The organism is Streptosporangium nanhuense, from assembly GCF_059358815.1.
Window position 1 is genome coordinate 57392 of sequence record NZ_JCADBG010000028.1, and the last position, 57671, is coordinate 115062.

The 57671-nt window shown below is 72.6% G+C and carries 37 protein-coding genes, 4 tRNA genes and 2 pseudogenes (2 of these 43 running past the window's edge); 17 read left to right on the forward strand and 26 right to left on the reverse strand.

The genetic code is table 11. The features are described from left to right. The 4 genes and pseudogenes from AC5L38_RS37750 to pgsA all read right to left on the reverse strand — a co-directional run. Positions 1 to 108, reverse strand: the 5' end (the start) of a protein-coding gene (locus AC5L38_RS37750; protein WP_495247601.1) for a LemA family protein. It extends 432 nt beyond the left edge of the window; 108 of the gene's 540 nt are visible here — the first part of the coding sequence; the start codon lies at positions 106 to 108; the stop codon falls past the left edge of the window. Between the two features lie 200 nt (positions 109 to 308). Then, a pseudogene (locus AC5L38_RS37755) lies at positions 309 to 1424 on the reverse strand (glycosyltransferase family 4 protein); the annotation flags it as partial. After that, on the reverse strand, positions 1421 to 2389 hold the full coding sequence (locus AC5L38_RS37760; protein ID WP_495247602.1) for a phosphatidylinositol mannoside acyltransferase: 969 nt from the start codon (positions 2387 to 2389) through the stop codon (positions 1421 to 1423). The gene AC5L38_RS37760 and the pseudogene AC5L38_RS37755, both read right to left, overlap by 4 nt. A gap of 12 nt (positions 2390 to 2401) precedes the next feature. Then, positions 2402 to 3019, reverse strand: coding sequence for a phosphatidylinositol phosphate synthase (gene pgsA / locus AC5L38_RS37765; protein WP_495247603.1), 618 nt, complete (start codon positions 3017 to 3019; stop codon positions 2402 to 2404). A 319-nt stretch (positions 3020 to 3338) separates the two neighbouring features. On the opposite strand from pgsA, the gene AC5L38_RS37770 reads away from it, so the two are divergent. The 3 genes from AC5L38_RS37770 (at position 3339) to AC5L38_RS37780 (ending at position 9557) form a co-directional block, all read left to right on the forward strand. Further along, complete coding sequence (locus AC5L38_RS37770; RefSeq protein WP_495247604.1) at positions 3339 to 5471, forward strand: elongation factor G-like protein EF-G2; 2133 nt, start codon at positions 3339 to 3341, stop codon at positions 5469 to 5471. A 158-nt stretch (positions 5472 to 5629) separates the two neighbouring features. Then, positions 5630 to 7216, forward strand: a complete 1587-nt coding sequence (locus tag AC5L38_RS37775) for a glycoside hydrolase family 10-like protein (RefSeq protein WP_495247605.1) — start codon at positions 5630 to 5632, stop codon at positions 7214 to 7216. A gap of 139 nt (positions 7217 to 7355) precedes the next feature. Further along, positions 7356 to 9557 (forward strand): hypothetical protein, encoded by a 2202-nt coding sequence (locus tag AC5L38_RS37780; RefSeq protein WP_495247606.1) that lies wholly within the window; start codon positions 7356 to 7358, stop codon positions 9555 to 9557. Here AC5L38_RS37780 and AC5L38_RS37785 read toward each other — a convergent pair. Continuing rightward, complete coding sequence (locus tag AC5L38_RS37785) at positions 9500 to 10051, reverse strand: HIT family protein (protein WP_495247607.1); 552 nt, start codon at positions 10049 to 10051, stop codon at positions 9500 to 9502. The two genes, AC5L38_RS37780 and AC5L38_RS37785, sit on opposite strands and share 58 nt — an antisense overlap. A gap of 394 nt (positions 10052 to 10445) precedes the next feature. On the opposite strand from AC5L38_RS37785, the gene AC5L38_RS37790 reads away from it, so the two are divergent. Next, complete coding sequence (locus AC5L38_RS37790; protein WP_495247608.1) at positions 10446 to 11159, forward strand: Asp23/Gls24 family envelope stress response protein; 714 nt, start codon at positions 10446 to 10448, stop codon at positions 11157 to 11159. Between the two features lie 319 nt (positions 11160 to 11478). On the opposite strand, the gene thrS is transcribed toward AC5L38_RS37790, so the two are convergent. Together thrS and AC5L38_RS37800 are read right to left on the reverse strand one after the other, a co-directional pair. Continuing rightward, positions 11479 to 13446: a threonine--tRNA ligase gene (gene thrS, locus AC5L38_RS37795; protein ID WP_495247609.1), complete on the reverse strand. Its 1968-nt coding sequence runs from the start codon at positions 13444 to 13446 to the stop codon at positions 11479 to 11481. A 68-nt stretch (positions 13447 to 13514) separates the two neighbouring features. Beyond that, positions 13515 to 14120, reverse strand: a complete 606-nt coding sequence (locus AC5L38_RS37800; RefSeq protein ID WP_495247610.1) for a glycoside hydrolase family 25 protein — start codon at positions 14118 to 14120, stop codon at positions 13515 to 13517. A gap of 93 nt (positions 14121 to 14213) precedes the next feature. On the opposite strand from AC5L38_RS37800, the gene dapD reads away from it, so the two are divergent. Then, a complete protein-coding gene (dapD, locus tag AC5L38_RS37805; protein ID WP_495247611.1) occupies positions 14214 to 15191 on the forward strand; it encodes a 2,3,4,5-tetrahydropyridine-2,6-dicarboxylate N-succinyltransferase in 978 nt (325 codons plus the stop codon). Between the two features lie 236 nt (positions 15192 to 15427). Beyond that, positions 15428 to 16045, forward strand: coding sequence for a phosphatase PAP2 family protein (locus AC5L38_RS37810; RefSeq protein ID WP_495247612.1), 618 nt, complete (start codon positions 15428 to 15430; stop codon positions 16043 to 16045). Between the two features lie 37 nt (positions 16046 to 16082). Here AC5L38_RS37810 and AC5L38_RS37815 read toward each other — a convergent pair whose 3' ends face one another. The 6 genes from AC5L38_RS37815 to AC5L38_RS37840 all read right to left on the reverse strand — a co-directional run bounded on the left by AC5L38_RS37815 (position 16083) and on the right by AC5L38_RS37840 (position 28251). Continuing rightward, complete coding sequence (locus AC5L38_RS37815; RefSeq protein ID WP_495247613.1) at positions 16083 to 16979, reverse strand: TIGR03564 family F420-dependent LLM class oxidoreductase; 897 nt, start codon at positions 16977 to 16979, stop codon at positions 16083 to 16085. 210 nt (positions 16980 to 17189) lie between these two features. Then, entirely contained in the window at positions 17190 to 17852 is a 663-nt protein-coding gene (locus tag AC5L38_RS37820; protein WP_495247614.1) for a potassium channel family protein, read from the reverse strand. Positions 17853 to 18016: 164 nt separating this feature from the next. After that, positions 18017 to 19954, reverse strand: a complete 1938-nt coding sequence (gene recQ, locus AC5L38_RS37825) for a DNA helicase RecQ (RefSeq protein WP_495247615.1) — start codon at positions 19952 to 19954, stop codon at positions 18017 to 18019. A 157-nt stretch (positions 19955 to 20111) separates the two neighbouring features. Then, complete coding sequence (locus AC5L38_RS37830; protein ID WP_495247616.1) at positions 20112 to 23714, reverse strand: galactose-binding domain-containing protein; 3603 nt, start codon at positions 23712 to 23714, stop codon at positions 20112 to 20114. Between the two features lie 1082 nt (positions 23715 to 24796). Next, the gene (locus AC5L38_RS37835; RefSeq protein ID WP_495247617.1) at positions 24797 to 27667 is read right to left on the reverse strand and encodes a helix-turn-helix transcriptional regulator; all 2871 of its coding nucleotides are present in this window, start codon (positions 27665 to 27667) and stop codon (positions 24797 to 24799) included. A gap of 512 nt (positions 27668 to 28179) precedes the next feature. Continuing rightward, a tRNA-Val gene (locus AC5L38_RS37840) sits at positions 28180 to 28251 on the reverse strand. Between the two features lie 470 nt (positions 28252 to 28721). Between AC5L38_RS37840 and AC5L38_RS37845 the strand changes: the two genes are divergently transcribed. Further along, positions 28722 to 29138 (forward strand): SsgA family sporulation/cell division regulator, encoded by a 417-nt coding sequence (locus AC5L38_RS37845; protein ID WP_184547867.1) that lies wholly within the window; start codon positions 28722 to 28724, stop codon positions 29136 to 29138. 71 nt (positions 29139 to 29209) lie between these two features. Here the strand turns inward: AC5L38_RS37845 and AC5L38_RS37850 are convergent, their stop codons facing one another. Beyond that, positions 29210 to 29842: a DUF305 domain-containing protein gene (locus AC5L38_RS37850; RefSeq protein WP_495247618.1), complete on the reverse strand. Its 633-nt coding sequence runs from the start codon at positions 29840 to 29842 to the stop codon at positions 29210 to 29212. 25 nt (positions 29843 to 29867) lie between these two features. Here AC5L38_RS37850 and AC5L38_RS37855 point away from each other — a divergent pair, with 25 nt between their 5' ends. Next, entirely contained in the window at positions 29868 to 31310 is a 1443-nt protein-coding gene (locus tag AC5L38_RS37855) for an LVIVD repeat-containing protein (RefSeq protein ID WP_495247619.1), read from the forward strand. 82 nt (positions 31311 to 31392) lie between these two features. Here AC5L38_RS37855 and AC5L38_RS37860 read toward each other — a convergent pair whose 3' ends face one another. From AC5L38_RS37860 to AC5L38_RS37870, 3 genes are read right to left on the reverse strand one after another with little or no spacing between them, the layout of a single operon-like run. Continuing rightward, positions 31393 to 32223: an aminotransferase class IV gene (locus AC5L38_RS37860; protein ID WP_495247620.1), complete on the reverse strand. Its 831-nt coding sequence runs from the start codon at positions 32221 to 32223 to the stop codon at positions 31393 to 31395. After that, on the reverse strand, positions 32220 to 33239 hold the full coding sequence (locus AC5L38_RS37865; RefSeq protein WP_495247621.1) for a chorismate-binding protein: 1020 nt from the start codon (positions 33237 to 33239) through the stop codon (positions 32220 to 32222). The genes AC5L38_RS37860 and AC5L38_RS37865 overlap by 4 nt, the downstream gene beginning before the upstream one ends. 4 nt (positions 33240 to 33243) lie before the next feature. After that, on the reverse strand, positions 33244 to 34134 hold the full coding sequence (locus tag AC5L38_RS37870; protein WP_495247622.1) for a LysR family transcriptional regulator: 891 nt from the start codon (positions 34132 to 34134) through the stop codon (positions 33244 to 33246). A gap of 73 nt (positions 34135 to 34207) precedes the next feature. Between AC5L38_RS37870 and AC5L38_RS37875 the strand changes: the two genes are divergently transcribed. Beyond that, the gene (locus AC5L38_RS37875; RefSeq protein WP_495247623.1) at positions 34208 to 35524 is read left to right on the forward strand and encodes an NAD(P)-binding domain-containing protein; all 1317 of its coding nucleotides are present in this window, start codon (positions 34208 to 34210) and stop codon (positions 35522 to 35524) included. A gap of 66 nt (positions 35525 to 35590) precedes the next feature. On the opposite strand, the gene hutH is transcribed toward AC5L38_RS37875, so the two are convergent. Continuing rightward, positions 35591 to 37138, reverse strand: a complete 1548-nt coding sequence (gene hutH / locus AC5L38_RS37880) for a histidine ammonia-lyase (RefSeq protein ID WP_495247624.1) — start codon at positions 37136 to 37138, stop codon at positions 35591 to 35593. 152 nt (positions 37139 to 37290) lie between these two features. On the opposite strand from hutH, the gene AC5L38_RS37885 reads away from it, so the two are divergent. From AC5L38_RS37885 to AC5L38_RS37895, 3 genes are all read left to right on the forward strand, one after another. Next, a tRNA-Gly gene (locus tag AC5L38_RS37885) sits at positions 37291 to 37362 on the forward strand. A gap of 25 nt (positions 37363 to 37387) precedes the next feature. Further along, positions 37388 to 37458 (forward strand) — tRNA-Cys (locus AC5L38_RS37890). Between the two features lie 14 nt (positions 37459 to 37472). Beyond that, positions 37473 to 37547: transfer RNA gene (locus tag AC5L38_RS37895), tRNA-Val, on the forward strand. A gap of 187 nt (positions 37548 to 37734) precedes the next feature. Here AC5L38_RS37895 and AC5L38_RS37900 read toward each other — a convergent pair. Next, complete coding sequence (locus AC5L38_RS37900; RefSeq protein ID WP_495247640.1) at positions 37735 to 40005, reverse strand: M48 family metalloprotease; 2271 nt, start codon at positions 40003 to 40005, stop codon at positions 37735 to 37737. A 228-nt stretch (positions 40006 to 40233) separates the two neighbouring features. Here AC5L38_RS37900 and AC5L38_RS37905 point away from each other — a divergent pair, with 228 nt between their 5' ends. Further along, positions 40234 to 40341, forward strand: a complete 108-nt coding sequence (locus AC5L38_RS37905; RefSeq protein ID WP_495247641.1) for a hypothetical protein — start codon at positions 40234 to 40236, stop codon at positions 40339 to 40341. Here AC5L38_RS37905 and AC5L38_RS37910 read toward each other — a convergent pair. After that, positions 40320 to 40799 carry a hypothetical protein gene (locus AC5L38_RS37910; protein WP_495247625.1) on the reverse strand — a complete coding sequence of 160 codons (480 nt, stop codon included), beginning with the start codon at positions 40797 to 40799 and terminating at the stop codon, positions 40320 to 40322. The genes AC5L38_RS37905 and AC5L38_RS37910 overlap by 22 nt on opposite strands. A 1-nt stretch (position 40800) precedes the next feature. Further along, entirely contained in the window at positions 40801 to 41322 is a 522-nt protein-coding gene (locus AC5L38_RS37915) for a neutral zinc metallopeptidase (protein WP_495247626.1), read from the reverse strand. Between the two features lie 256 nt (positions 41323 to 41578). Here AC5L38_RS37915 and AC5L38_RS37920 point away from each other — a divergent pair, with 256 nt between their 5' ends. Both AC5L38_RS37920 and AC5L38_RS37925 read left to right on the forward strand, forming a co-directional pair. After that, on the forward strand, positions 41579 to 42166 hold the full coding sequence (locus tag AC5L38_RS37920) for a hypothetical protein (protein WP_495247627.1): 588 nt from the start codon (positions 41579 to 41581) through the stop codon (positions 42164 to 42166). Between the two features lie 661 nt (positions 42167 to 42827). After that, positions 42828 to 43742 carry an NAD(P)H-binding protein gene (locus tag AC5L38_RS37925; protein WP_495247628.1) on the forward strand — a complete coding sequence of 305 codons (915 nt, stop codon included), beginning with the start codon at positions 42828 to 42830 and terminating at the stop codon, positions 43740 to 43742. Between the two features lie 106 nt (positions 43743 to 43848). Here AC5L38_RS37925 and AC5L38_RS37930 read toward each other — a convergent pair. Both AC5L38_RS37930 and AC5L38_RS37935 read right to left on the reverse strand, forming a co-directional pair. Further along, positions 43849 to 44502: pseudogene (locus AC5L38_RS37930) on the reverse strand (response regulator); the annotation flags it as partial. A 31-nt stretch (positions 44503 to 44533) separates the two neighbouring features. Then, positions 44534 to 45865, reverse strand: coding sequence for a sensor histidine kinase (locus AC5L38_RS37935; protein WP_495247629.1), 1332 nt, complete (start codon positions 45863 to 45865; stop codon positions 44534 to 44536). 322 nt (positions 45866 to 46187) lie between these two features. Between AC5L38_RS37935 and AC5L38_RS37940 the strand changes: the two genes are divergently transcribed. Next, on the forward strand, positions 46188 to 47246 hold the full coding sequence (locus AC5L38_RS37940; protein WP_495247630.1) for a carboxymuconolactone decarboxylase family protein: 1059 nt from the start codon (positions 46188 to 46190) through the stop codon (positions 47244 to 47246). Here the strand turns inward: AC5L38_RS37940 and AC5L38_RS37945 are convergent. Beyond that, positions 47152 to 48699 (reverse strand): MFS transporter, encoded by a 1548-nt coding sequence (locus AC5L38_RS37945; RefSeq protein ID WP_495247642.1) that lies wholly within the window; start codon positions 48697 to 48699, stop codon positions 47152 to 47154. The two genes, AC5L38_RS37940 and AC5L38_RS37945, sit on opposite strands and share 95 nt — an antisense overlap. A gap of 511 nt (positions 48700 to 49210) precedes the next feature. Here AC5L38_RS37945 and AC5L38_RS37950 point away from each other — a divergent pair. Continuing rightward, entirely contained in the window at positions 49211 to 49855 is a 645-nt protein-coding gene (locus AC5L38_RS37950; RefSeq protein ID WP_495247631.1) for a TetR/AcrR family transcriptional regulator, read from the forward strand. Positions 49856 to 49888: 33 nt separating this feature from the next. Here the strand turns inward: AC5L38_RS37950 and AC5L38_RS37955 are convergent, their stop codons facing one another. Next, positions 49889 to 50617, reverse strand: a complete 729-nt coding sequence (locus tag AC5L38_RS37955) for a 4'-phosphopantetheinyl transferase family protein (protein WP_495247632.1) — start codon at positions 50615 to 50617, stop codon at positions 49889 to 49891. Between the two features lie 291 nt (positions 50618 to 50908). Beyond that, positions 50909 to 57671: the 3' portion of a type I polyketide synthase gene (locus AC5L38_RS37960; protein WP_495247633.1), read on the reverse strand. The gene runs 2150 nt beyond the window's last position; the window shows 6763 of its 8913 coding nt (coding positions 2151–8913); the start codon falls outside the window, past its right edge — the gene reads right to left on this strand; it ends in the stop codon at positions 50909 to 50911.

Genomic DNA, 57671 nt, shown 5'->3' on the forward strand with positions numbered 1-57671 from the left:
CAGCTCCAGCCGGATGTGCATCCGGTCGAGCCGCCCGGCCCGCCAGGAGATGTAGACGGCGAGGAACACCACGACCGCGCCCACCACCAGGATCAGCGTGGTCGTCACAGCGCGCCGCCCCTCTCGGCGGTGTCCTTCCCGTCACCCGCGGCCCCGACGGCGGCCCCCGCCGCGCCCGGCACCGCGCTCACCACTGCGCCGGGCACCGCGCCCGGCACCGCGCTCACCACTGTGCCGGGCACTGCGCCCGGCACCGTGCCCGCCGCCGCGCCCGACATCGCGCCCGCCCCCGCCCCCGTGCCCGTCGCGTCCTCCTCGACCCCGGCCGTGCTCGCCACGGTCTCGTACACCCGCAGGACGTCGCGGGCGACCGTCGACCAGTCGTACTTGCGCACGGCCAGGCGGGCCTCCTCCGACAGCCTGGCCCGGCGCTCGGGGTCGTCGAGCAGCGCGGCGGCCTCGCGGGCGAGCGACGCGGCGTCGCCCGTCTCGAACAGCGCCCCCGCCCGGCCGTCGCCGAGCACCTTGCGGAAGGCCGGGATGTCGCTGGCCAGGACCGCCGCGCCGGCCGACATCGCCTCGGTCAGCACGATGCCGAAGCTCTCGCCGCCCAGGTTGGGCGCGCAGAAGACGTCGACCGTGTGGTAGGCCCGCACCTTGTCCTCCTCGCTGACCATGCCGAGCAGGCCGATCCGGTCGTGGAAGGCGGCCGGGACCCGTCCCAGCACCTCGTCGGCGTCACCGGGCCCGGCCAGGAGCAGGCGCAGCGCCGGCCGCTCGGCGGCCAGCAGGGCGAACGCCTCCAGCAGCACCGGCAGGCCCTTGCGCGGCTCGTCCATCCGGCCCAGGAAGCCGATCACCTCGCCCTCGTCCCAGCCGGGCAGCGGCTCGCCCTCGGCGTAGCGGCTCACCGTCACCCCGTTGGGGATGAGCACGGCGTCGCCGCCCATGAACTCGACGAGGGTCTTCCTGGCGGCGTCGGACACCGCGATCCTGCCGCCGATCTTCTCCAGCGCGCTCATGATGACCGGCACCCCGACCGAGAAGGAGCGGGAGTTGGTGTACGAGGCGTGGAAGGTGGCCACGATCGGCCCCCTGGCCACCCAGCAGGCGAGCAGGCCGAGCGAGGGGATGGCCGGCTCGTGCACGTGCAGCACGTCGAAGCGGCCCTCACGCACCCAGCGGCGCACCCGGTTCGCCGACAGGAACCCGAACGACATCCTGGCCACCGACCCGTTGAACGGCACCGGGACGGCCCGGCCCGCCGAGGTCACGTACGGGGGCAGGTCGGCGTTCTCCGCGGCCGGGGAGATCACCGAGACGTGGTGGCCGTCGGCCATGAGGGCCTCGGCCAGGTCCTGGATGTGCACCTGGACGCCGCCCGGCACGTCCCATGTGTAGGGGCAGACGATGCCGATCCTCATGCCCCGGTCTCCCCGGTCTTCCCGGGCTCCCTGGGCTCCCTGGGCTCCCTGGGCTCCCTGGGCTCCAGGTCTTCGAGCCAGAGGCGCTGGAGCATGTGCCAGTCCTCGGGGTGCTCGGCGATGCCCTTCTCGAAGACGGTGGCGAGGCCCTGCATGACGACGGCCACCTTCTCCTTCCTGGTGCCCTCGGCCGGGACCGCGATCTCCTCGTGGAACTGCAGCCCCCAGCCGTTCTCCTCGAAGTAGGGGATGGCCGGGATGAGGGCGGCCCCGGTGTGCACGGCCAGCAGGCCGGGACCGGCGGGCATCCGGGTGGCCGCGCCGAAGAACTGCACCTCGACCCCGTTCGCGGTCAGGTCGCGCTCGGCCGGCAGGGCGACCGGCAGGCCCGCGCGCAGGCGCTGCGCCAGGGTTCCGAAGGTGTTGCCCTCACCGCCGGTGAGCGGCAGCACCTCCATGCCGAGCCCCTCGCGGAAGGCGGTGTAGCGGTGGAACAGCGACTCGGGCTTGAGCCGCTCGGCGACCGTGGTGAACGGGTGGCCCGTACCGGCGAACCAGGCGCCCGCCTGGTCCCAGTTGCCCATGTGCGGCAGGGCCAGGACCACGCCCCGCCCCCTGGCGAGGTTGTCGTAGACGGGCTCGGCCCCGACCACCCGCATGCGGGAGACGATCTCCTCGATGGGGATCGAGGGCAGCCGGAACACCTCGTGGAAGTAGCGGAAGTAGGAGCGCATGCCGTCGCGGCTGAGCGCCCGGATCGCCGGGTCGCCGGGCGAGGCGCCCTTGACCCTGGCGAGGTTGGACTCCAGCCTGAGCACCGACTTGCCCCGGCGCTTCCACAACCGGTCGGCGGCGGTGCGGAAGGCCCAGGCGGTGAGCCTCTCGGGCAGGCGGGGCACGACCGTCCAACCGGCGCCGAACGCCGCGGCGACGAGACGGTCCTGGGGGGAGGGCTTGTCGGTCATCGATCTTTCCGATCAGCGGAGGGTCCGTGGCGGGTGGGAGACGGCCTGCCGGCGCACGTGCAGCAGGCGCTGGCCGACCGTGACCGCGCTGGCGGCGGCGAGCAGCCAGAGCCCCGCGGCCAGGATGTAGGGCACGCCCAGGCCGCCGAGACCGGCGGAGACCAGGCCGACGACCAGGCGTTCCGGCCTCTCGGCGAGGCCGACGTCGCACGTCATGCCCAGCGCCTCGGCCCTGGCCTTGACGTACGAGACCACCGCCCCCGCGACGAGGCAGAACAGCGCGACCCCCGCCAGCACCCGCTGCTCGCTCACGACGAACCAGAACACCAGCCCGGAGAAGATGCCCGCGTCGCCGACCCGGTCGAGGGTGGAGTCGAGGAAGGCGCCCCAGGTGCTGCCCGGGCCCGTCATCCTGGCCATGACCCCGTCGAGGAGGTCGGCCAGCACGAAGAAGGTGATCACCACCGTGCCAACAAACAGCTGGCCTCGCGGGTAGAAGAACAGGGCCGCGGCGACGGTGCCGAGCGTGCCGGCGGCGGTAACCGTGTTGGGACTGATCCCGCGGCGGGTCAGCGCCCTGCCCAGCGGGGTCAGGAGCCTGGTGACGGCGGGACGCAGAAGTTTCAGCATGGCGCTCCGATCGTAGGCCACCGGGCCTGCGAGCGCGCATCGGCGACGGGAGCGGCGAGCCGCGGGGAACGGCGCTCACGAGACGGCATGAGGGCGGCACGGGGGCGGCACGGGGGCGGCACAGGACCGCCGGAACGGTCCGGGTTCTTAGCGATCAGGACTGCCTCTCGCAAGAGGATGGCCACATCCCTCTTGTGATATTCGCCACATGGGTATTTGGTGAACAGACCGAGTCCGCGCGGTGAGCGGGCTCGGCAGCGGACCCCGGGGGTACGGCCCCACCAGGCCGCGCCCCTTCGGCAACGACGCGGGAGGCGATGTGGCGGAAAGAGCAACCGGCGGAGCAGCGGGAGCCGCGGGGAGGGCACCCGCGGCCGACCGGCCCGGCATGATCAGAAACGTCGTGCTGGTCGGCCATTCCGGTGCCGGCAAGACAACACTCGTGGAGGCGTTGCTGGCCGCGACGCGGACCGTCCAGCGGTCCGGCAGGGTCGAGGACGGCACGACCGTCAGTGACTTCGACGAGGTCGAGGTGCGCCAGCAACGCTCGGTGAACCTGACCGTGGCCCCCGTGGTCCACAACGACATCAAGATCAACCTGCTGGACACCCCCGGCTACGCCGACTTCGTCGGCGACCTGCGCGCCGGGCTGCGCGCGGCCGACGCGGCGCTGTTCGTCGTCTCCGCCGTCGACGGCGTGGACGGCCTGACCAGGATGCTCTGGGACGAGTGCGCCGCGGTCGACATGCCCCGCGCGGTCGTGATCACCAAGATCGACCACCAGCGGGCGGACTTCGAGAACGCCCTCGCCGCCTGCCAGGACGCCTTCGGCGACGGCGTCTCGCCGCTGTACCTGCCGGTGGTGACCAACGGCAAGGTGAACGGCCTGATCGGCCTGCTGAGCCAGAGGTTCTACAACTACGCGACCGCGACCCGGACGGAGAACTCCCCCGGCCCCGCCTACGCCGACCAGATCGAGGTCTACCGGGGCGCCCTGATCGAGGGCGTCATCCAGGAGAGCGAGGACGAGTCCTTGATGGACCGTTACCTCTCCGGCGAGGAGATCGACACCAAGGCCCTGATCGAGGACCTGGAGAAGGCCGTCGCGCGCGGCGGCTTCTACCCGGTGCTGGCCACGGGGACCGGCGTGGGCGCGCTGGAGGTCCTGGAGCTCATCACCCAGGGCTTCCCCTCCCCGCCCGAGCACCCCCTGCCGGAGATCATGTCGATCGACGGCCGGCCCGTCTCCGGCATCACCTGCGATCCCGACGGGCCCCTGGTCGCCGAGGTCGTCAAGACCACCAGCGACCCGTACGTGGGCAGGATCAGCCTGGTGCGGGTCTTCTCCGGCACGCTGCGCCCGGACATGACGGTGCACGTCTCGGGGCACGGACTGTCCGACCGCGGGCACGAGGACCACGACGTGGACGAGCGCATCGGCGCGCTCTCCTCGCCGCTGGGCAAGCACCAGCGGACGACCGCCAAGTGCGTGGCCGGGGACATCGCGGCGGTGGCCAAGCTGGCGCGCGCGGAGACCGGCGACACCCTGTCGGACCGGGAGAACCCGCTGCTGATGACGGCCTGGTCCATGCCGGAGCCGCTGCTGCCCGTGGCGATCCAGCCCCGCTCCAAGGCCGACGACGACAAGCTGGGCCAGGCGCTGCAGCGGCTGGTCGCCGAGGACCCGACGCTCCGGCTGGAGAACAACCCCGAGACCCGCCAGCTCGTGCTGTGGTGCATGGGCGAGGCCCACACCGACGTGCTGCTCGACCGGCTGAGCAGGCGGCACGGCGTGGAGGTGGAGAAGACCGAGCTGCGGGTGCCGCTGCGGGAGACCTTCGGCGGCAGCTGCCAGGCCCTGGGCCGCAACGTCAAGCAGACCGGCGGCCACGGCCAGTTCGCCGTCTGCCACCTGGAGGTCGAGCCCCTGCCCTCCGGCGGCGGCTTCGAGTTCGTGGACAAGATCGTCGGCGGCGTGGTGCCGCGCCAGTTCATCCCCTCGGTGGAGAAGGGCGTGCGCACCCAGATGCAGCGCGGGGTGCTCGCCGGCTACCCCATGGTGGACGTGCGGGTGACCCTGTACGACGGCAAGGCCCACTCGGTCGACTCCTCCGACATGGCGTTCCAGATCGCCGGGGCGCTCGCGCTGAAGGAGGCCGCGGCCAAGGTGCCCACGCTGCTGCTCGAACCGGTCGACGAGGTGTCCATCCTGGTCGCCGACGACCACGTCGGCGCGGTGATGTCCGATCTGTCCTCGCGCAGGGGCCGGGTGCTCGGCACCGAGCCGGTGGGGGTGGGACGTACCCTCGTCAAGGCCGAGGTGCCCGAGCTGGAGATCACGCGATACTCGATCGATCTGAGATCCATGTCACACGGGACGGGGACGTTCCGGCGGGTCTTCCTTCGCTACGAGCCGCTGCCCTCGCATCTGATGGACAAAGTCACCGCCTGACAGGCGGTGGGACGCGCGCCGGACGGAGCCCCGCCCCCCGGGGAGCGCGCACCGTCCGGCGCACGTCCCCCAGCATGCACACATGTAACAGAGTCATCACGAAAGGATTTCGTTTTTTCGTTCAAAGCACACCGGCGCTGGTGCCACACTGGGGAACCATGCGACACGGACGCCCTCTTCTGGCCGCTGCCGCCCTCGCCGTCCTGACCACGGGGGCCGCCTACACCTTCGGCCCCGACGCCGCGCCCGCCCGGCCGAAGGCCGGCAAGAGCCCGGCCGTCTCCACGGAGACGGTCGGCGCGACGACCCCGGCGGCGGCGCGGTGCGACGTCGACGCGAAATACCCCAAGCGGCAGCTGCGCGGGGTGTGGATCGCCACGGTCAAGAACATCGACTGGCCCTCGCGGACCGGCCTGTCCCCGGCCCGCCAGCAGGCCGAGTACGTCAAGATCCTCGACAACGCGGTCAAGCGGCGGTTCAACGCGGTGTTCGTCCAGGTCCGCCCCGCCTCCGACGCGCTGTACAAGTCGGCTCTGGAGCCCTGGTCGCAGTATCTGACCGGCACCGCGGGCAAGGACCCCGGCTGGGACCCGCTGCCCTTCCTCGTCGCCGAGGCCCACCGGCGCGGCCTGGAGTTCCACGCGTGGTTCAACCCCTACCGCGCCTCCGCCGACGGCGACCTGTCCAAGCTGCCCGCCGGGCACCCCGCCCGGCTGCACCCCGAGTGGATCGTGAAATACGGGGATCTGGCCTACTACAACCCCGGCCTGCCCGCGGTCCGCGACTACGTCACCAAGGTCGTCAAGGACGTGGTGACCCGCTACGACGTCGACGGGGTCCACTTCGACGACTACTTCTACCCCTATCCCGTCGCGGGCGCGAAGTTCGCCGACGGCGCCGCCTTCGCCAAGTACGGCAAGGGGGCCAAGCTCGCCGACTGGCGCCGCGCCAACGTCAACAAGCTGATCGCGCAGGTCGACAAGACCGTGCACGAGGTCAGGAACAGCGTGAAGTTCGGCGTCAGCCCGTTCGGGATCTGGCGCAACAAGTCCGACGACCCCAGCGGCTCGGCCACCGGCGGCATGTCCGCGTACGACGCCATCTACGCCGACGCCCGCCACTGGATCAAGAAGGGCACGGTCGACTACGTCATCCCCCAGCTGTACTGGCCGCGCGGGTTCAAGATCGCCGACTACGACGTGCTGATGCCCTGGTGGGCCAACGAGGTCAAGGGCACCGGGGTGCAGCTCTACATCGGCCAGGGCCTGTACCGCGTCGGCGCCACCGACACCGCCGCCTGGACCAGGCCCGGCGAGATGTCCTCCCACCTGACCCGCAACCGCAAGTACGGGCAGGTCTCCGGCGACGTCTACTTCAGCGCCAAGCAGCTCTCCACCAACCCGCTGGGCGCGCTCGACCGCGTCGTCAAGGACCACTACGGCCGCCCGGCGCTGCTGCCGCTGATGAAGGACCGCGGCGGCCAGGCCCCGGCCAGGCCCGCCGACGTGCGGCTGCAGGGCACCTCGCTCAGCTGGAAGAGCTCTCCGGACGCCCGCTCCTACGCGGTCTACCGGATCGCCTCGGGCAAGCCGGGAGAGTGCGCCACCGCCGACGCCCGCAACCTGGTCGCGATCGTGCCCGCGGCGGCCGGCGACCGCCAGGCCTTCACCGCGCAGGGCGGCGGCACCTACCTGGTCACCGCCCTCGACCGCCTGCAGAACGAGAGCGCGCCCTCCGGGACCTGAGCCGGCCCCCGAGCCGGGACCTGACCCGGGAAACCCGCCACGACGGTGATCCCGGCCGGTCCCCCGGCCCGGCTGGACCCGTGGCACGATCTTCCCCTACGGTGCCAGCACTTGGCAGGAGCTGAAGGGGAGGTCGTTCGTGAAGCGGACGCTTGTCGCGCTTGCGATGGTGCTGGGCCTGCTGTGGCCGGGGGCCGCGCACTCCGCCACGCAGGCCGACGGACGGGTGGCGCTGATCGGCGTCCCCGGCCTGCGATGGAGTGACCTCAGCCCCACCGGCACCCCGAACCTGTGGCAGCTGGCCGGGCGGAGCGCGGTCGGATCCCTGTCGGTCCGCGCGGTGGGCAGGGTGACCTGCCCCTACGACGGGTGGCTGACGGTGTCGGCCGGGGTGAGGTCCGCGGTCGGCTACGGCTGCGGGCTGCCCCCGCTGCCCGAGCCCGACCAGGCGGGCGCGGTCATCCCCGACTACGAGTACCTGCACCGGGTCGCCGGCCAGCGTAACGCGGGCGCCCTCGGCGAGGCCGTGAACGCCGCCGGCGAGTGCACGCTGGCGATCGGCCCCGGGGCCGCGCTGGCACTGGCCGACCGCTCGGGCAAGGTCGACGTCTACGCCCCCTCCCCCGCGCAGGTCCGCGCCGACGTGCTCACCAAGTGCCGGGTGATGGCCGTCGACGTCGACGACCTGATCCGGCCGTACGTGACCGGCGAGCGGCTGCCGCAGGAGGAGGACCGGCTCACCGCGCAGGAACGGGCCGCGGCGCTGCGCCTGGCCGACGCCAAGGCGGGGGCGATCCTGACCGTGCTGCCCAAGGACGTCAGCGTGCTGCTGGCGGGCCTGTCCGACCACGGCGGCAACCCGCACCTGCGGGTGGCCATGATGCGCGACGGGGACGTCTCCAACCGCTTCCTGGGGGCGGCCTCCACCCACCGCGACGACACCACGATCCTGCCGGACATCACCGCGACGATGCTCTCCCTGACCGGGCTCGCCACGCCGCCGGGCGTGATCGGGGTGCCCTGGCAGGCGAGCGAGAGGCGCACCGGCGGCACCGAGGCGGCGCGCTTCGAGCTGGACCGGGCCGACGTGGCCGGAGAGACGATCAGGAACGTGGGCGGGATCTTCTTCACCGCGGTCGCGGTGCTGCAGGTCGCCTTCTACCTGACCGCGTTCCTGCTGCTGCGCCGCAGGCGGGGGCTGACCGGCATCCGGGTGGCCGCGATCACGCTGGCCTCGGTGCCCGTGTCGACGTACCTGGTGAACCTCACCCCCTGGCACCACGCGGGAGCGCCGGTGCTCGCGCTGGTCGGCGGGATCGCCGGATGCGCGCTGCTGCTGGCCGCGGCGGCGCTGGCCGGGCCCTGGCGCCGGGCGCCGCTCGGGCCGCTGGCGGTGGTGGCCGGGGTGACGGCGGCGGTGCTGGCGGGCGACCTGCTGACCGGGACGACCCTGCAGCTCAACAGCGTGATGGGCTACAGCGCCGTGGTCGGGGCCCGCTACTACGGCCTGGGCAACATCCCGTTCGCTCTCTTCGCCACCTCGGTGCTGCTGCTGGCCGCCACGATCGCGCACCGGCTGACGCGCGGCGACCGCTTGGACGTCACCGACGCCGCCGACGCTGTCGCTCCCGGTGCGGCGACGGACCGGCCGGCGGGCGGGAGCCGGGCGAGCACGGTGGCGGCGGCCGTCGTGGCGGTGCTGGGCGGCTTCGCGATGATCCTGGGCGGCTGGCCGGGCGTGGGCAGCGACTTCGGCGGGGTGATCGCCTTCGTGCCGGGCATCGCGGTGACCGCGCTGCTGATCGCGGGCAGGCGGGTCTCGATCGTCAAGCTGGGCGCGTTCTGCGTGGCGGGCGGCGTCATCGTGATGTCCATCGCCTACCTCGACTACCTGCGCCCGCCGGGCTCGCAGACCCACCTGGGCCGCTTCGTCGGCCAGGTGTTCACCGGCGAGGCCCTGGAGGTGATCGGCCGCAAGCTCAGCGCGATGCTGGGCACCCTGCTCAGCCCCAACCTGATGCCGGTCGTGATCGCCGCGGTGGCGTTCCTCGTCTACGCGCTGCTGCGCCCCGAACAGGCGACCGCGGGAGTGCTGCCCGCCGCTTTCGCGCACTCCCCCGCGCTGAAGGCAGGCCTGATCGGCACCCTGGTCAGCGGGGTGGTCGGCATGCTGGTCAACGACTCGGGCGCCGCGGTGCTGTCCATGGCGCTGGCGCTCGCCGTGCCGCTGACGCTGTCGGCGGGCATCAGGGCCCTGGGCGGCGGCGCCTCGCGCTCCTCGGGCTACGAGGAACCGGGCCAGGACCCGGCGAGCAGCTCCCTGGTGTCGCGCAACAGCTGAGGGAGCACCTTGGTCTGGCCGACGACGGGCATGAAGTTGGTGTCGCCGCCCCACCGGGGCACCACGTGCTGGTGCAGGTGGGCGGCGATCCCGGCGCCCGCCACGCCGCCCAGGTTCATGCCCACGTTGAAGCCCTGCGCGCCGCTGGCCTTGCGCAGGGCGACCAGCGCCCGCCGGGTGAAGTCGGCGAGCTCGAAGGTCTCGGCCTCGTCCAGGTCCGTGTAGTCCGGCACGTGCCGGTAGGGGCAGACCATCAGGTGGCCGGAGTTGTACGGGTAGAGGTTGAGCAGCGCGAAGACCGTCTCACCCCGGGCGACGATCAGGCCGTCCTCGTCGCTCATCCGGGGGATCTCGCAGAACGGGCAGCCGTCCTCGGGGCCGGAACCGGTGGGTTTGCTGGCTCCCTTGATGTAGGCCATCCGATGGGGGGTCCAGAGTCTCTGGAACGCGTCCGGCGTCCCCGCCCCGTACTGCGCCTCCGGCTCGTCGCTCATGGTCGCCAGCATATTGCCACGCCGATCCCCGCGTTCTTGCGCCTCCCTCGCTCCCCCCTCCCCGACGCCTCGTGCCCCCGTCCGGCGTTCCCCCAGAGCCCGGCAGCCTGGATCACCCGGAGGGGCCGGAGCGCCAGGAGCGCTTGGGGTGGTTGAAGTGACCGGAATCTGGTGCTGTGACGGGAGGGGCGGCGTATGTCACACGGTATTGACGGACGAATGCACCGGATTTCCGGCAGAATCCCCCCCAGCACGACCACCGACTGCCGAGGAGCACCCCATGACCGACGTCTCCGTCGAGGAGCCGACCGAGGAGACCGTGTCCCCTGGGTCCCCTGGGTCCCCCGGGTCCCTGACGTCTCCGACGCCTTCCGCGTCATCCACCTCTTCTTCCGTGTCCTCCACGTCCTCCACGTCCTCCACCTCCCCCGCGGAAACGGGCGGGAGGCCCAGCCGCCCGTTCTCCCTCAGCCTGTCCCTGTCCGCCGAAACGGAGCCTCCGGCGCCGCGCCCGTCGGTTCCGTCGCCCGGCGAGACGGCCTCCTCCCCCGGCGAGCCCTACCTGGCCGTGGTCGAGGCGCTCCCCGAGCCGTCCCCCGAGCCCGAGACGCCGGACGACGCGCCCCTCCCCTCCCCCGCCCGGCCGGTGCCGGCCGCGGCAGCCTCCCCGGTCGCCCCCGTGTCCCCGGTGCCTCCCGTCTCCGCGGTGTCCTCGGCCGTGGTGAAGGGCCGGATCAAGGTGGCCGACGAGGTGGTGGAGAAGGTCGCGGCCCTCGCCACGCTGGAGGTCGCGGGAGTCGCCGAGCTGGGAGGCGACGCCGCCCACGCGGTGGAGCCGATGCGCGAGCGCGCGGGCATCGCCAGGCGCGGCCCCCGGGGCGTCAACGCCCACGTGCAGGACCGTACGGCGGCCGTGGACGTGACGATCGTCGCGGAGTACGGACACGTGGTGATGGACGTGGCCAACGAGGTCAAGACCAACGTGGCCCGGACCATCAGCCGGATGCTGGGCATGCGGGTCGTGGAGGTCAACGTCGACGTGGAGGACGTCCGCATGCCGGGCGAGACCGGCTCCGAGGCTCCCGCCAGGACCGGAGACGACGCGTAGGACGACGCCGGGCCTCGGCTGAGGCCGGCCCAAGGACCTCAGGCACACGAGGGGCCCGGCGAAGGCCGCAGGACGTCAGGACGCCGAGAACCCCCGCAGGGCGTCTGCACGCCAGGGCGCCCGGCGAAGACTGCAGGCGCCGGAGAAGCACGGCGAAGGCCGTAAACGCGGGAAGCACGGCGAAAGCCGTAAACGCGGGAAGCACGGCGAAAGCCGTAAGCGCTGGGAGAAACCCCGGCGAAGGCCCGGAAACGACGTACGGGGGGCCGTGAAGCCCCCCGTACGCCCGCGGGCGGCCGGAGCCGCCCACGGGAAGGTCCTAGACCTGGACCCGGCGCTCGATCGCGTCGACGATCTCGTCGATCGCCTCGTCGACCGGCACCCCGTTCTTCTGCTCGCCGTTGCGGAAGCGGAAGGAGACCGCGCCGCCCGCGATGTCGTCGTCGCCCGCCAGGAGCATGAACGGCACCTTGGACCTCTGCGCGTTGCGGATCTTCTTCTGCATCCGGTCGTCGGAGGCGTCGACCTCGATCCTGATCCCCCGCTCCCGGGCCTTCTTCGCGATGTCCTGGAGGTAGGGCGCGTGGGCCTCGGCGATCGGGATGCCGACCACCTGGACCGGCGCGAGCCAGGGGGGGAAGGCGCCCGCGTAGTGCTCGACCAGGACGCCGAAGAAGCGCTCGATCGAGCCGAACAGCGCCCGGTGGATCATGACGGGCTGCTGCCGGGAGCCGTCGGTCGACTGGTACTCCAGCTCGAAGAGGTCCGGCAGGTTGAAGTCGAGCTGGATCGTCGACATCTGCCAGGTCCTGCCGATCGCGTCACGGGCCTGGACGGAGATCTTCGGCCCGTAGAACGCCGCGCCGCCCGGGTCGAGGACCAGCTCCAGCTTCTCGGACTCGGCGACCTCGCGCAGGGTCTGGGTCGCCTCCTCCCAGTCCTCGTCGCTTCCGACGAACTTGACCGGGTCCTTGGTCGACAGCTCCAGGTAGAAGTCGTCGAGGCCGTAGTCGCGCAGCAGGTCGAGCACGAAGCGCAGCAGCGAGGTCAGCTCGTCGCGCATCTGCTCGCGGGTGCAGTAGATGTGCGCGTCGTCCTGGGTGAGGCCGCGCACCCGGGTCAGGCCGTGCACCACGCCGGACTTCTCGTAGCGGTAGACCGTCCCGAATTCGAACAGCCGCAGCGGCAGCTCCCGGTAGGAACGCCCGCGCGCCCGGAAGATCAGGTTGTGCATCGGGCAGTTCATCGGCTTGAGGTAGTACTTGGCCCCCTCCAGCTCCATGGGGGGGAACATGCCGTCGGCGTACCAGTCGAGGTGGCCGGAGGTCTTGTAGAGCCCCTCCTTGGTGATGTGCGGGGTGTTGACGAAGGAGTATCCGGCCTCCTCGTGGCGCCTGCGCGAGTAGTCCTCCATCGCGCGGCGGATCACGCCGCCCTTGGGATGGAAGACCGGCAGGCCCGAGCCCAGCTCGTCGGGGAAGGAGAACAGGTCGAGCTCGGCGCCCAGCTTGCGGTGGTCGCGCTTCTCGGCCTCCTCCAGCATCTGGAGGTATTCGTCCTGCTTCTCGCGCGACTCCCACGCGGTGCCGTAGATCCGCTGGAGCTGCGGGTTCTTCTCGCTGCCCCGCCAGTAGGCGCCGCCCGAGCGCATCAGCTTGAACGCCGGGATGGACCGGGTGGTCGGCACGTGGGGGCCGCGGCACAGGTCCTTCCAGCGCAGCTCGCCGCTCTTGGCGTCGAGGTTGTCGTAGATGGTCAGCTCGGCGCCGCCCACCTCGACGCTCTCCTCGTCGGCCGCGCCGCCCTTGAGGCCGATCAGCTCCAGCTTGTACGGCTCCGAGGCGAGCTCCTCGGCGGCCTGCTCGTCGGAGACGGGCCTGCGGGAGAAGAGCTGCCCCTGCTTGACGATCTCGCGCATGCGCTTCTCGATGCGCTTGAGATCATCGGGGGTGAACGGCTCCTTGACGTCGAAGTCGTAGTAGAAGCCGTTCTCGACCGGCGGGCCGATGCCCAGCCTGGCCTCGGGGAAGATCTCCTGGACGGCCTGGGCCATGACGTGCGCGGTGGAGTGGCGGACGATGGCGCGCCCGTCGGGGCTGCCCGCCTCGACCGGCTCGACCACGTCACCGTCGGCCACCCGGGCCGCGAGGTCCCTCAGCTCGCCGTCGACGCGGGCGGCGACCACCGAGCGGCCGTCCGCCTCCAGCGCCTCCCCGTACGTCGTGCCTCCCGCCACCACACGCTCGGCTCCGGCGAGGGTGATACGAAGTTCTGGCACGGCGGACACTGTTGCTCCCTGGGAGACGTCGGTGAATGGTCTGGAATCGATGCTACCGGTGTCGGCAACGCGATTTCTCAGGCCTTGCGGCTGCGGCGGTAGCCCAGGGAGGTCAGCTCGGCCCGGGTGCCGCGGAAGACGTTGCGATCGACTGGTTTGTTCGAGTGCTGGTGGATCGTCCACCTGCTCCACGGCTGCGGCACCTCCGGCCTGCCCCGGGGGTGGTCGGGCGCGGCGATCCACAGCGGGTAGGGCTCCAGCCCGGCGCAGTTGCCGTTGCGCGCGAACGACAGGAACGTGTAGACCACCGGCTTGACCCCGGCCAGCGCGATGATCGCCTGGCACCAGCTGCGGGCGAACCGGGCCACCCTGTGCGCCGGGAGACGATCGTTGGTCTCCAGGTCGAGCGCGATCAGGTCCCCCCGGCGCAGCCCACCGGCCCGTTGCACGATCCGCAGGAAGTGCACCGCCTGCGCCTCGGGGTCCCCCGCGGGGCGGGCGAAGTGGTAGGCCCCGCAGACGATCCAGCTCTCGCGCATGCCGTTCCAGTTGGCGCCGAACCACTTGTCGGTGAAGGTGCTCCCCTCGCTCGCCTTGGCGAAGGCGAAGGAGACCCCGCCCTTCGCGTGCGCCCCCCAGTTGACGTCGCCCTGCCAGTTCGACACGTCGATCCCGTGCAGCATGGCGGCCACGCTAACCACCGGGCCCCGCGGACACACGCCCGACGCTCCCTCGGCGTACTGCCATTGCGGCCACTTTGGCTAGGCTTGGTCGGCGTGAACGCAGCAGCCCAGATCTCCGGCGCGCACGCGGCCGGCATCGCGACCATCACCTCCGGCGGAACCGTGCTCGACACGTGGTTCCCCTCCCCACAACTGGGCGAGCCCTCCTCGCCGGGCACCAGGCGGCTGACCGAACAGGAGGCGGTCGAGGAGCTCGGTTCCGGGGTCGCCGCGCTGCTCGGTCCCGACGAGGACCGCGGCGTGGAGGTGGTCGCGGTACGCACCGGCATCACCAAGCTGTCCGAGGCCCCGGCCGACGCCCACGACGCCTACCTGCGCCTGCACCTGCTGTCGGCGCGCCTCGTCCAGCCGCACGGCCAGAACCTGGACGGTCTGTTCGGCCTGCTCAGCAACGTGGTGTGGACCAACCACGGCCCGTGCGCCGTCGAGGGCTTCGAGGAGGTGCGGCTCCGCCTGCGCGCCCGGGGGCAGGTGACCGTCTACGGCGTGGACAAGTTCCCCCGGATGGTCGACTACGTGGTGCCCGGCGGCGTCCGGATCGCCGAGGCCGACCGGGTCCGCCTGGGCGCGCACCTGGCGAGCGGCACGACCGTGATGCACGAGGGTTTCGTCAACTTCAACGCCGGGACGCTCGGCACCTCCATGGTCGAGGGCCGCGTCTCGGCGGGCGTCGTCGTGGGCGACGGCTCGGACGTCGGCGGCGGCGCCTCGATCATGGGCACCCTGTCCGGCGGCGGCAAGCAGGTCATCTCCATCGGGCGGCGCTGCCTGCTGGGCGCCAACAGCGGCGTCGGCATCTCCCTGGGCGACGACTGCGTCGTGGAGGCGGGCCTTTACGTCACCGCCGGGACCAAGGTCGCCCTGCCCGAGGGACGGGTGGTCAAGGCCGCCGAGCTCTCCGGCGCCTCCGGCCTGCTGTTCCGCCGCAACTCCACCTCGGGCGCGGTCGAGGCCGTGCCCCGCCGGGGGACGAGCGTGGAGCTCAACAGCATCCTGCACGCCAACGACTGACCACCGCCGCTCACCCGGGAGCGCGGTCCGCCGCCCTCCCGGGTCACCGGGTCACGCGGGGATCACCACCCGGGCCGCGGGGCCGTAGGCGGCCGTGGATGTTCGTCCCCGGGCCCCTCAGCTGGCAGGGTGGCCCCACGGGCTCCACAACACCCACGGCCCTCACGTCGACGCGGGCGGGCCGGCCCCTCTCACCGGAAGCCCGGGGGCGGGGTCTCCGCGCTGGAAGGATTCAGATGACCGGTCAGGAGATGGCGGGCGGCGGCGAGACCACCGCGGAGGCGGCGGCCCGGTGGGTGACCGGGCTGTTCGCGCCGCAGGTGCTGGTCATCGGGCTGCCCCCGCTCGTCGGGCTGATGGCCGACGGCTGGCCCGGCGCGGTCTGGGGCCTGGTGGCCTCGGCCCTGTGCGGCGGGATCCCGGCCCTGGTGATCCTGAACGGGGTCCGTTCCGGGCGCCTCGACTCCCATCACCTGGTCGACCGGGCGAGCCGTACGGTTCCGCTGCTGGTGGCGGTCGCCTCGGTGGTCGTCGCGCTGACGCTGCTGATCCTGCTGGGCGCTCCCCGGCTTCTGGTGGCCACCGTGACCGCGATGCTGGCCGCGCTCGCGGTGACGGTCCCGATCACCCTCCGGTGGAAGATCTCCTTCCACGCGGCCGTGTCGGCGGGGACCGTGGTGGTGCTGGCCCACGTACTGCCCGCCGTGCCCACGCTGGTCGCGGGCGCGCTGGTCGTGGCGATGGTGTGCTGGGCGCGGGTCAGGCTCACCCACCACACGCCCGCCCAGGTCGCCGCCGGGACCGTCACCGGCGCGGGGACGGCCTGGGCGGCCCTGAGCGCCTTCGGCGTCTGAGCGGGCGGCCTCCCCCGGGCGGGCCGGGGGAGAGCCCTCAGAGAAGGCTCTTGAGGAACTCCCGCGTCCGGGTGCCCCGGGAGAACTCGGAGGCGACGAAGTCGGTGACCCCGGCCTTGGCGAGTTCCTCGATCCGCGCCGACACCTCGTCCTCGTCACCGATGATCGCCACGTCCGCCGGGCCCTCGGCGCCCTCCTTGTCGAGCACCGCCCGGTACGACGGCAGCTGCCCGTAGATCTCGAACCGCTCGGCGGCCAGTGCCCTGGCCGCCTCGGCGTCGTCGGTGACGCAGACGGGCAGCGCGCACACGATCCTCGGCGCGGGACGCCCGGCGGCCCGCGCGGCCTCGGTGACGGCGGGTGCCACGTGCTCGGTCACCGTCTTGGCGCCGGTCATCCACAGCACGGTGCCGTCGGCCACCTCCCCGGCCAGCTTGAGCATCCTGGGGGCCAGGGCGGCGATGAGGACGGGCATGTCCCTCGGCCCCGGCGTGTTCAGCCCCAGCCGCGCCGTGAGGGTCTCCCCCTCGAAGGCCGCGTTCTCCCCGCGCACGAGCGGCAGCAGGATCGACAGGTACTCGCGCATGTGGCGGGCGGGCCGCTCGAAGCTCAGGCCGTACATGCCCTCGATCACGATCTGGTGCGAGAGCCCGATGCCGAGGGCGAGCCGCCCGTCGAGGGCGGCGTTGACGGTGAGCGCCTGCTGGGCGAGGACCGCCGGGTGGCGCGGGTAGGTCGGGACGACGGCGGTGCCGAACTCGATCCCCGGCACCTGGCTGCCGATCACGGCGAGCGCGGTCAGGGCGTCGAGGTCGAACGTCTGGGACATCCACACCGAGGAGAAGCCGTCATCGGCCCCGCGGGCGATGCGCTCCCGCAGCAGGCCGAACGCGTCCGGCTTCTGGGAGCCGTTGATGAACAGTCCGAATCGCATCGCTACCGAACTCCATTCTAGTAAGGTCCGCCCAGTCTAGATCGATCGCGGCGATCACACAGCGGCACGGGCACGGCGAATCGCGAGCACGCGCGGGTACTCCCCGCAACACCGCGGGAACACGACGGGGGCACGACAGGAAACGGCGGGAGCCCGGCGCAGGCACTCACGAGGGCCACGACCGGGGTACGGCGGAGAGGGCCTGGCGGTTCAGGGGAGCTCGGTGAACCGCTCCACCTGCTCGATCTTGCCCGCGATGACGATCACGTCCCCGTACCCCAGCACGGTCCCGGCGTCGGCGTAGGTGAACTCGTCGTGCTCGCCCTTCACGCAGACCACGGTCACGCCGTACTTGCGCCGCAGGTTGGACTCGCCGAGGGGAACGCCGACGTACTCGCGGGGCGGGCGGGTCTTGACCACCGCGTAGTCGCCGTCGACCTCCATGTAGTCGAGCATCCGCCCGTTGAGCAGGTGGGCCAGCCGCTCCCCCATGTCGTGCTCGGGGAGGATCACGTGGTGGGCGCCGACCCGCTCCAGGATGCGGCCGTGCTCGCGGCTGATCGCCTTGGCCCAGACGTCGTCGATCTCCAGCTCGACGAGCAGGGAGGTGGTGAGGATGCTGGACTCCAGGTCGGTGCCGATGGCGACCACCGCCCGGTAGAAGTCGGGCACCCCCATCTGCCGCAGCGCCTCGATGTCGGTGGAGTCGGCGACGACGACGTGGGTGAGCTTTCCCGCCAGGCTCTGCACCACCTTGGGGCGGTGGTCGATGGCCAGCACCTCGGTGCCCCTGCGGGACAGCTCGACCGCCAGGGAGCTGCCGAAGCGGCCGAGCCCGACGACCACCACCGGATCGTTCCTTCTGTCAGCCACCGATCGTCCTCTTTCGGGAGTGCGCAGCCGCGGGGGGATCCGCCAACGCGAGAAGCCCGGAGGCGGACGACAGCCTCCAGGCTCCTATATGCGTCTCACTGCGCGGGCCCTTAAGCCCGGATTCGCCCGATCCTACCGCAGGGGAACGCCGGGCGACCCTGACCTCAGGGGAACTCCAGGAGGGCGTCCTGGCTCTCGTCGGAGGCCTCGTCGGAGGCCTCCCCCGGGTCTCCGCCGGGATCGCGGTCGTGGCCCGCGAGGGTGTCGAGGACCTGCCGGCCGTACTTGGCGAGCTTGTTCTCCCCGATCCCGCTGATCGTGCCCAGCTCGGCCAGGGACGAGGGGAGCCTGGTCGCGATCTCGCGCAGGGTCGCGTCGTGGAAGATCACGTACGCGGGCACGCCCTGCTCCTTGGCGGTGGCCCCGCGCCAGGCGCGCAGCAGCTCGAACACCGGCGCCGCCTCCTCCGGCATCTCGACGGGCTCGGCCCGGCGCGAGGTGGAGCTCTTGGAGGCGCCGGAGGCCTTGGCGGCCCTGGGCGCCCTCTCCGGCTCGCGCCGCAGCGGGACCTGGCGCCTGCGGCCCAGGACCTCCGCGCTCGCCTCGGTCAGCACCAGCGTGCCGTAGTCGCCCTCGACGGCGAGCAGCCCCTGCGCCAGCAGCTGGCGCACCACGCCGCGCCACTCGCCCTCGCTCAGCTCCGTGCCGATGCCGAACACCGTCAGGCCGTCGTGGTCGTGCTGGATGACCTTGGCCGTCTTCTTGCCGAGGAGGATGTCGATGATCTGCCCGGCGCCGAACTTCTGGCGGCGCTCGCGCATGAGCCGGAACACGGTCGACAGGACCTTCTGCGCGGCGACCGTGCCGTCCCACGACTCCGGCGGCGACAGGCAGGTGTCGCAGTTGCCGCAGGCGCCGCCCTCCTGGCCGAAGTAGGCCAGCAGCCGCGTGCGGCGGCACTCGACCGCCTCGCACAGGGCCAGCATGGCCTCCAGGTGGGTGGCCAGGCGGCGGCGGTGGGCGTCGTCACCCTCGGAGGTGTCGATCATCTTGCGCTGCTGCACGACGTCCTGGAGGCCGTAGGCGAGCCAGGCGGTGGAGGGCAGGCCGTCGCGCCCGGCCCTGCCGGTCTCCTGGTAGTAGCCCTCGACGGACTTGGGCAGGTCGAGGTGGGCGACGAAGCGCACGTCGGGCTTGTCGATCCCCATGCCGAACGCGATGGTGGCGACCATGACGAGGCCGTCCTCGCGCAGGAAGCGCGCCTGGTTGGCGGCGCGGACGCGGGCGTCGAGCCCCGCGTGGTAGGGCAGCGCCTCGACGCCGTTCTGCACCAGGAACTCGGCGATCTTCTCGACCGAGTTGCGCGACAGGCAGTAGACGATGCCCGCGTCCCCGGCGTGCTCGGTGCGCAGCAGCTCCAGCAGCTGCCGCTTGGGCTCGTTCTTGGGGGCGATGCGGTACTGGATGTTGGGGCGGTCGAAGCTCGCCACGAAGTGGCGGGCCTCCTCCAGGTTGAGCCGGGAGGCGATCTCGGCGTGGGTCGCCCTGGTGGCCGTCGCGGTCAGCGCGATGCGCGGCACGTCCGGCCAGCGCTCGTGCAGCGCGGACAGGGCGAGGTAGTCGGGCCGGAAGTCGTGCCCCCACTGGGCGACGCAGTGCGCCTCGTCGATGGCGAACAGCGAGATCACCCCGCTGTCGAGCAGCCGCAGCGTGGAGTCGACCCGCAGGCGCTCCGGCGCCAGGTAGAGCAGGTCCAGCTCGCCGGAGAGGAAGGCCGACTCGACCGCGCGGCGCTCCTCGAAGTCCTGGGTGGAGTTGAGGAACCCGGCCCGTACGCCGAGCGCGGTCAGGGCGTCGACCTGGTCCTGCATGAGCGCGATGAGCGGCGAGATCACCACTCCGGTGCCCTTCCGCACGAGGGCGGGGATCTGGTAGCACAGCGACTTGCCGCCGCCGGTCGGCATGAGCACGAGGGCGTCGCCGCCGGACACGACGTGCTCGATGATCTCCTGCTGGCCCTCCCGGAACGAGTCGTAGCCGAAGACGCGCTGCAGGACCCGCGACGCGTCGCTCACCTCGGGGCCGTTCTCGGGGGAAGCCATCGGGACATTGTACGAGGATCTTCCCGCTGGTCGGCGGCGAACGGGCGGGAAGCGCGGACCCCCGGGGTCCTGACGGGAAAGTGCCGCCGGGAGGGTCGGACCTCCCGGCGGCACCGGTAGCGCGGTTCTCCCGCGATCTTCCTAGAAGATCACCGGATCACGGGTTGACGTTGATCGTGAAGGTCGACGTCGTGTTCTTGATGTTCTGGAAGTTGTTGCTCAGCTGGAGGTTGTTGAACGTGGCCGAGCCGACCGCCGGGCCCTGGCCGGGCTCGGGCATCTCGTTGGCCCAGATGGCCCAGCCGGACTTGGCGTCGAAGGCGTCGCCGCTCTTCTGGGCCCCGGTGATCGAGACGTTCGTGAAGATCGTGTCGGTGACCGGGTTCTGCGGCTGGCCTCCGGAGTAGTTGGTCTGGAACATGATTCCGCCGTAGGTCGGGCTCACGATGTCCACGTTGCTGACGCGGATGCCCTGGAAGACCTTGGAGGCGGAGAAGACCCAGATCGCCGGGAAGACCTGCTGCCCCCAGAAGTGACCGCCGGCGCGGACGATCGAGATGTTCTCGAACCTGGTGGGCGGGCTGGCGCCGAAGCCGTTCATCGGGTAGCCGAAGTCCAGCGAGCTGATCGTGATGCCGGAGTAGACCAGCGTGTCGGCGATGTAGATGTTCCTGAAGACGTTGTCGTACCCGCCGTAGACCGCGACGCCCGCGGCCCGCCAGGTCAGGATGGACGTCAGGTTCTCGTAGACGTTGCCCTTCATGTCGGCGCCGCCGGCGTCGATGGCCGAGAACAGCGCGAAGCTGTCGTCACCGGTGGCGCGGGCCTCGTTGTTGCTGACGAGGTTGTCCGTGCTGCCGTTGGTCATGTTGATGCCGTCGGCGAACATGTTGCGGATGCGGGAGTTCTTGATCGTCACCCGGTCGGTGTTGGCGCCCCAGTAGAGGCAGACCATGTGCTCGTTCCAGATGTTGTCGATCACCACGTCGGCGACGTTGGCGAAGTCGAACACCTTGCCCGGGCCGTCGATGCGCGAGGTGTAGTTGCCGAAGTAGGCGAAGTTCGCGAAGGACGAGCCGTTGGCGCTGGCCTCGGCGCGGAAGCCGACGTCGGTGTTGTCCTGGGTGTCGGGCGCCCGGAACTGGGTGTACCAGGGACCGGCGCCGACGACCTTGACGGCCTTGCCGTAGACCTGGAACTTGCTGGCCGTCTGGTAGGTGCCCGCCGGCAGGTAGACGCCGACCAGGTTGCCGGTGGTGTCCATCCGGACCCGGTCGAGGGCGTTCTGCACGTCCTGGTGGGTGAAGCCGGTGGGGGTCGTGTACCTGGCGGGGTCGGGGTTCGCGACCGGCGAGACCTGCTCGGTGTTGATGAAGTCGATCGCGTACGTCGTGGTGTTGGCCGCGTCCTTCTGCAGCCTGATCTTGCTGCCGGCCGGGACGGTGGTCCCGAGCATGACGTTGGCCTCGTCGTAGATGTGACGCGGGCCGCCGGAGCCGGGCGAGTTGTTGGGACCGGCCTCGGGGCCGTACAGCCAGGCGTACTTGGACGTCAGGTTGATGGGCTTGAGGAAGGTGCCGTTGACGTAGACGTTCAGCGTCGAGTTGATGCCGCCGCCGCCCGCGGAGTCGGGGATGGAGAAGCGGGTGACCAGGGTGTTGGTGCTGGCCTTGGTGGTGAACTCGACGTAGTTGCCGGTGTTGTTCAGCGTCACGGCCCTGCGGCCGGACGCCTCGCCCGCCACGTCGCCGATGTTGCGGTTGGGGCCGACCACGACCGCCCCGCCGCCGACGACGGCGTCCTCGGCCTCGTAGAAGTCGTACGGCATGTTGGCGCCGCGGCCGACGAAGAACGGCTGGGTGCTGGTGTTGTTGGCCCGCTTGACCGCCAGCTCGTTGGCGTCGTCGGCGAGGACCGTCCTGACGGTGAACTTGCCGTTGGCCGCCGTCCAGGTGCCCAGGTTCACCGGGCCGGCGGTGGCGCCGGGCGCGATCACGCCGGTGTGGGAGCCGGTCAGGGTACGGACGACGGTGCCCGCCTCGTTGAGGACGGTCAGCGTGATGCCGTGGGCGCCGCTCGCGGAGGCCAGGGTGCCCTGGTTCTTGATCGCCACGGAGAAGGTGACGACGGCGCCGTTGGACGGGTTGCTGGGGGTCCAGCTGGTCGTGGCGACCAGGTCGGAGGTGCTGACCGGCGTGACCACGAGCGGGGAGGAGGCCGCGAAGGTGTTGTTCGACTCGTTCTGCTCGATGACGCTGTTGGCCTCGTCGACCTTGGCGCTCAGCGCGTAGCTGCCCGCGTCACGCGGACCGGCGACGGCCGAGACCGTGGCGGACGCCCCGGCGGCCAGCGCGCCGACCGCGGCGGTGCCGACCTTGGTGGTGCCCAGGTAGAAGTCGACGTTCGTCGCGCCGGAGGCCGCCGAGCCGGCGTTGCGCACCGTGGCCGAGAGCGTGACGGAGGCGGTCTCGACGGGGGAGGCCGGGGACGCGGTCAGAGCGGTGATCGTCAGGTCCGGGTTCGGCGCCGGGGTGCCGATGACCTGGAACTCGGCGACCTGACCGGCGGGGGCGCCGGTGTTGGAGGTGATCCTGAGCTGGACGTCGGCGTAGGCGCCGCTGACCGGGATCGTCACCGTGTTGCCGGAGGCGGGGTTGAAGGTGTAGTTCGCAGCCCCCACCACGCTCGTGAAGGTGGACGAGCTCTGCGCGCGGCCGAGGACCTGGATGTTCTGCGTGCGCGTTCCCCAGGCGCTGTCGGGGTTCAGCTTCAGCACGACCGAGCTGAGGGAGGCGTTCGCCCCGAGGCTGACGGTCAGCGTGTTGGGGTAGCTGCCGCCGTTGCCCTCCCAGTAGGTCGCCGTGTTGTTGTCGTTGGCGTTGGTGGCCACGAACGTGAAGACCGAGGAGGAGGCGGTGATCGCCTTGCCGACGGCCAGGTTCGTCCCGGTCGGGGTGCTGCCCTGGCGGGTGACGGTGTTGCTGTTGCCCGACTGGTTGCCCGCGGCGTCCCTGGCCTTGACGTAGTAGGACACTGTCGCGGTGGCCGGCTGGGTGTCGGTGTAGGTCAGGACGTTGCCCGCCACGCTGGCGCGCAGGGCGTTGTTGGCGTAGACGTCGTACCCGGTCACGCCGACGGCGTCGGTCGAGGCGTTCCAGGTCAGCCTGATCTGGCCCGAGCCCGGCTCGGTGTAAGCCAGGTTCGACGGCGTGCTCGGCGGCGTCGTGTCACCGCCGCTGACGGGGCCGTACACCTCGAACTCGGAGATCTGGCCGGCCGGCCAGCCCGTGTTGCCGGTGAGGTTCAGCCGCAGGTAGCGGGCGCTGGTCGCGGTGAAGTTGATCGTCACCGTGTTGCCGGTCGCCGGGTTGAAGGTGTAGCCGGCCGAGCCCACGACCGTCGTGGTGGGCGTGGCGCTCGTGCCCGCCAGCACCGAGAGGGTCTGCGTCCTGGTCTCCCAGGCCGTCGCGGGCGGCAGCTTCAGGACCACCTGGTCGACGCTGGCCGCGGCCCCGAGGTCCACCTGGACCCACTGCGGGAAGGCGTTGTTGTTGCTCTCCCAGTAGGTGGTGGCGTTCCCGTCGGTGACGTTGCCCGCCCCGTAGGGGGCGTTGACGCTGCTGGAGGAGGCCGACTTGCCCGCCGCGAGGTTGGGGCCGGCCGCCGCCGAGGCCGGTGAGGCGACTGCCCCGGCCAGAGCGAGCAGGCTGGTGGCGGCCATCGCCGCCATCAGCCGTAACGCCAGGTACTGCTTTCTCATTGCGTTCCTCTATCTCTCGTCTGGAACGACAGGGTCGGGAGGGAGGCCGTGGCCTCCACCGCGCGACGCGCTCGGCACCCTGGAGTGCCTCGCCCACGAGGTGCGGACCCCCGGGTCCCGTTCTGCGGGACCTCGGAATCCGGCGGGCGGGCCGGCCGGGTGATCTGTGCGGGCCGATCCGCGAGCCGTGCCTCGTTCGTCGCTGGGGGGTGCTGGTCGCCGTGTGCGCCGGTGTCCTTCTTGTGGAGGTGACCGGCGGGACGAGCGATGGGTGAACGTCGGATCTGGTCGGACCTGGTGATGTCCGTCGATGGGCCCGGACGGGAGGTGTCCGGAACCGCGGCCCCTCGACCGGCCACGGCGGCGCGGGACGCTCTGCCGGGCACAGGTCATGACGACCATGACGACCGTGACGGCCGTACCGGTCAGCGTCGGCGCGGGGGCGATGAGTGTCGCAACCGGGACCGCCAGGGTGGCGACCGACCGCGCAATGCCGAGAACGACATCACCTGGGGCCTCTCCGGAGGGGTGGGAGGGATGTGCCGGCGCAGCACATCACTGCCGTAAGTTGCGGAGAACAGAGAGAATTTGACAGGACTTTGCAATATTTTTGCATTGCGCTGGCCAAATGTTACATACGTGCTACAGCCGCGTCAACGGGTCGAGAAGGGTGGTTTACCTCGCCCCTCAACTCCGAGTGCGATCGGGCCGATCCGCCTGCTCCGGCGGCCTTCCGGCCCCTCCACGGGCCGGGACGCGGGAGGGTCGCCGCCCCTTTCCGGGGCGTCCGCGCGGCGGGCCGGAGGGAGCCCGAACGGCGTGACGGGCCGCCCGACGAAGGCGGGCGACCGGAACTCGTGAACCCGTACGTACCGGTCCGCGTGAACGTGGCCCGTACGACGGCTACCTTCGCGGCGGCCGTCGTACGGCACGCCGGCCGGCCCGGAAGGGCGCCACGCCGGAGCGTCGGGGGCACGCGCGGATCGGCGCGAAACCCGAAAAGCCCGCGGCAGGAGGCCGCCTTGGCCGTTCGGCTGGAAACATGTGGCTTGAAAGACAGCAGGACGGGACGCGGTGACGCCTCAGCCCTCGAACAGGCGCAACCGGTGGGCCGTCGCGGCGGCCTCGCCGCGCGAGGCGGCGCCCAGCTTGGCGAGGATGTTGGAGACGTGCACGCTGACGGTCTTCGCCGAGATGAACAGCTCCCCCGCGATCTCGCGGTTGCTCCGGCCCGCGGCCACCAGTCTCAGCACCTCGTGCTCGCGCGCGGTGAGCCCCGCCCGGCCGGGGACCGGCTCCGCGGGGACGGGCTCCCCGGAGAGCGGGACGCGGGCGCGCCTGGCCAGGGAGCCGATCTCGGCGGTCAGCGGCGAGGCCCCGACACGCGCCGCGAGCTCCGCCGCCCGGGACAGGCTCGGCGCGGCCTCCTCACGCTCCCCCGCCTCGACGGCGGCCCGTGCGACGCCGAGCAGGGCGCAGGCCTCGGCGTAGGGCTGGCGGAGCCCGGCCCAGGCGGCCGCGGCCGCCTCCCACGCCGCCCGGTCGAGCGTCCCCTCCGCCTGGGCGGCCTCGGCCGCGAAGGTGAGGCTGTGCGCCCTCTGGAGCTCCCCTTCCACACCGATCTTCTCCGCCGTGGCCCGCAGCCGGGCGAGCGGGGGCACGGCCACGCGCAGGCAGGCGCGCAGGAGCGGCCAGACGTAGCGGGGGGTGGCCTCCAGGTCCTGCTCGTCCAGGGTCCGCTCGACGAGCTCGGACGCCTCCTCGCCCCTGCCGCGCGCCACCAGCAGCTCGATCTCCCTGCGCAGCTGGGGCATGATCGTCTGGTCACGGTAGATGCCCCCGGTGAACACCGCCCGTGAGGCCCGGAAGAGCGAGTCGGCCCGGTCGAGGTCTCCGCGGGCCAGCGCGATGTCGGTGGCCAGGGCCTGCAGGCTCGCGCGGTAGGGGGGCGGCGGGGTGACCTCCAGGGTGCGCTCGACCACCTCGGACGCCTCGTCCCACCGTCCGAGGGAGACCAGGGGCTCGACCAGGTTGATCGACAGGAAGGCGCCGGAGGTGCGGGCCAGGCCGTACGCCTCGGCGTCGGCGATGCCGCCTCGGGCGACCTCGGCGGCCCGCTCGTGCCATCCGCCCCCCTCCAGGGCGTCGGACTCGGAGATGACGGCCCGCATCAGCGCGTTGTAGGTGCTGGCCTTGCTCGCGATCTCCCGCGCCCTGGCGAACGCGACGACCTGCTCCTCCATCCGGGAGTAGCGGCCCCTGGCCCAGACGAGCGTGACGAGCGCGTGGGCCTCGGTGTCGATGTCGCCGACCTCGTGGGCGATGCGCATGGCCTCCTCGGCCAGCGCCTCCTTCTCCGGCCAGTCGTCGGGGTGGCTGAGCATGCGCGCCAGGTTCTCCAGGACCCGGGCGCGCAGGGAGGTGGGCGGTTCGGCGGGGACGAGCCCGACGGCGGTGCGCAGATCCTCGATGAACCCGGCCCTGCCGAGGTCGTACCTGACGAGCCCGCGCTGCCGCAGCAGCCGGGCCGCGCGGATCGGGTCGGTGGTGGTGTCGATCTCCCGCAGGGCCGCCTTGGCCAGGGAGATGCCCCGCTCGAACTCCCCCGCCAGGTGGGCCACGGTGACGGCCTGGCGGAGCACCCCGACGTGGTCGGTCTCGATCCGCTGCGCGGCGTCGGGGACCGCCTCCCACAGTTCGAGGACCCGGGTCAGCATGCGCAGCTGCTCGTCGTAGGCCGCGGTCTTCCTCGCCGCCGCGGCCGCGTGCCACGCGCTGATCAGCGCCCAGAGGGGGTTGTGCGCGGCGTGCCAGTGGTGGGCGAGCTCGATGGCCCCCCGGGGGGCGGGCAGGATGCCGGGGTTGCCCTCCAGGGCCTCGGCGAAACGGGTGTGCAGGCGGGTGCGCTCGCCGGGCAGCAGGTCGTCGTGGACGGCCTCGCGGATCAGGGCGTGCCTGAAGGCGTACGTCTCGCCGTCGACCACGAGCACGTTGCCCGCCACCGCCGGGCGCAGCAGGCGGGAGAGCTCGCCGTCGTCGGCCCCGGCGACGGCCGAGAGCATCGCGTGCTCGATCCTGGCCCCGCCCGCGGCGGCCAGCCGCATCAGCTCCTGGGTCTCCTCCGGCAGGCGCTCGACGCTGGCCAGCAGCAGGTCGCGCAGCGAGTCGGGCAGCGTCTCGCCCTCGCCCCCGCTGAGCAGGGCCTCGACGAACAGCGGGTTTCCCTCGCTGCGCGCGTAGACCAGGTCGATGTCGGCGACCGGCTCGCCGTCGAGGATGCTCGCGGCCTGCCGGCTCACCTCCCGGCGGCTCAGCCTGCGCAGGTCGAACCGGGTGACCCAGTCGACCCGGCTCAGCTCGGCCAGCAGCGGGCGCAGGGGGTGGGTGCGGTGCAGCTCGTCGGCCCGGTAGGTGACCAGGGTCAGCAGGGGCACGTCGGAGCGCTGGTAGCGGACGAGGAACGACAGCAGGTCGCGGGTGGAGCGGTCGGCCCAGTGGGCGTCCTCGATCACCAGGATCGTCGGCCGGGTCTCGGCGAGCCGCTCCAGCAGGCTCAGGACCTGCTCGAAGAGCCGGGACCTGGCCTCGGCCCCCTCCCTCTCCGGCTCGCCGAACTCCGGCAGCAACCGGGCGAGCCCCCGCGTCACCCCGCCGGGCAGCAGCGCGGCGACGCCGTCGTGGCCCAGGTCGCGGGCGAGCCTGCGCAGCACCGCGGTGAAGGGGGCGAAGGGGAGGCCCTCGGTGCCCAGCTCCAGGCACCCGCCGACCAGCACCAGGGCGTCGCCGGTGCGCTCGGTGAACTCGCGGACGAGGCGGGTCTTGCCGACCCCGGCCTCGCCTCCCACGAACACGGTCGAGGCCGCCCCCGAGCGGGCCCTGGCGAGCGCGCCTTCCAAAATCGCGAGCTCGTCGGCGCGGCCGACGAACAGGGGGCTTACCGTGTGGGCTCTCACGCCCCCAGGATGCCACCGGCCCCCGACAGCCGGGCGCCCCTTTCCACGCGGCCTCCCGGCTTTCCCGCCCTTCCCCGCCCCCTTCGCGCCCGGCCTCGCGGTCACCCGGTCGAACGGCCGTCCGGGGGCCTTCCGTGATCTTCCAGGGAGGCCCGTCGCCCCCCGCCCGGGAACGAGTGATCACCGGACGTCCGGGACCGGCCCTGAGGGCGCCGCAGCGGCCCGGACGGGTTTTCGCGGAGAGAGGAAAGGGCGGGGCGTCGTCCGGCGCCCTGCGGGCAGCAGGGCGCCCTCGCTCACGCCCTCCCGGACTTGTCCCGCCCGCGCCTTCCCGGCGCCCCCGCCGCGCCTTGCCGGCCGCGCTTTCGGGAACCTCGTGCGGATTTCTCGCGGATCAGGACTCCCCCGCCCCGCGCCGGCTCCGGAGGCGTCGGCCGCACAAGGTGCCCGATCACGGAAAAAGCCCCCCGGTTGGCGTCAACCAGGAGGCTCTGACCTGCGACTTGCTAGTGTGGGCGATACTGGGATCGAACCAGTGACCTCTTCGGTGTGAACGAAGCGCTCTCCCGCTGAGCTAATCGCCCGCCCTGTGCGGCCCCTCACGGTGCCGACGTGGAAAACCATACAGCAATCCGGGAGTGCTCGCGAAGCGGTATCCGCCAATGAAATGATCTTGGAAGACGACACAGTCGGGAGGCAAAGGTCCGAGGATGCATCCGGCGGGGGGCTACGGTGTCATAGCATCGTCCTGATCCGTAGAAGCACCGAACGACCCGCGCTCGACCCGAATCACCCGAGACGCCCCGCCAGGGAGTCGACGGTGACCAAAACGAGACGCAAAACCCTTGCAAATACGGCCCTGTTGGTGATGTTTAGCCAGGTAGATGCCCAAATGTCGCGCTGTGATGTGTGTTACAGAAGGGCGTGGAGGCGGAATCTTTCCTACAGGTTTCTTTGTTCCGCGTGATAGCCCGCGAGGAACGAAGCCGTTTCAGAGCAGTGAGCAGTGAAAGCCCCGCAGAGGGGACCGACGACGAAAAAGGTTTGGCTGACGATGAACAGCGCCACCGTCTCTGCCGAGCTAGGCCTTCGGCTTGTGGTCCCCGACCGTACCACCGTCCCCCTGCTCGCCGGGCTCAGCTACACCGCCGGTGATCCGTACGCGATCAGGATGGCCTTCCACGTGGGGAACGACGAGCCGGTCGAGTGGATCTTCGCTCGCGAGCTGCTCACGGTCGGCATCGTGCGGAGGGTCGGCGACGGGGACGTGCAGGTGTGGCCGGCGCGCGCCGACGGCGAGCGCACGCTGCACATAAGCCTCACGTCGCCGTTCGGGCAGGCCCTGTTCGAGGTGCCCCTGGCCCCGCTCACGGAGTTCCTGCACCGGACCTACGAGCTGGTCCCCGCCGGTCGCGAGACCGACTTCATGGACCTGGACGCCGAGCTCAGCAACATGCTCTGGAGCTCCTGAAGGGAGCCCCGCCCGCCAGGTCCTGCGAGCCGCCGGGGTCCGTGTGACGCTCTCCCGGCCGGGCCGGCGGGCTACGTCCCGGGCTTGAGCAGGTCCCGCATCCTGGCGATCTCGATGCCCTGCCCGGAGACGACGTCCTTCGCGGTGGCCAGCATGATCCGGTCGGTGCCCTCGCGCAGCTGGAGCCCGGCCATCGTCACCGCCGCCTCGTGATGGGTGATCATGAGGTTCAGAAAAAGGGTGTCGAAGGCCGTCCCCCTGGCCGCCCTGAGCCGGTTCATCTCCTCCAGCGGCAGAGCGTGGTCGTCGTGACCGCCGTGCTCGCCCGCGGGGCGTCCGGCCGCCCTCAACCACGAGGTCATGGCCGCGATCTCCGGCCGCTGCGCCGCCGTGATCCGCTCGGCGAGCTTCCGCAGGACCGGCGAGGACGACCGGTCCGGCACCAGGGCCGCCATCTCCAGCGCCTGCCGGTGGTGCGGGATCATGCCCTCGGCGAACCTCACGTCGGCCGCGGTGACGCGCGCCTCGGACTCCCCGAGACTCTCGCCCGGCCTCGCCGTACGGCCGGCCTCTCCCGGGCCGCCCGGGATGATCACGGGCGCGCCGGACTCGGCGACGAGCGGGGTGGACCGCTCCGATCCGGTCCCCGCGCATCCACCGAGGACCGCTGCCATCATGATCACCGCGATACCCTGACTCGGCACACGCATCCTCCACATAGCTTCAATAATGGGGCAAGTGGACCGACGTAATGGGGGCACCGTGCGACCGATCGCGGCATTCGTCCTGACCGCGTTACTTCTCGTGGCAGGGTGCGGGGCGGATCCGGCCCCCTCGGCCTCGCCACCGTCCCCGGCGTCCGCGCCCACCCCGGTGAAGAGCCCGAGCCCCTCCGAGCAGGCGGCGCAGACCCCCGCTCCCGGGACCTCGGGAGGCGAGACACACAGCGACAACATCACGCACCTGGCCAACGTGCCTCCCAGCGCCCCGCTCGACGGGCCCCAGTCGTGGGGCACCGACCTGGCCTTCCAGGGCGACTACGCGTTCGTCGGCAACTTCGACGGCTTCAGCGTCTTCGACATCTCCGACCCGGCGAGCCCCTCGATCGCCGCCCAGGTCCTGTGCCCCGGCGAGCAGAACGACATCTCGGTGAGCGGGAACCTGCTGTTCCTGTCGATCGACTCGGCCCGGTCCGGCCCGGAGTGCGACGCCCAGCGCGGCGAGCCGGAGGCGGACGCCTGGGAGGGCATCCGGATCTTCGACATCACGGACAAGACCCACCCCACCTTCGTCTCGGCGGTCCGGACCGACTGCGGCTCGCACACCCACACCCTCGTTCCCGGCAAGAGCCCGGACACGGTCTACCTCTACATCTCCTCCCCCGGCCCCGAGCCCGGCACGTCGACCTGCCCGCCCCCGCACAACAAGATCTCCGTGGTCGAGGTGCCCGTCAAGGCCCCGAAGACCGCCAAGGTGGTCTCCCAGCCGGCGCTCTCGGAGAAGGCCGTCGAGGGCGCCATCGGCGGCTGCCACGACCTCACGGTCTACCCGGAGAAGGACCTCGCCGCCGCCGCCTGCTTCGGCGACGGGATCCTGATGGACATCTCCGACCGGGTGAACCCCAAGGTGCTCCAGCACGTGAGCGACAAGGAGAACTTCGCCATCTGGCACTCGGCGACGTTCAACAACGACGCCACCAAGGTCGTCTTCGGGGACGAGCTGGGCGGCGGCGTGAGCGCGACCTGCGACGCCAACACCCCGAAGACCAAGGGCGCCAACGCGGTGTACGACCTCGGCGAGGACCGTAAGCTCACGCTCCGCGGCTACTTCAAGATCCCGAGGGAGCAGTCGCCCGAGGAGAACTGCGTCGCGCACAACGGCTCGCTGCTGCCGGTGCCGGGCAAGGACATCATGGTCCAGTCGTGGTACCAGGGCGGGGTCTCCGTCTGGGACTTCACCGACGCGACCGACCCCAAGGAGATCGGCTTCTTCGAGCGGGGCCCGGTGCAGGGGGTCGGTGGCTCCTGGTCGGCGTACTACTACAACGGCCACATCTACTCGAGTGACATCACCAAGGGCCTGGACGTGCTCCGCATCGACGACCCGCTGACCGACCCCGCGGCCAAGGTCAAGATCAAGGAGCTGAACGCGCAGACCCAGGTGTCCTACTAGCCCGCCGGTCCGGCCGGCTTGCGGCTCCGGTGGGGCACCCCCACCGGAGCCGCAAGCCGGGAACCGGAAGCGCGGGCCGGGCTCAGGGATCGATGTCGGCGGCGGAGCGCTCGGCGAAGATCTGCATGGCCTTGGCGGTGATCGGGCCGGGCGCGGCGGGCAGCACGGTCTGGTCGACCGCCCGGATCGGCTGGATGTCACGGGTGGTGGAGGTCAGGAACGCCTCCTTGGCCTCGTACAGGGCCGAGAGCGGGACGTCCTCCTCGGCTCCCCCGCACCATTCCAGGGCGAGCGCGCGGGTGACCCCGGCCAGGCAGCCCGAGGCGAGCGTGGGGGTGAGCAGCCGCCCGTCGCGTACGACGAAGATGTTGCTGCCGGTGCCCTCGCAGAGGTTTCCCGCGAGGTTCTCGAAGATCGCCTCGCCGCCGCCCCTCGCCTTGGCGTAGAACAGGGCCTTGGCGTTGTCGCCGTAGGAGGTGCTCTTCACCCCGGCGAGCGCGCCGCGCTCGTTGCGCGGCCAGGGCACGACGGTGACGTCGGCGGTGGCCGGGAACGCCTTCTGCTCGTCGACGATCACCACGGTCGTGCAGCCCTGGTCGCCCCGGTCGGAGCCCAGCGGCCCCGGGCCGCTGGTGTAGGTGACGCGGACGCGGCCGAGCCTCCACGGCGGGGCCTCGGCCAGGCAGGCGCGGATCCCGCCGGCGATCGCCTCCACGTCGGGGTCGGGCAGGTCCATCCGCCGCGCCGAGAGGGTGAGCCGGTCGAGATGGCGGGTGAGCGCGAACGTGGCGCCGTTCACGCACTTGATGGTCTCGAACACCCCGTCACCGACCATCAGGCCGTGATCGAACACCGAGACGACGGCCTGATCCGGAGAGATCAGTGCTCCGTTGAGCCATATAGGTACGTTCATGCGACTCCTTCTGAACCTGATGTTGATGCCAGCGCGATGAGCCGGGAGGCCTTCAGCTCGGTCTCGTCCCACTCGCGTCGCGGATCGCTACCCCAGGTTATGCCCGCGCCCGTGCCGAAGCGGATCTCGTCGGAGATGAGCCAGAACGTGCGGATCCCCACGGCCAGCGACGCCCGCCTCCGGTCGGCGTCGACCCAGCCCACGGTCCCACAGTAGGGCCCGCGCGGCTCGGGTTCGAGCTCATCGATGATTCGCAGGGCCGAGGACTTCGGGGCCCCGGTCACCGACCCCGGCGGGAAGGTCGCGGAGAACAGCTCCGGCCAGCCGTACTCCGGCGCCAGCCGTGCCCGGACCGTGGAGACCAGGTGCACGAGACCGGGGTGCTCCTCCACCTCGCACAGGGCGGGCACGCTCACCGAGCCGACCGCGGCGACCCTGCCCAGGTCGTTGCGGACGAGGTCGACGATCATCACGTTCTCCGCGTAGTCCTTCTCCAGCAGGTCCGCCGCGGTGACCCCGGTCCCCTTGATCGGCCTGGACTCGATCATGTCGCCGTCCCTGGACAGGAAGAGCTCCGGGGAGGCCGACACGACGCTCAGCCCGGGCAGGCTCACCAGGGCGGCGTAGGGGGCCGGGTTGCCCCGTGCCAGCCGTACGGCCAGGGCCGACGGGTCGGGCGCCCGCCCGGCGGGGAGCGGCGCGCTCAGCACCCGGCACAGGTTGGCCTGGTAGACCTCGCCCCGCTCGATGTGGGCGCGGACGCGCCGCACGCCCTCCTCGTACGCGGCCCGGTCCAGGGAGCTGCGCCACGACGACGGGTGCGGCCCGCGCCAGGGGCCGCGCGGCGCGGGCAGCGGGGCCCGGCGGACCTCGTCGAACCTGGCGCACGTCACCTTGCCCTCGTAGTCGACCACGACGGCCCACCATCCCTCGCCGTCCAGCGCGGCGAGATCGGTGGTGAGATCCCGCAGGCCGGTCGCCAGGTATCCGGTGACATGCGCAAAAGAGTCATGCACCGCCCTATTGTCCCGCCCGTCCGGCCAGCAGCCGTACCAGGGTGCGGGCGGCGGGCAGCGGCGCGGGCGGCAGGGCCGCGTAGACCGTCCTGCGGGGGGCGAGCTCGCCGAGGGAGCGGAGCACCAGATCGGCCGGTACGGCGTACGCGGCGATCGCGGGCACGAGCGTGACGCCCAGCCCGGCCGCGACGAACCCGAACTTGCCCGTCCACTCGCCGATCCTCACCGTGGCGCGGGGCGCGAACCCGGCGCGGGCGCAGGCCGCGACGAGCGCGGTGGCCCGCCCCGGCGGGGGCGCCTCGATCCAGGTCTCCTCCCGCAGCTCGCGCAGGTCGACGATCTCCTCGGCCGCCAGCCGGTGGTCGCGGGGCAGCACGACGAACAGCTCGTCGTCGGCCAGCTCGACCATCTCCACCTCCTCCGCCTCGCGGGGCAGCTCGGACGGGTAGTCGCTGACCACCGCGACGTCCAGGCCTCCCTCGCGCATGCGGCGCAGCAGGCTCCTGCTGGGGCCCTCGATCGGGACGAGCTCGACCTCGGGGAAGTCCGCGCGGAACGCGCGCAGGGCGCCGGGCACGAGCGCGACGTTGGCGGTGGCGAACGCCCCCACCCGCAGCCGTCCCCGGTAGCCGCCGTGGATCCCGGCCAGCTCCTCCTCCGCCCTGGTCAGCCGGTTCAGGACGACCTGGGCGTGGTGGTGCAGCGCCTCGCCGGCGGGCGTGAGCCGCACCCCGCGCGGCAGCCGTTCGAACAGCGGGCCGCCCGCCCGGTGTTCGAGGGCGGCGATGCGGCGGGACACGGCCGACTGGGTGTAGTTGAGCCGCGCGGCGGCCGCGGTGAACGATCCGGTACGGGCCACGGTGTCCAGCAGGCGCAGCGCTTCGACGTCGAACACATTCCTCCTCCGCATGGCTTACATGCAATCTAGTCGCTGGTGGAATGTCTTTCCGGTTCGTAGCGTGGAGCGCATGATCTCCTTTCTCGGTCTGGGGCGCATGGGCGCCCCGATGGCCCGGCGGCTCGTGCTGGCCGGGTACGCGGTGAAGACGTGGAACCGCACCCCTCGCGTGATCGAGGGGGCCGCCTCGGCGGCGTCGCCCGCCGAGGCCGTGGCGGGCGCGGAACTGGTCGTCACGATGCTCAGCGACCCCGCGGCGGTGCGGCGGGTGCTCGCGGACGCGGCACCGGGGCTGCGGGCCGGGACGGTGGTCGTGGAGATGTCGACCATCGGGCCCGAGGCGGTCGCCGGGCTGCGCGACCTGCTTCCCCCTGGGGTGGGGCTGGTCGACGCGCCGGTGCTGGGCAGCGTGGGACCGGCCGGGGACGGCACCCTGGTGGTGCTGGCCGGGGGCCTGCCCGGGGATCTTGCCCGCTGCCGGAAGGCTCTGGAGGTGTTCGGCCGGGTGCTCGAGGTCGGCGGCCCCGGCGCGGGCGCGGCGATGAAGCTCGCCGTCATGGGCGCGCTGGTGCCCGCCCAGGTGCTGCTCGCCGAGACCCTCGCGTACGCGGAGGCGACCGGGGTGGACACCGCGACCCTGCTGGCCGTGCTCGGCGGCACGCCTCTGGGGGCTCTCGTCGAACGGGTCCGCCCGGCCGTCGAGGGCGGCCCGTACGAGACGCGCTACGCCCTCGGCCTCGCGGCCAAGGACGTGGAGCTGGCCGCGCACGGGACCCAGACGCTCGCCGCCGCGGCCGGGGCCAGGCTGTCGGGCGCGGTGGCGGCCGGGCTCGGCGGGGCGGACCTCACGGCGATCTTCGCGCACGTCGCCACGACCGGTCCCACAGGGGCGGGCCGGAAGGGTGAGACGGGGCGGATGGGTCAGGCGGGGTTTTCGGGGCCGGTGGGGGACCGTGCCGGCGCGGAGGACCTGGGCCGGCCGGAGGGCAGTGCCCGGGTGGAGAGGCTGAACCCGGCCACCGTTCCCGCCACCAACGGGCTCTACTCCCACGCCACCAGGGCCGCGGGCCTGCTGTTCGTCTCGGGGCAGGTGGCCCTGGACGAGGAGGGGAAGGTGGTCGGCGAGGGGGACATGACACGCCAGTCCGAGTACGTGATGGACCTGCTGTCACGCGTCCTCGCCGACCAGGGCTGCACCTTCGACGACGTGACCCACATCAGGAGCCATCTCACCGACATGTCGCGGCTGCGCGAGTACGGGGCCGTGCGCGCACGTTTCATCACCGGCGAGCCCCCGGCCAGCACGACCGTGGAGGTCTCGCGGCTGTTCCGGCCGGGGCTGCTCATCGAGGTGGAGGTGATCGCCGCCCTCCCCGCGGACCGGTGACGGCGGCGGCCGTGGCGGCGGGGCCGCCTCGCCGTCACGGCCCGGGGCCCGCCGCCGTGGCGGGTCCTACGACAGGGGGCCGGTGACCGTCTCGGCGGCGGCGACGACCGCGTTGGCCGCGACGAGCTGGACCACCGTCTCGATCTCCGGCGCGAGGAAGCGGTCGGGACCGGGACCGGGGACGGACTCGCGCAGGGCGGCCACCACGGCCCCGGTCGCCGGGGCGGGCCGCAGCGGGGCGCGCAGGTCCAGGGCCCGCGCGGCGGTGAGGACCTCCACCGCGAGCACCCGGGTGAGGCCGTCCACCGAGCGGCGCAGCTTGCGCGCGGCCGACCAGCCCATGGAGACGTGGTCCTCCTGCATGGCGGAGCTCGGGATGGAGTCGACACTCGCGGGCGCGGCCAGGCGCTTGAGCTCGGACACCACCGCCGCCTGGGTGTACTGGGCGATCATGTGGCCGGAGTCGACGCCGGGGTCGTCCGCGAGGAAGGCGGGCAGGCCGTGGCTGCGGGCCACGTCCAGCATGCGGTCGGTGCGGCGCTCGGAGATGCTCGCCATGTCGGCGACCGCGATGGCCAGGAAGTCGAGCACGTAGCCGACGGGGGCGCCGTGGAAGTTGCCGTTGGACTCCACCCGGCCGTCGGCCAGGACCACCGGGTTGTCGATCGCGGAGGCCAGCTCCCGCCCGGCGACCAGGGCGGCGTGCGCCAGGGTGTCGCGGGCGGCCCCGGCGACCTGCGGGGCGCACCTGAGGGAGTACGCGTCCTGGACGCGGGTGCAGGTGCCGTCCCGGTGGGACTCCATGATCTGCGAGCCGCCGAGCAGGGCCCTGAGGTTGGCGGCGCTGGCCGCCTGCCCGGGGTGCGGGCGCAGGGCCTGCAGGTCGGCGGCGAAGACCCGGTCGGTGCCGAGGAGCGCCTCCACGCTCATGGCCGCGCTCACGTCGGCGGTCCTGAACAGGCGGGCGAGGTCGTCCATGGCCAGGATGAGCATGCCGAGCATGCCGTCGGTGCCGTTGATGAGCGCGAGCCCCTCCTTGGCCACCAGTTCCACGGGCTCGATGCCCGCCTGCTTGAGCGCCTCCGCGGCGTCGGCCCGCTCCCCCGCGGCGTCGCGGACGACGCCCTCCCCCATGATCGTGAGGGCCACGTGGGAGAGCGGCGCGAGGTCGCCGGAACAGCCGAGGCTTCCGTACTCGTGCACGACGGGGGTGATCCGGGCGTTGAGCAGGCTCTCCAGCACCTTGGCCGTCTTCGGGCGCACGCCGGTGTGGCCGGTGGCCAGGGTGTGCAGGCGCAGCAGCATCATCGCCCGGGTGACCTCGGTCTCGACCTCGGGGCCGGACCCGGCCGCGTGGGAGCGTACGAGAGATCGTTGCAGCTGGGCGCGGAGCGAGGGATCGATGTGACGGGTGGCCAGGGCTCCGAACCCGGTGGAGACGCCGTAGGCGGGGGTGGGGCTCTCGGCCAGCTCGTCCACGCGGGTGCGGGCCGCCGCCATGGCGGCCACGGCGTCGTCGCCGAGGCGCACGGGGGCACCGTGCCTGGCGACCCTGACGACCTCCTCGAAGCTCAGCGGCTCCGGCCCGATGTTCACGACCTCGTTGTCGCGCATGCTGTCAACTCTCTCGCGTAGGGTGAGTCGTGGTAACTGGTGAAACCATTACTGGCTCCTTACATCTCAAGATACCGGTCGTATTCGGTTTGGGGAGTCGCCGGGTATTCGCTAGAGTTCTCATCGTGAGTCCGGGCCGGTCCCGGAGACACGCGGAAGTGGCTCAGTGGTAGAGCATCACCTTGCCAAGGTGAGGGTCGCGGGTTCGAATCCCGTCTTCCGCTCGAAGGGTCTTCGGGCTCTCACTCCGGTGGAGTGGCCGAGAGGCGAGGCAACGGCCTGCAAAGCCGTCTACACGGGTTCAAATCCCGTCTCCACCTCTGGTTTTCAGCGAGGACGATTAGCTCAGCGGGAGAGCGCTTCCCTGACACGGAAGAGGTCACAGGTTCAATCCCTGTATCGTCCACCAGATTTTCGCAGGTCAGATAGGGTCTCGGAGTTCACTCCGGGGCCCTTTTCCGATCTTGGAGCATCACGGGAGTCACCTCGGGCGGGCTCTCCCCTTCGTAACGTGCCCGTCAGGCCGTCCGGTTCATCGGCCGGCGTCGTCCGCGCGGGGCGTCGGGCCCGGCCTCGCCGATCTTCGAGATGGCGTGCTAGCCGCCCGCGGCTTCCTCCTCCAGCAGTCGCAGGACGCAGTAATGCTGGATCTGCCTGCCCGCTTCCACCACTCCACGCCCGGACACCCGGTCGAACGAACCGACGCCGGCCCTGGCCATCGCGTACAGCACCGGGTCGTCGGCCGCGGCCGCGGTGCGGAGCAGGCGCATGTGGAGGTTCGGCGGCGCGGTCATGTCGACGGCCAGCGTGACGGCGGGGGTCAGATAGGCCCTGCCGATCTCCCGGCACGCCGCGACCGGCTCGATGCTCCCGGTCGCCACCGGGGTCAGCAGGCTGGGATCGGACGGGGGCCTGATCCGCCAGTCGCCGTCCGTCAGCCTCGGCGACCAGTTCCAGATCACGGCCAGCGTGACGACGAGAGCGCCCACGGCTCCCAGGCCCACGACCGTCCTGGACCGGGGCCCGGACCCGACGGTCACCGTACGACGGCCGGAGACCAGGCGCCGGGCCCCGCTCCCCGCGACCGCCGCCGGCATGGTCAGCAGGAGAGCCGGCCCCAGCAGTGTGACCACGTAGCTTCGGAAGGCCACCGGGAAGGAACCCTCCTGAACGGCGCATCCGAGGTGGGCACTCCACCCGCAGGTGGCCACGGAGGAATGGAGGAGGATGATCAGGACCATCGGCACGCAGGCGACCAGCGACGCGACGACCGCGTGAGCCACCGCCCGCGCCGTCCGGCCACGGCCGCCCGTGACGGCTCCGATGACCGACGCCGCGAGCACGAGGAACGACACCGCCGTCCCCAGCAGCACGTACCCGGAGAGGGTCTCGTGGGCCAGGGAGGTCTCACGGGCCCCGGCCAGCACCGGATGCAGCCAGAGCCCGCCGACGAGGAAGGCGGCGCAGGCCAGGACCGTCACCAGCCACGGGGCCGGGAAGGCCCCGGCCGGCACGTGCCGCGGCTCCGCCCAGAAGAGATAGGCCCCGGCCAGCACGACGGCGAGCAACATCGGCGCCGAGCTCATCCCGCTCCAGAACACGAACGTCGTGTACGTCCAGCTCAGCTCGCTCAGGCCGATGACGTGCAGGGACATGAACCAGTGACCCAGCCAGGGCCCCACGACCAGGGCCGAGAGCGCCATCGTGACCAGGGCCCGGCGCCGGGGGGAGGCAGGGCGGGCCGCGGCGGCGCAGGCCGTGACCCAGCCGATGTGGACCCGCATCGTCACCAGCAGGATCAGCGCCAGTGACAGCGCGAGCCACGGCTCGGGCAGCAGGACGGTCCAGGGGAAGGCCCCGGGCGCCGCCACGGTCAGCACCTGCCCCGCCAGCATGCCCCCGGTCACGCACCCCGCCGCCCGCCACGGCGCCCGCGCCGCTCCCCCGGCCACGGCCCGGCAGATCACGGCGGCCACCATGGCCCCCAGCACCACACCGAACACCAGGCCGAGGGCGTTGGAGCGCGCCTCGGGCGTGACCTGGGAGCCGAGCTGGTTGACGGCCTGCAGAAGGGGGCTGAACGCGATCCCCACGAGCAGCCCCGCCGCGAAGAGTTCCCCGAGAACCGGACGCAGCAACAGGCGGGGGGCGCGCACCACCTTGACGCGCTCCCGCTGGAGGGGGTGGTTCGACAACCAGGGGGACTTCGTCCTCAGTGTCCGCAACACCGCGACAGCGGACTCGGTGTCCTCGGCGGTGCCGGCCGAACGCACGTCGGCGTAATGCTCGCGGCTGCGCAACACCGCCCTGCGGGCGAGCCACTGGACGGCGACCAGCGCCGCGACCTGGAGCAGCACGATCAGCAGGCTCCGCGGGTCGGGCAGGGCGGTGACGACCAGAACCGGAACGACCATCGTGCCGACGAACGCCCACCACAGCGCCATGGCGAGATAGGTCAGGCCCACGTCCCGGTTGTCGAGATGGGCGAACTCGTGGCCGAGGACCGCCCGGGCCCGGTCCGGCCGGGTGGCGGCGGTCACCACGAGCTCCAGGCCGACCAGCAGGCGGTAACGGCCCGGGAAGCCGTAGATCGACGCGCCCGTACCGAGGTCGTTCTCGTCGACGAACACCCGCACCCCGCGGCCCCTTTCCGCCACGAGGGCGGCCAGGGGTGCGCCGGCGTCATGGTCGAGCTGTTCCAGCGGCCTCGGACGCCGTCCCCGTTCACGCCACCGGGGGTGCAGGAGATAGAGCAGCAGGGCGACCAGGAACGGCACCGCGGCCATCGCCAGGGTGGTCAGGGTCTCGCGGGTGGTGACGCCCAGGACGCAGGAGCGGTAACGATCGGTCAGCAGGAAGGGGTCCATGGTCGCGGCCCCCGCGCGCACCTCCCTGAGGCAGGAGTCCTGCCGTACGTGCTCCGAGGCCGCGCCGGCGGCCCGGAGCAACGAGCCGTGGAGGAGCAGGCTCAGGTGGTAGGAGCCGGCCAGCGTGGTCAGGACGAGCACGGCGAAACGTGAGGTGACGGCGGAGGGAAGGGCCAGGACGAGAGCGCGGTCCTCGGCACGGTCGTCGGCGCGGTTCTCGGCACGGTCATCGGTGCGGCCGTCAGCGCGGTTCTCGGCACGGCCGTCGGCGCGGCCGTCGGCGTGGTCGTCGGCGTTGGAGGCGAGCGGATGGCTCACCGCTGGCCCGACAGGTAGCCGTACATGCTCTGCCGCAGCCGCAGCGCCACGTCGGGGTCCACCTTGAGGTCGAGAGCGAGACGTTCCAGCTCCTTGCCGACCGTCTCTGCCGCTTCCGGCCGCAACACGGGCACTTCGGTCTCTCCCGCCGCCACCTGCTCGCGCTTCCCGCCACGCCCGCGCCAGCGTTGCCACCACCTGCTCGCCTGCCGCTCGGTGGCGTTGGTCAGCGAGTTGGTGACCACGTCACTGAGAATCGTGATCACGATGGGCGCGACCAGGGTCGCCGCCTCGGCCAGCCCGAACGCGAGGGTGTCGTCGCGCCCGGGGCCGAGCGCGCGGCGCGGGTCACGCCGGACGGCCGCGGCGACGGCCGGGTACAACCGGGCCTCGTCGGGCGAGACCTCTTCGACCACCGCGCGCGCGATGTCGTCGAAGCGCCGGGATCCCTGCCGGGCGTTCGTCACGTCGCTCATCTCATCTCCTCAGGCACCCGGGGACTCCGCGGTTCACCCCGCGCTGGAAGGCCGACATCCGCTGCTGACTGCTGCCGTGGTCGCCGGGCCTGGTCCACGGGACCGTTCCACCGAGGGCGCGCAGCGCGGCCCTGATCTCGTCCGCGTCGCCTTCCTCCACATCGAGGAGCCCGTCTTCCACGGCGCCCTCGAGCACCGCTCCCGCCAGGCAGTCGGCCTGCAGCTCGGCGGCGACCGCGACGTGACGGCGAGGCATGCGGGCCTGAACGGCGTGGCCCCATTCGTGGGCGATGACCAGGTAGACCCACGCGTCGCCCTGCCGATACCCGGCCCGCATGAGATCGACGTCCCAGGTGATGAAGTCCGCGGGGAACGAGCAGTAGATGGCGTCGTCGTCAGGGATGCGCCATCCCTGACACGTTGGAGCTCCAGGACGGCCGAAGTCGTAGCCGCCGAGAACCCGCGGCGGGAAATAGCGGCCGGGAAAGAACCGCGACCAATGGGACTTCCAGTAAGAATTCACAACGGATACGGCGCTACGGATGTCCTGGTTGATGTCGTCCGCTGCGACAGCGGGTGCCGGCACCCCCACCGCGACCGCTACGACAGCCGCGGCGAGAACCGCCCGCAGCGAAGGTAAGGCCATTCGCCTTCTCCCCTCTTATAGTTGCCATCAACGTACAAGAAATCCAGCAAGAGGTGGAGATGTGGGGACAATTTCAACGGCCGGGAAAACGTGGAAAGTACTCGCCCTTCTCGGATTCTCGGCTGTTGTCACCATGGCCTTCATCGGAGCGGCCAGATTCGCGTACGAAAAGGCTTCGAGTGCCATCCCGCCCACCGGGGTTTCGCCCAGCCGCCTCGTCGTCGCCAGGCCCCCCGGATACGCCGCCATATCACCGGACCGGCTGGCCCCCCAGACCCGGGTGAGCATCGTCAACTGGCAGTCCGGCGCCTTTCTCCGCGTGCAGCCGGACGCCTTCGGCAGGGGACAGGACGCGTACGCGCTGGCGCTGACCGGCGTCCCCAAGCAGCCACGACCCGGCGGCCCGGAAACCGTCGCGGCCCAGGTGCTCGCGGACGCCCAGGCGAAGATCTTCCTCGGCGGCGAGCCGGTGTGGGGGCGTGGGACCGGCCGGGAGTTGCGGCTGGACGGGCTGGCCGCCTACCGGATGGATGTCACGGGTTCCTATCGGGACGCCAGGCGGCGGGGCTATCACTTCACGTCCCTGAGGGTGACGGTGGTCGCGGTCGACACCGGTGAGGCGAGGATGCCCGTCGCCGTGTTCGGCACTCCCGGCGACCTGGGCCTGCGGGCGACGGAGACGATGATCGAGTCGATACGCGCGCGACGAACCCGCGAGTGAGCACGGGTGCCGGGGCGCGGAACACGCGGAACTTCTGACGGCGTACGCACCCCCTTACCGTCTTTTCCGAAAGCCCGTCAGGCGATCGAGAATGCCCGCGGCGAGTCCCTTCCAGCCGGTCCCGGCAATCGAGCGCGAGTCGCCCGCGTCACGGAAACTCAATGGACTCCGGCCGGCCCGGATCGGCCCCACGAGTTTTCTGACACGGAAGGGGAGGCAAATTCGACCCTGTATTGTCCACCCTGTTTTGACCGGTGAAAGAGGGGACTTGAGTTCCCCGGAACTCTTTTGAAGGTCGTCTCCACGCACCGGCCGCGACCCGGACCGCCCCGGCGGGACGACCGGCCGCCGGATCCGGCGGAGCGGGCGGCTCCGGATCACGCCCGGCGGTCACGGCTCACGACGAAGTCGCCGGCGACGCACGCTCCGGGCCGGTCGGGGGGACGCGCGCGCGGGCACGCGGGCTCGCGGCCTCGGCGCTCGGGGGAACGCGCACACGGACTCGCGGACTCGCGGACTCGGCGCTCGGGCGGCGATCCGGCAGCCGGGCGACAGGGTGACCTGGAGTAATGTCTCAGACACATCAGGTCACGCGCGGGGCCGGCCGGGGCTCCGGCGCTCGGAGCCGGTGCCGCGGAGTGCTGGAACAGGGGGCACAGCGATGGACGACGGTCCCATTCTCGTCACCGGTGCCGGTGGGGCCGTCGGGGGCGTCGGCCGCGGCGTGGTCGGGGTGCTGCGCGGACGCGGCCTGCCCGTGCGGGCGATGGCGCACCGCGACGACGAGCGCGCGGACGCGCTGCGTGCCCTCGGGGCCCAGGTGGTGATCGGCGATCTCACCCGGCCCCGCGACGTGGCGGACGCCCTCGACGGCTGTTCCCGGATGTTCTTCGGCATGAGCGTGTCACCGTCGTACCTGGAGGCCGCCGCCACCGTCGCGACGGTGGCCCGCGCGGTGGGCGTCCTGGAGGCACTGGTCGGCATCTCGCAGATGACCGTGTCCCAGATGAACGCGCTGAGCACCGAGGAGTCCCACCAGCAGCGGCTGCACTGGCTCTCGGAGCAGGTGCTCGACTGGTCTGGGCTTCCGGTCGTGCACGTCCGGCCCACCTCCTTCCTGGAGAACCCGATGTTCACGACGCTGGCCGAGCGCTCCATCGCCGGCGACGGGACCATCCGGCTTCCCTTCGGGACCGGCCGCACGTCACCGGTCGCGGCCCGCGACGTCGTGGCCGTCGTCGCCACGATCCTGGAGGACCCGCGACCGCACATCGGGCGCGTGTACGAGCTGACCGGCCCCCGGTCCCAGGAGATGACCGGCGTCGCCGAGGAGTACTCCCGGGCACTGGGGAGGAAGATCACCTATGTGGACGTCCCGCTCGACGTCTGGGTCGAGGAGGTTCTCAGGCCCGCGGAGCTCCCGGCCCACACCGAGGAGCACATCGTCACCATGGCGCGCCTGCACCGCCTGAACCGTTACGACCGGGCGACCGGGGACGTCGAGGCGGTCACGGGACGGCCCGCGACGACGGTGGAGGAGTTCGTCGCGGAGCGGGCCGCCGACTTCACCCGGTGAACGTTCTCGCCGTCCGGGGTCGTCCGGTGGGCGGCAGGCCGGCGCCCCCCGGTTGCCCGGTGAGCGGCAGGCCGCCGGTCCCGTCCGGTTGCCCGGTGTCGCCGGAACGGGGCGCGACCAGGCCCGACTCGTAGGCGAGGACGACGAGCTGGGCGCGGTCGCGGGCGCCGGTCTTGATCATGGCGCGGCTGACGTGGGTCTTGGCGGTGAAGGGGCTGATCACCATGTGCGCGGCGATCTCGTCGTTGCTGAGGCCCCGGGCGACCAGGGCCACGACCTCCCGTTCGCGCCTGGTGAGGACCTTCAGCGCGTCGTCCGTGTTCACCCCGGGGGGCCGGGAGACGTACTGGTCGATCAGCTTGCGGGTGACGGCGGGCGAGAGCAGGGCGTCCCCCCGCGCGGCCACCCGGACGCCGTGCAGCAGGTCCTCGGGTTCGGTGTCCTTGACCAGGAATCCGGCCGCGCCCGCGCGCAGGGCGTCGAAGACGTACTCGTCGAGCCCGTAGTTGGTCAGGATCACGACGTGCACCCCGGCCAGGGCCGGGTCGGCGGCGATCCGCCGGGTCGCCTCGATGCCGTCGAGCACGGGCATCTGGATGTCGAGGAGCACGACGTCGGGGACGTGCCGGACGGCCAGCGCGACGCCCCGCAGCCCGTCGGCCGCCTCGGCCACCACCTCGATGTCGTCCTCGGCGTCGAGCAGGGCGCGAAACCCGGCGCGGATGAGCGCCTGGTCGTCGACGAGCAGCATGCGGATCACGGGGCGCCCTCCGGCAGGAGTCCGGCGCGCGTCACGCGGGACCGTCCACGGGGAGTTCGGCGTGGACGCGGAAACCGCCCTCCGAGCGGGGGCCCGCGCGCAGCCGCCCGCCGAGCGCGGTGACCCTCTCGCGCATGCCGTTCAGCCCGACCCCGGGCACCGGGTCGGCACCGGGCACCGCCCTGCCGTCGTCGTCCACCTGCACCGTCAGCTCCTCCGCGCCGTAGGTGATGCGCACCGACGCCGCCGCGGGACCGGCGTGCCTGGCGGCGTTGGTGAGCGCCTCCTGGACGATCCGGTACGCGGTGCGGTCGACGTCCACCGAGAGGGCCCGCCGCTCGCCGTCCACGACCACGGTGGCGGGCAGGCCCGTCGCCCGCGACCGCTCGACCAGCTCGGCGAGCCGGTCGAGCCCGCTGCCGGGCGGCTCGTCGTCGCGCAGCACCTCCAGGGTGGCGCGCAGTTCCCGCATGGCCTCACCGCTGGCCTCCTGGATGGCGAGCAGCGGTCCTGGCACCTCCTCACCCCGCTTGCGGGCGAGGTGGACCGCGACCCCGGCCTGCACCTTGATCACGGAGATGCTGTGGGTGAGCGAGTCGTGCAGTTCCCTGGCGATCCGCAGCCGTTCCTCGTCCGCGCGGCGGCGGGCCGTCTCCTCACGGGTGCGTTCCGCCTCGGCGGCGCGCTCCTCCGCCCGTCTCACGTCGTCCCGGCGGTGGCTGGAGACCACGCCCATGACGCCCGCGGCGACGAACCAGCCGACCAGCAGCCCGGTGGAGTCTCGCGAGAACCCCCCGGCCCCCGGCGACAGGCCGATCACCAGGTCGCCGCCCAGGACCACGGCGGCCGCGACCACCGCGGCGGCGCGGCGGCCCGCCAGGACCGCGGTGTAGACGGCTACCAGCACCGGGAAGGCCGCCGGGGGGCCGGTACCGGCCCGCGCGGAGTAGGCCAGCATGAACCCCGCGGTGACCAGCGCGACCACGGCCGGGAAGCGGCGCCGGGCCGCGAGCGGCAGCGTCCCGGCGAGCAGCAGCGCGTACTCGACCGGCCCGTGCGTGGCGCCCCGCGCCGGCCCGGCGAGCGTGCCGAGCACCAGCAGCAGGGCGATCCCCCCGGCGAGCGCCGCGTCCGACACCTGGCCGTGGCCGCCCCACGCCCGCACCCCACCGCCCCGGGCGCGCACCTCACCGCTCCAGGCGCGCGCCCGGTCGCGCCACCCGTACGCGAACCCCCACCGTCCGCGCACCCGGTCGCGCCATCCGTACGCGGGCCCCCGCCACCCGCGCGCCCGGTCATGCCACCCGTGCGCGGGCCCCCGCCGTCCGCGCACGTGACCGTGCCGTTCGCGCATGCGACTCATGCTCGAACAGTAGACCGGGCTCCGCGTCCCCCGCCTCCTCCGCGGAGAGGGGAACGGGGCTACTCCCGGTGGAGTAGCCCCGGGGGCGCTACGCCTCCGGTGCCGGGCCCGGAAGCATCCGCCGGTGCGACGCCCGGGAACGGGCGGGTCGGCGACCATCGACGCACCGGACCGGCCGGTGCCGGCGACCAGGACGGTCGTGCTGGGATCCCTCGGTCCGGGTGCCGCCGGGACCGGGGCCGCCGGGACCGGGGGCCGCGACATTCCGGCCGACCACTCACCACGATGGGAACGACGGCAGATGGCGAACACCTTCCGATACGTGACTCCCGTCACGCCCGAGGCCGCGACCGGTCCGATCGCCGATGTCTACGGCCAGGCGGCCACCGACTTCGGCCTCGCGAGGATGCCGGTCCTCATGACGCTCTCCCCCGCACCTGACCTGCTCGCCGCGACCTGGGCGCTGCTGCGCGAGTCGCTCGTGGCCGGCCCCGCCTCCAGGACGGGCAGGGAGGTGGTCGCGCTCGGCGTGTCCCTGGCCAACCGGTGCCCGTACTGCGTGACCGCGCACACCACCCTGCTGCACGCCACCGGCGACCACCGGCTGGCCGAGGACATCGCGCGCGGCGGCACGCCCGCCGACCCCGGGCACGCCGCGCTCCTCGGCTGGGCCACGGCCACCCGCACACCGGCCGGCGCCGCCCGCGCGCCGGGGGCGGTGCGGGCGCCGGTGCCGCCGTTCCCGGTGGAGCACATCGCCGAGTACGTCGGCACCGCCCTGACCTTCCACTTCGTCAACCGCGTCGCCTCGGCCCTGCTGACCGACAGCATGCTGCCCGGCAGGCTGCGGGACTCCCGGCTGGTCCGCAGCCTGGGCGGCAGGGTGCTGGCCCGCACCGTGCGCAGGCGGCGGGCGGCCGGTGAGAGCCTCCCCCTGCTGGCGGGGCCGGCCGCGACACCGGAGCCCGCCTGGGCGGTGGGCACGCCCGTGGGCACCGCCTTCGCCGCGCTGCGGGAGGCGGCGGGCGCGGGCCGGGCCCTGCTGGGCGAGCGGGCCCGCGCGACCGTGCTGGAGACCGTCGGCGGGTGGGACGGCGAGCATCCCGCGATGGGCGGGTGGCTGGACGGGCCGGCGGCGGACCTGCCCGGCGCCGACCGGCCGGGGGCGCGGCTCGCCCTGCTCGCCGCGCTGGCGCCCTACCGCGTCACCGACGCCGACGTCGCGGCCTGGCGTGCCGGGCACCCGGACGACGCCGACCTGGTACGGCTGATCGCCTACGGCGCGATCATCGCTGTCGAGGGCGTCGAGGCGTCGATCCGCCGGGATCTGCCCGCGCCGGCCGGAGAAGGATCACGGCGAGGAGAGCCGTCAGCGCCATGACACAGGCCCCGAGGAGGGCGGCCACGTGCATGCCGCCGACGAAGGCCTGGCGGGCGACGTCGAGCAGGGCCGCCCCCGCCTCTCCCGGCATCCGCGCGGCCGCCCCGGCGGCACCGCCCAGGGTCTCGCGCGCCGCCTCGGCGTACTCGGGAGGCAGCGCCGGACCCGCCGCGGTGAACCTCTCGCCGTAGACGGCCAGGCCGATGCTGCCCAGGATCGCGACGCCGAGCGCGCCGCCCAGCTCGGTGGCGGCCTCCATGATCGCGGACGCCGAGCCCGCGCGCTCCGGTGGGGCGGCGGCGACGATCAGGTCGGAGGCCGTCGCCTGCACCGCTCCGATCCCGGCGCCCAGCAGGAACAGGCCGCAGACGAGGAACCACCGCTCGGAGTCCGCCTCGATCCGGCTCATCACCAGGAAGCCGGCGGCGGCGAGCGCCATGCCGCCGCCCACGACGTGTCCGGGACGCACCCACCGCGCGACCGCGGCGGCCACCATCGATCCGGCGAGGGCGGCGCCCGCCGCGGGCAGGGTCAGCAGCCCCGCGACGAGCGGCCGCAGCCCGAGCACCGTCTGCAGGTACTGCGCGACGAAGTAGAACAGCCCCACCAGGGCGAAGATCGCGAGCGTGCTCGTGACCAGGGAGACGGTGAATTCCCGGCCGGAGAACAGCCTCGGGTCGAGCATCGGGGTGGCCAGCGTCCGCTGCCTGCGCAGGAAGACGACGCCGGCCGCCGCCCCGGCGACGACCCCGAGCAGGGCCTGGGGGCCGAAGCCGCCGTCGGCGGACTGCTTGATCGCGTAGACCGTCGGGAGCACCGCCGCCAGCGAGAGCGCGGCGCTGGGCAGGTCGAACCCGCCGGGGCTCGGATCACGGTACTCGGGGAGCACGACCGGCCCCAGCACCAGCAGCAGGACCATGACCGGCACGTTGATCAGGAACACCGACCCCCACCAGAAGTGCTCCAGCAGCCAGCCGCCCACGATCGGCCCCAGCACGCTGCCTCCGGCGAAACCCGCGGCCCACACGGCGACGGCCGTCCGGCGCTGCCGCGGGTCGTGGAACATGTCGCGGATCAACGCGAGGGTGGGCGGCATCAGGCTCGCCGCCGCCGCGCCCTGCAGGGCTCGGGCCGCGATGAGCGACCCGGCGTCGGGGGCGCAGGCGGCGACGACCGACATGACGCCGAACGCGGTCGCTCCGATCAGCAGCAGCCTGCGGCGGCCGATCCTGTCTCCCAGCGCGCCCATCGGGATCAGCAGGCCGGCCAGCAGGAAGGCGTAGACGTCGATGATCCACAGCAGCTGGGAGCCGGTCGGCGCGAGGTCCGCGCTCAGGAAGGGCAGCGCGAAGTACAGCACCGTCACGGTGACCGAGACGAGCAGGACGGGCAGGACCAGCACCGCGAGCCCGACCCATTCCCGCCGCCCCGCCGTGAGCACGCCCCGCTCCATTTCCACGACCTTCCGATATCCCGTACGCCGAATATGTGTATACATCGTACGCACAATTCTTCGGCACGGACAAGAATTGATATCGGAGCTTGGCGGGCGTGCATTAACGCGCGAAAAAAGCGTTGAAAGCTAGGCCATACGGCCAGGTTGAGGCGGCTTTCCCTCGTATTATCATCACGTCGACACCTTTCATTACGTCACAAAGGAGGCGTGTTAGAATTTCGTCACACCATCGAGCCTGCCGGAGTTGGGTGGAGACCGCGTGTTGACGTGTGCGCAGTGTGGAGAGCCGTTGAACGCCGCGCCCCGGGGGCGGCGCCCGCGATACTGCTCCCGCGCGTGCCAGGCGCGGGCCTACCGGGTCCGCGCCGCCGAACGGGCCGCGCCGTCCCCCCGGCCCGCGCCGCGGAGCGCCTCGCCGGTTCCGTCCGCCTCCCCCGCGCCTTCGCGGAGCGGCGGGGATCCCGCGGGGCGTCACGAACCCCCGGCCGGCCTGAGCACCGAGCGGATCGTGCGCGTCGCGATCCGGATCGCCGACGCGGAAGGGCTGGACGCGCTGTCGATGCGCCGCGTCGCGACCGAGCTGGGCACCGGCGCGATGTCGCTGTACCGCTACGTGCTGGGCAAGGACGCGCTCGTCGAGCTGATGGTCGAGGCCGTCTTCGGCGAGGAACAACCTCCGGGCCCCGTTCCCGGCGGCTGGCGCACGGGGCTGGAGGCCGCGGCGAGGCGCGAGTGGCGGATGTACTCCAGGCACCCCTGGGCGTTGCGCGTCATCGCCACCCCCCGGCCGCCGATCGGGCCGAACGTGCTGGCCGACGTCGAACGGGCGATGCGCGCCGTGGACGGCCTCGACCTCGACCCGATGACGGCGCACTGGGTGGCCATGACGGTGAGCGCCCAGGTGCAGGGCGCGGCCCTGCTGCTGGTGAACGAGCTGGAGGCCGAGCGTCGCACCGGTGTCACGACCGGGCAGTGGCGCGCCTCGAAGACGCCCATGCTCCGGGAGATCCTGGAGTCCGGGCGGTTCCCGATGCTGTCCGAGCTCCATGCCGAACGGGGGGACGCGATCGACATCGACGAATGGTTCGAGTTCGGCCTGCGGCGCCTCCTCGACGGTCTGGCCGTCCTGCTGGAGGGGCGGGAGAAGCCCTGACAGAGGGGGCGTCGCCGGACGAGGAGGAAACCGTCAGACCGCGACGGTCGTGATCACGAGGCCCCGGCCCATCAGCCAGCGGCCGGAGAACTCCCTCAGCTCGGCACCGTCACTCAGCCTCGGCCCCTCGGCCAGCAGCCGGGCGCGGAAACCGCCCCGGGCCGGATCGAAGCTGATCGACGCCTCCTGGAAGTCGAGGCGTGGTTCCCGCAGCGGGTCCAGCGGGAACCACGCCTTGTAGACGGACTCCTTGGCGCTGAACAGCAGCCGGTCCCATCTCACCGACGGGTCGCGCCGCAGCAGGTCCGTCACCCGGCGCAACTCCTCGTCGACCGTGATGACCTCCAGGACGCCGGAGGGCAGCGGTTTGTTCGGCTCGGCGTCGATGCCCAGGGTCGTGACGTCACCGGACCGCGCGACGGCGGCGGCGCGGTATCCGGGGCAGTGGGTGATGCTGCCGACGACACCCGGGGGCCAGACCGGCGCGCCCTTCACGCCCGGCAGCACGGGCACCGGCGGGTGTCCCAGACGGCTCAGGGCGTCGCGGGCGCACCAGCGTGCCGTGGTGAACTCGCGCCGGCGCTTCTCCGTCGACCTGCTGATCACCGCCTCCTCCTCCAGGAACAGGACACACGGCCGCGAGTCGTCGAACACCTCCGACGACCTGGCCTCCCCGGGCAGCAGACCCTCGATCATGAGACGCGTTCGCGGGTCGGCGGGATCGACCTGGCCGGACGGGGTGTCCCGCCCCTCCGTCGCCACTCCCGCGGGTATCCCAACGAAACCTCCTCGAAGCGAACTCCGTCGCGCCAGGTCGTGCTCGGTACGCGCGGGTGGCCGTGCACGACCGCGGCGGCCCGGTACCTCAGGTGCCGGTCGGCGGCCGGCCGGTCCCCGCCGGCCCCGGGCCGGAGACCCTCGACGAACCTCCGGTTCCAAGCGTGGACGACACGCGGGGCGCTCACCGCGAGCAGATCTCGTGCCCTCATGACGTGACCGGCTCCCGCACGATTGACATGATCGGCTCCCGCACGATTTCGGATGGTGACGAAATCACGACAGGCCGAGTTCGTTGTCGAGCATTTCGAACATCTCGTTGTCCGTGGCCGAGTCGATGTCGAACTCGGTGTCGCCGGAATCACCCAGGAGTGCCGCCCATTTGGCCCGCAGAATGTCCAGGCGCGCCGCGACCTGCCTGTGCGCGTCGGGATCGACGGTCGCCTCGGTGAAGGCCTTCTCCAGCTTCGCGAGCTCGGTCAGGAGCGTCGCGGACCCCGTCCGCCCGGCCAGGCCGAGCCGGTCGAGCAGGTGGCCGGACAGGGCGAGCGGCGTGGGATGGTCGAACACCAGGCTGACCGGCAGGCGCAGCCCGGTGGCGCCGGCCAGCCGGTTGCGCAGCTCGACGGCGGTGAGCGAGTCGAAGCCCAGCTCCCTGAAGGCCCGGTCCGGTTCGACGGAGTCGGTCCGGGCGTGCCCGAGCACGGCCGCCACCTGGCCGCGTACGAGATCCAGGAGCGTCTCGACGCGCTCGTCGGCGCCGAGGGCGGTCAGGTCGCGCAGCAGGGTGTCCGGCTCCTCGCGCCTGCTCGCGGCCGTCCGGCGCCTGGCGGGGGCCAGGCCCCTCAGCAGCGGCGGGACCTCCTCTCGCGCCCGCAGGGCCGGCAGGTCGAACCGGACCGGCACCAGCACCGGCCGGTCCACGGCGCCGGCGGCGTCGAACAGCTCCAGTCCCTGCTCCACCGACAGCGGGCGGATGCCCTCGCGCGCCATCCGCCGCCGGTCGGTGTCGGCGAGCCCGCCGGTCATGCCACCGGTCATCACGCCGTCCTGCGCCCAGGGCCCCCAGGCCAGCGACATCGCGGCCAGCCCGGCGGCCCGCCGGTGGTGGGCCAGGCCGTCGAGGAAGGCGTTGGCCGCGGCGTAGTTGCCCTGTCCCGCGCCGCCCGCCACACCGGCCACCGACGAGAAGAGCACGAACGCGGCGAGATCCATGTCCCGGGTGAGCTCGTGCAGGTGCCAGGCGGCACCCGCCTTGGGCCACAGCACGGTGTCCAGCCGCTCGGGGCTCAGGGAGGGGATCGTCGCGTCGTCCAGCACTCCCGCCGCGTGGACGACCGCGGTCAGCGGATGCCCGGCGGGTACGGCGGCCAGCAGGTCCGCGAGCGCGCCCCGGTCGGACACGTCGCACGCGGCGACGGTGACCTCGGCACCGCGGGCGGCCAGCTCGGCCCGCAGCTCGGAGGCGCCGGGCGCCTCCGGTCCCCGGCGGCCGGCCAGCAACAGCCGCCGCACCCCGTGCTCGCCCACCAGGTGCCGCGCCACCTCGGCACCGAGGCCGCCCGTACCGCCGGTGATCAGCACCGTGCCCTCGGGGTCCCAGCGCCGTACGCCGTCGTCCTCGCCCGGTGCCGGTGCCGATGCCGATGTTGGTGCCGGTGCCAGGCGTGCCGCTCTCAGCGCTCCGTCGCGCACCGCCACCTGCGGCTCGCCGCAGGCCAGAACGGCCGACAGCAGCGCCCCGGAAGGCTCGAACGGCGTGTCGAGATCGACGAGTACGAACCGGCCGGGGTTCTCCGCCTGCGCGGCACGGACCAGCCCCCACACGGCGGAACCCGGCAGGTCGGTCACCCGGTCGCCGTCCTGGGCCGCGACCGCGCCGCACGTCATCACCACGAGGGTGGTGTCGCCGAACCGTTCCTCCGCGAGCCAGCGCTGCAGCAGGCCCAGAACGCGGGCGGTGGACGCGCACGTCGCGGCGATGACGTCCACGGAGTCGCCGGCGAGGAGCGGGCCCACGGCCACGGCACGCGGCGCGCCGTCCCGCAGTGCGTCCAGGGTGGTGAGATTCTCGGCCGGCGCCGTCTTCAGGAGCTCCCCTGCCGGCAGCGTCGCATCCGGCGGGGCGTCCAGGGAGGCGAGCTCCCCGGCGCGCGGCGCCACATCCGGCATCACCGCGTCCAGCATCGCCGCGTCCAGCACCACCACGTCCGGTTCCGCGATGGCGGGCGGCGCCTCGGGCAGGGGCGTCCACTCCAGCTGGAACAGCCCGTCCCCCGCCGCCCGGCGCCCGCCGCCGACGACCGGCCCGCCGGGCGCCGCCGGACGCGAAACCAGGGACTCGGCGGTGAGCACGGGGGCTCCCGCCGCGTCCACCGCGGCCACCGACACCGTGTCCTCGCCGGTCCTGGTCACGCGCACGCGCAGCGTCGTCGCGCCGCCGGCGTGCAGGTGCACCCCGCCCCACGCGAACGGCAGGCGTCCCGCCTCGGGTTCGGCCGCCTCCAGGAACGGCACCGCGTGCACGGCGGCGTCCAGCAGCGCCGGGTGCACGCCGTACGCGCCGGCGTCACCGGCGTCACCGGCCTGCTCCGGCAGGACGACCTCCGCGAACACCTCGTCGCCACGCCGCCAGGCCGCGCGCAGCCCCCGGAAGAGGGGGCCGTACACGAACCCGCCCTCGGCGAACCGGTCGTAGAGGCCGTCCAGCTCGACGGCGGACGCTCCCGCGGGCGGCCACACCTCGGTGTCGAAGGCCTCGGCCCGGTCCGCGGCCTCGCGGCCCCCGCCGCGGAGCACACCGGCCGCGTGCCGTGTCCAGGGGGCGTCGTCGTCCGCGCCGGCCGGCCGCGCGTAGACGCCGAACTCACGCAGGCCCGACGCGTCGGGCGCGCCCGCGGACACCTGCACGTCCATCGCGTCCCGCTCGCCGAACGCGAGCGGGACGGCCATGGTGAGCTCCTCCACCCGGTCGCAGCCGACCTGGTCTCCGGCCCGGATGGCGAGTTCCAGCAGTCCCGAGCCGGGGAAGACCACCATCCCGCCGACGGCGTGGTCGGCGAGCCAGGGGTGCGATCTCGGCGAGAGGCGGCCGGTGAGCACCACCCCGTCCGAGCCGGCCAGCCGTACCGCGGCCCCCAGCAGCGGATGCGCCGCCGCCGCGAGCCCGAGATCCCGGACGTCCCCGGCCCGCCGCCCGCTCGGCCAGAACCACTGGTGCCGGAAGGCGTACGTCGGCAGGTCCACGCGGCGGGCGCCGCCGAACGCGGTCGCGAACACGGCCGTCCAGTCCACCGCGACACCGTGCGCGTGCAACGTCGCCACCGCGGCCATGACCGTGTTTCGTTCGTCGCGGTCGCCGCGCAGCGCCGGGACCAGCACCGCGCCCTCGGCTTCCTCGTCCAGGACGGTCTCCCCGGCCATCGCGGTCAGCACCCCGTCGGGTCCCAGTTCGAGGTACGCGGTGACCCCGCACCGGCGCAGCGTCCCCAGGCCGTCGGCGAACCTGACCCCGCGCCGTACCTGCTCCACCCAGTGGTCCGGCGAGCACAGCTCCTCGGCCGACGCGAGCTCGCCGGTCACGGTCGAGACCACCGGGATCCGCGGCGCCGCGAAGTCCAGGCCCTCGGCCACCTTCCGGAACTCCGCCAGCATCGGTTCCATCAGCGGCGAGTGGAACGCGTGGCTCACCCTCAGCCGCTTCGTCCTGCGCCCCTCCGCCTCCAGCCGGGCGGAGATCCGGACGACCGCCTCCTCGGCACCGGCGATCACCACCGAGGCGGGGCCGTTCACCGCGGCGATGGAGACCTCGTCCTCGCACCCGGCGAGGAGCGGCAGCACCTCCTGCTCGGGCGCCTGCACGGCGACCATCGCGCCGCCCTCCGGCAGCGCCTGCATCAGCCGGGCGCGCGCCGCCACCAGCCGGCACGCGTCCTGGAGCGACAGCACGCCCGCCACGTGCGCGGCCGCTATCTCTCCGATCGAGTGCCCCGCCAGGAAGTCCGGCCTGACGCCCCAGGACTCCACCAGCCGGAACAGCGCCACCTCCAGCGCGAACAGCGCCGGCTGGGTGTATCCGGTCCGGTCCAGCAGCCCGGTGTCGCCGAACGTCACCTCGCGCAGCGGGCGGTCCAGCTCGGGATCCAGGTGGGCCAGCACGGCGTCGAAGGCGTCGGCGAAGACCGGGAACCGCTCGTACAGCCCGCGGCCCATCCCGGCCCGCTGGGCCCCCTGCCCGGTGAACAGCAGCGCGAGCCGGCCCGGGCGCGCGCCACGTCCCCGGACCACTCCCGGCACCGGCCGTCCGTCCGCCACCGCCGCCAGGCCCGCCAGCGCCCCGTCCCGGTCGCCGGCCAGCACCACCGCCCGGTGCTCGAACGCCGAACGGCCCGTCGCCAGCGAGAAGCCGACGTCCGCGAGGGAGACGTCCGGATCGTCCTGGACCCGCGACAGCAGGCGTGCCGCCTGCGCCCGCAGCGCGTCCGCCGTCTTCCCCGACACGAGGACCGGAACCGAAACGGCGCCCGCTTCCTGGCCGGTCGTTCCCTCCGGCGAACCGACCGGCGCACCGATCGGCGAACTGTCCGGCGACCCGACCGGCGACTCGACCGTCGACCCGTCGAGCGGCCGGTTCGCGGCCGGCGCGTCCGGCGCGGCGGCCGGCGTGTCCGCGGCCGGTGGTGCCTGCTCCAGGATCACGTGCGCGTTGGTCCCGCTGATGCCGAACGACGACACCCCGGCCCGCCGCGGCCATCCGAGCCCCGGCCAGGGGCGGTGCCCGGTCAGCAGTTCCACCGCGCCCTGCTCCCAGTCCACGTGCGACGAGGGCGCGTCCACGTGCAGCGTGCCCGGCAGCACTCCGTGGCGCATCGCCATGACCATCTTGATCACACCGGCGACGCCCGCCGCGGCCTGGGTGTGGCCGATGTTCGACTTGATCGACCCGAGAAGCAGCGGGCGATCCTGCGGCCGGTCCTGGCCGTACGTCGCCAGCAGGGCCTGCGCCTCGATCGGGTCGCCCAGGCTCGTACCGGTCCCGTGGCCCTCCACCGCGTCGACGTCCGATGCCGCCAGCCCCGCCCTGGCCAGGGCCTGGCGGATCACCCGCTGCTGGGAGGGGCCGTTCGGCGCGGTCAGCCCGTTGGAGGCGCCGTCCTGGTTCACCGCGGAGCCGCGTACGACGGCCAGCACCTGATGGCCGTTGCGCCGCGCGTCGGACAGGCGTTCCAGCACCAGCGTCCCGACGCCCTCGGACCAGCCGACACCGTCGGCGGCCTCGGAGAAGGACTTGCACCGGCCGTCGGCGGCCAGGCCGCCCTGGGCGCTGAAGTCGATGAACGCCCCCGGGGTCGCCATCACGGTCACCCCGCCGACCAGCGCCAGCGAGCACTCACCGCCGCGCAGCGCCTGTGCCGCGAGGTGCAACGCCACCAGGGAGGACGAGCACGCGGTGTCCACCGTCATCGCCGGGCCCTCCAGGCCGAGGATGTAGGACAGCCGCCCGGACAGCACGCTGCCCGCCGTGCCGGTTCCCATGAAGCTCACCACGTCCGGGGGGAAGTCGGCGCTCGTCGCGTAGTCGTGGTACATCACCCCGGCGAACACACCCGTGTGGCTGCCGCGCAGCGAGAGCGGGTCGATCCCGGCCCGCTCGACCGCCTCCCAGGACACCTCGAGGAGGAGCCGCTGCTGGGGGTCCATCGCCAGCGCCTCACGGGGCGAGATGCCGAAGAAACCGGGGTCGAACTCCCCCGCGTCGTGCAGGAAGCCGCCCTCTCGGACGTAGCTGGTGCCCCGGCGCTCGCGGTCGGGGTCGTACAGCGACTCCAGGTCCCAGCCGCGAGAGGTCGGGAACGCCGAGATCGCGTCCCCGCCCTCCGTGACCAGCCGCCACAGCTCCTCGGGGGAGGTCACCCCGCCCGGGTACCGGCACGCCATTGACACGATCACCACGGGATCGTCGCCGACCGGCGTGACCGGTCGCGCGACCGCCGGCCCGCCGGCCGGGCCGCCGAGCCCGCCCGGCAACTCCGCCAGGAGGAACTCCGTCAGCGCCGTGACGTTCGGGTAGTCGAACACCATCGTCGCGGGCAGCCGCAGCCCGGTGTCCGCGGCCAGCCGGTTGCGCACCTCGACGGCCGTCAGCGAGTCGAAGCCCATGCTCTGGAAGCTGCTCAACGGCTCGATCGCGTCGCCGTCCGCGTGGCCCAGCGCCAGCGCCACCTGGTTCCTGACCAGCTCCAGCAGGACGGCCATCCGCTCACCCGCCCCGAGCGGCGCGAGGCGGTCGACGAGTGTGGTCGCCGCCGCGGTCGTGGCCCGGCGGCGGGCCGACGGCCGGATCAGCCCCCGGAGCAGGAAGGGGACGTCCTCGCCGGTACGGAACGCCGCCAGGTCCAGGCGTGCGGGCAGCAGGGCCGCTCCACCACCCATGACCGTCGCGTTGCCTGTGACCGTCGCGTTGCCCGTAACCGACGTGCTGCCCGTGACCGACACGTCGCCCGTGACCGTCGCGTCGAACAGCGCCAGGCCGTGATCCGGGGAAAGCGGGAGCATCCCGCGCCTGGCGAGCCTGCCCATCCCGGTCTCGCCCAGGGCTCCGGTCATGCCGCTCACCTGGTCCCACGGACCCCAGGCCAGCGAGACCGTCGGCAGCCCCTCGTCCCGGCGGCGCCTGGCGAGCGCGTCCAGGAAGGCGTTCGCCGCCGCGTAGTTGGCCTGCCCGGCCGTCCCGAACGTCCCCGCCACCGACGAGAACAGGACGAATCCGGCCAGGTTCTCGTTCCGGGTCAGCTCGTGGAGATGCCAGGCCGCGTCCACCTTGGGGCGGAACACCTTCTCCAGGCTCCGCGACGTCAGCGTGCCGACCGTGCCGTCGTCCAGCACGCCCGCGGCGTGCACCACCGCGGTCAGCGGGTGCTCGGCCGCCACCCCGGCCAGCAGGCCGGCGACGGCGTCACGGTCCGCCAGGTCGCACGCCACGACGGTCGTCCGGGCGCCGAGTCCGGTGAGCTCCGCCACCAGCTCGTCGACGCCCTCA

What these genes read in the sequence shown, in the direction of transcription:
- AC5L38_RS37760 (WP_495247602.1), bottom strand. Translation starts at nt 2,389, where the DNA reads ATGACCGACAAGCCCTCCCCCCAGGACCGTCTCGTCGCCGCGGCGTTC.
- pgsA (WP_495247603.1), bottom strand. Translation starts at nt 3,019, where the DNA reads ATGCTGAAACTTCTGCGTCCCGCCGTCACCAGGCTCCTGACCCCGCTG.
- AC5L38_RS37775 (WP_495247605.1), top strand. Translation starts at nt 5,630, where the DNA reads ATGCGACACGGACGCCCTCTTCTGGCCGCTGCCGCCCTCGCCGTCCTG.
- AC5L38_RS37785 (WP_495247607.1), bottom strand. Translation starts at nt 10,051, where the DNA reads ATGAGCGACGAGCCGGAGGCGCAGTACGGGGCGGGGACGCCGGACGCG.
- AC5L38_RS37800 (WP_495247610.1), bottom strand. Translation starts at nt 14,120, where the DNA reads ATGCTGCACGGGATCGACGTGTCGAACTGGCAGGGCGACGTCAACTGG.
- AC5L38_RS37810 (WP_495247612.1), top strand. Translation starts at nt 15,428, where the DNA reads ATGACCGGTCAGGAGATGGCGGGCGGCGGCGAGACCACCGCGGAGGCG.
- AC5L38_RS37815 (WP_495247613.1), bottom strand. Translation starts at nt 16,979, where the DNA reads ATGCGATTCGGACTGTTCATCAACGGCTCCCAGAAGCCGGACGCGTTC.
- recQ (WP_495247615.1), bottom strand. Translation starts at nt 19,954, where the DNA reads ATGGCTTCCCCCGAGAACGGCCCCGAGGTGAGCGACGCGTCGCGGGTC.
- AC5L38_RS37830 (WP_495247616.1), bottom strand. Translation starts at nt 23,714, where the DNA reads ATGAGAAAGCAGTACCTGGCGTTACGGCTGATGGCGGCGATGGCCGCC.
- AC5L38_RS37845 (WP_184547867.1), top strand. Translation starts at nt 28,722, where the DNA reads ATGAACAGCGCCACCGTCTCTGCCGAGCTAGGCCTTCGGCTTGTGGTC.
- AC5L38_RS37855 (WP_495247619.1), top strand. Translation starts at nt 29,868, where the DNA reads ATGGGGCAAGTGGACCGACGTAATGGGGGCACCGTGCGACCGATCGCG.
- AC5L38_RS37860 (WP_495247620.1), bottom strand. Translation starts at nt 32,223, where the DNA reads ATGAACGTACCTATATGGCTCAACGGAGCACTGATCTCTCCGGATCAG.
- AC5L38_RS37875 (WP_495247623.1), top strand. Translation starts at nt 34,208, where the DNA reads ATGATCTCCTTTCTCGGTCTGGGGCGCATGGGCGCCCCGATGGCCCGG.
- hutH (WP_495247624.1), bottom strand. Translation starts at nt 37,138, where the DNA reads ATGCGCGACAACGAGGTCGTGAACATCGGGCCGGAGCCGCTGAGCTTC.
- AC5L38_RS37900 (WP_495247640.1), bottom strand. Translation starts at nt 40,005, where the DNA reads ATGGACCCCTTCCTGCTGACCGATCGTTACCGCTCCTGCGTCCTGGGC.
- AC5L38_RS37910 (WP_495247625.1), bottom strand. Translation starts at nt 40,799, where the DNA reads ATGAGCGACGTGACGAACGCCCGGCAGGGATCCCGGCGCTTCGACGAC.
- AC5L38_RS37920 (WP_495247627.1), top strand. Translation starts at nt 41,579, where the DNA reads ATGGCCTTCATCGGAGCGGCCAGATTCGCGTACGAAAAGGCTTCGAGT.
- AC5L38_RS37925 (WP_495247628.1), top strand. Translation starts at nt 42,828, where the DNA reads ATGGACGACGGTCCCATTCTCGTCACCGGTGCCGGTGGGGCCGTCGGG.
- AC5L38_RS37935 (WP_495247629.1), bottom strand. Translation starts at nt 45,865, where the DNA reads ATGAGTCGCATGCGCGAACGGCACGGTCACGTGCGCGGACGGCGGGGG.
- AC5L38_RS37945 (WP_495247642.1), bottom strand. Translation starts at nt 48,699, where the DNA reads ATGGAGCGGGGCGTGCTCACGGCGGGGCGGCGGGAATGGGTCGGGCTC.